The following is a 57,671-nucleotide window of genomic DNA, read 5'->3' as shown; positions in this document are numbered from 1 at the left end:
TACTACATCATCCGTTAGTGCCAAGGTTCGCACTCGGGCAATATCGCACTGCCAATACCGAGCTTCAAAATTAAATTCAATTAGCCCATCTTCATGCAAAGATTTGAGGAATTGTGTGCTGAAGAATGGATTGCCTAGGGTTTTCTGATAAACGAGTTCTGTTAAAGGCAGAGCCAACGCTGTAGAACAAGCTAGAGTATCGGCAACTAAACTATTTACGTCGGAACGATCGAGCGGAGCTAAGGTAATAGTATTCACCTTTGCTTCAGTTTTTTGAATTTCTGCTAACGTCAGCATCAATGGATGCGCTGGAAATACTTCGTTATCCCGATAAGCTCCAATTAATAAGAGATAGCAGTTATCGCTAGCACTCATCAGCAGTTGAATTAATTTTAACGATGCTGAGTCTGCCCATTGCAAATCGTCCAAGAAAATTACTAAGGGATGTTCTTTTGTGGTGAAGATTTGAATGAAATTTTCAAACAACAAGTTAAAGCGATTTTGAGCGGCACTGCCAGAAAGTTCCGGGACTGGCGGTTGCTGTCCGATAATTCGTTCAAGTTCGGGAATGACTTCAACTATCGCTTGAGCGCTATCGCCTAAAGCTGTCAAAATTTCTGATTTCCATTGTTCAACTTTCGCATCTGTTTCCGATAGCAATTGTCCCATTAAATCGCGAAAAGCTTGGACAAATGCACTAAAGGGTAGGTTGCGTTGGAATTGGTCAAATTTGCCTTTAATAAAGTAGCCTCGCTGTCTGACAATTGGTTTGTGAACTTCGTTGACGACAGCGGTTTTGCCAATGCCGGAGAAACCGGCAACGAGCATCATTTCGGTGCTTCCCGCACTCACGCGCTCGAAGGCGGATAGCAGGGAGAATACTTCGCTTGCTCTACCGTATAATTTTTCGGGGATGATGAAGCGATCGCACAAATCTCGCTGCCCTATTTTAAAGTTAGTCAGCGCCCCTGTCTCTTGCCACTGGTACAAACAAGTTTCCAAATCGTACTTGAGTCCTAGGGCGCTTTGATAGCGGTCTTCAGCATTCTTCGCCATCAGTTTGCTGACAATAAGAGACAGCACTAATGGAACGCTCTGGTTGACAATTGAGGCTGGGATAGGTTGTTTGGCGAGGTGGCAGTGTACCAAATCCATTGGATCGTCTGTTTGGAATGGCAACTTTCCTGTTAGTAATTCGTAGAATGTTACTCCTAGCGAGTAGAAATCTGTGCGGTAATCAATGCCTCGGTTCATCCGCCCAGTTTGTTCGGGAGATATGTATGGTAAAGTGCCTTCGAGGACGTTAGGATTTTGAATTTCTTGGGTTTCGCGCGGCAGCAGGGAAGCGATGCTCAAATCAATCAGCTTGACTTCTTTGCTGACCGGGTTAATGAGAATGTTGGCGGGCTTGAGGTCTTTATGGATGACTCGGTGGCGATGAAGTCCGTCAAGGGCGTTGGCAATTTGAATCGCCATCGGAAAAAACTCGTTAACGGGCAAGCCTTCTAGAGGTTCGTTGCTAGCGGATGCAATACTTGAGAGGTAGTTACTTAAGGAAATTCCGCCAAAGTCTTCCATCACCAGAGCATAGCGGTTATGATAGCTCTCCAGGCTGTATGCCTTGACAGTGCCGGGGATATTTAAGTTTTTAGCAATCACGTATTGGTTGCGGAAGTGAACCAATTCGTTGAAGCTGGGAAAGTCTTTTCGCAGTAGTTTGATCGCGACGGGTTGCCCATTTTCCGAGCGAATACCGCGATAAACTAGAGTTCGATTGCCTGCGTATATTTGCTCGTTTATGTGATATCCCAGAAAAAAATTTGTGATCTCAGTCATATCTACGTATTCCTACTGCTAATGTCAAGCCAAAAGCTTTTTAGAGTTGATATCTACTATTGTCGCTCTATCTCCCGTGCTATTGCTTGAATTACATTTTTCTTAACATATTTTGGAGATCGAATTATGAAAGAGCTATTTGAAAAACAAGACTTAATATTTTATGTAAGAGCTGTTGATACGGCAGTTGAGACTAAGTAGAAAATGACTTAGCTAAAGCTGATTGAACGACAGCAGTTCAAGGCAGAGGAACTTCAGAAGCCAATTAATAGGCTTGGCATAATTATGAGATGATTTTTGACACTCTCGGCCCTAAATAAACTGAGATTCTTGTTAGGGTTAAGCTGTCGCGCATTTAAATTGTATATTCTCCCCGGGCGGGACACCCCACAAGACTTTGATTTTTTTTGACAGACAATTTAAATGCCGCAACAGCTTATGGACAACTGTCAACGTTTTTCGGCCAGGCATCTTAGCCTGGGTTCTGGACGATCGCTTACAAGAGTTGCGCGCAAACTCTGACTGTAATTGGTGAAATTCGATCGGTTTCTTGATACACTTGATGTTCGCGGCCCGAGAGTTGACTGCACAATAAGACAGGTTTCACGAGTTGTGAACCGCGCTGCTACATTGCACCTACCGACTGACCGGGCAGGTGGGTTTTGTGTCTGCGGGCGCTGACTAAACCAACTCAACAGCGCAGCCAACAAAATAAAGCTAGATTTACTATCTACCCGTGTTCGCTGCAAGGCTACCCTTGCGGACTCAGGAAAAAAACACCCAAAAAACTCGTGAAGCGCAGCTATCCCGTAGGGAATCGCCTGCAATGTATCTAGTTGCAGGGCGGCGATTTCCCAAAGAATCACTGCTTTTTAACAGCAGGGTATTCTAGGAGACATCTCCGAGAGGATGCGAGCGAGATAATTTAAAATCTGCAAACAGGGTTTCAGTGCTAAGTACAGGCCGCATAGACGTAAATTTTTAATCAAATCAGCTTCCAATGTGCTGTCTTAAAGTTTACTAGGCTCCCACCGCTCGGCAGCTTTCTCTCCGAGCTATAAAAACGCATCAACCACACAATCACGGAAATAACATTCAATCAACATGGGTAACACGATCGATCCAAACAGAAACGTGCATCAGACTCAGCGAGGAACACCCTATGCCGGCCAAAGCTGGTTAGTGGAAGAAAGAGATGCCTGCGGTGTGGGTTTTATTGCCAACCAAAACGGTGCAGCTACTCACTCCTTAATTCAAAAAGCGCTCCCAGCTTTAACTTGTCTGGAACACCGCGGCGGTTGCAGCGCCGACTCGGATTCCGGCGACGGTGCGGGTTTAATGACCGCGATTCCTTGGGAATTGCTGGATGCTTGGTTTGCCGAACAGGGAATTGTGCCTCCCGCACGGGAAAACTGCGGCGTGGGAATGCTGTTCCTGTCTCAAGATAAATTTCAAGCGACTATAGCGCGGCAAGTGGTTGAGCAAGTTCTGACCGATCGCGGGCTGAAAGTTTTGGGATGGCGCAAAGTTCCCATCGTACCGTCGGTTTTGGGCGAGCAAGCGCTAGAAAATCAACCTCAAATCGAACAAGTAATTGTCAGTTCACCGCAATTAGCCGGAGACGAACTCGACAGACACCTATTTCTGGCGCGCCGCACGATCGGACACGCCCTGTCAAATCGGCCCAACTTCACCCGCCAAGACTTTTATACTTGCTCTTTCTCCTGCCGCACGATCGTCTATAAAGGCATGGTGCGATCGGCCGTACTGGCAGAATTTTACCCAGACCTGAAAAATCCCGCTTATAAAAGCTCCTTTGCCGTCTATCACCGGCGCTTCAGCACCAACACGATGCCACGCTGGCACTTAGCCCAGCCCATGCGCTTGCTGGGACACAACGGGGAAATTAACACGCTGTTGGGCAATATTACCTGGATGAAGGCGCGGCAAGCGAATTTATCTCACCCGAATTGGAGTCAAGCGGACATCGACACGTTCAACCCAATTGTCAATTCCGACAGCAGCGATTCGGCAAACTTGGACAACGTGATGGAATTGTTGGTGCACTCCGGCCGCACCCCCCTAGAATCCCTAACAATTATGGTGCCCGAAGCCTACAAAAATCAGCCGGATTTGGCTCCTTATCCCGAAATTGTCGATTTTTACGAGTATTACAGCGGCATTCAAGAACCTTGGGACGGCCCCGCACTGCTGGTGTTCAGCGACGGCAAACAAGTAGGTGCTACGCTCGATCGCAACGGTTTGCGGCCGGCCCGCTACTGCATTACTAAAGACGGTTTGGTAATTGTGGCTTCCGAAGCCGGAGTTGTCGATATTCCCGAAGCAGATATTGTCGAAAAAGGCCGTTTGGGACCCGGACAAATGATTGCAGTTGACCTGCAAACCAAGGAAATTCTCAAAAATTGGCAACTCAAGCAGCGAATTGCTAAGCGGCATCCCTACGGCGAATGGCTGAAACAAAACCGCGAAATCTTGCAGCCGCAGCCTTTTGCCGAAACAGCAACCCTCGACTCGCAAACGCTGTTAGCAACCCAAACTGCTTTCGGCTACACGGCCGAAGATTTGGACATGGTGATCGTCGAGATGGCGAGTTCTGGGAAAGAACCGACTTTCTGCATGGGCGATGACGTTCCCTTAGCTGTGCTGTCAGAAAAGCCTCAGTTGCTGTACAACTATTTCAAACAGCGGTTCGCTCAAGTCACAAATCCGCCGATCGACCCCCTGCGCGAGGGGATGGTGATGTCGCTGACGATGAGTGTCGGCCTGCGGGGCAATTTACTGCAAGCAGTGCCGGAAAATGCCAAGCGGCTGAAAATTGATTCCCCCGTACTCAACGACGCTGAACTGTCTTTCTTGAAAGAGCAAAAGTCTTTCCCAGCTACCGAATTGTCAACGCTTTACAAAATTTCTGCCGGGCCAGGAGGTTTGAAAACCGCAGTCGAGCAACTTTGTCAAGAAGCGGCTGCTTCGGTGCGCGAGGGTTCGAGGATTCTGATTTTGAGCGATCGACTTTTGAAGAAAGAAGGCGATGGATCTTCTGTTGGATTGAGTGCAGAATGCACTTATATTCCGCCCTTCCTGGCAGTTGGTGCGGTTCACCACCACTTAATTAGCGTCGGCCTGCGGATGCAAACTTCCCTAGTTGTCGATACCGCCCAATGTTGGAGCACTCACCACTTCGCTTGTTTGCTCGGTTACGGGGCGGTGGCTGTTTGCCCTTACCTGGCTTTGGAAAGCGTGCGCGCCTGGTGGTCTGACGCCAAGACTCAAAACTTGATGCAGCACGGCAAAGTTCCCAATATTACCGTGACACAAGCTCAAGCTAGATACCGCACAGCGGTGGAAAACGGCTTGCTGAAGATTATGTCGAAAATGGGGATTTCGCTGCTGTCTAGCTATCAAGGAGGGCAAATCTTTGAGGCGATCGGCATTGGCGGCGATTTGCTCGATTTGGGCTTTAAAGGCACTGTTTCCCGCATCGGCGGTTTGAGTGTGGCGGAACTCGCTAACGAGGTAATGTCTTTCCACAGTCAGGCTTTCCCAGAATTGCACCTCAAAAAGCTGGAAAATTACGGCTTCGTGCAGTACCGCCGGGGCGGCGAATATCACATGAACAGCCCGGAAATGGCGAAGGCTTTGCACAAGGCTGTGACTACTTTTAAGGCTCAGACTAACGGTAACGGCAATGGGGCCGAACCAAAAATGACACCAATTGGTGTCAAAAATTCTGAAACGGCTTACGATCACTACGAGGTTTACAAGCAACAGCTCGAAAACCGCCCGGTAACGGCTTTGCGGGATTTGCTGGATTTTGCGAGCGATCGTCCTCCCATTGCCATCGAAGATGTAGAATCTGTAGCAGATATTGTCAAGCGGTTCGCCACCGGCGGTATGTCTCTCGGCGCTTTGTCGCCGGAAGCCCACGAAACTCTCGCGATTGCCATGAACCGCATCGGCGGCAAATCCAACTCCGGCGAAGGCGGCGAAGACCCGGTGCGCTACAAAGTGCTAAACGATGTGAGCGAGGCCGGTTTCTCACAAACGCTACCTCACTTGAAAGGTTTGCAGAACGGCGATACAGCTTCTTCATCCATCAAACAAGTAGCTTCGGGACGCTTCGGGGTGACTCCTGAGTACCTGATGAACGCCCAACAAATCGAAATTAAAATCGCACAAGGTGCGAAACCAGGTGAAGGCGGTCAATTGCCGGGGCCGAAAGTGAGCGAGTACATTGCTTATTTGCGCCGATCGAAACCGGGTGTCACGCTGATTTCGCCTCCTCCTCACCACGACATTTATTCGATCGAGGATTTGGCGCAGTTGATTTTTGACTTGCACCAAATCAATCCGAAAGCAGGAGTTTCGGTGAAGTTGGTGTCGGAAGTCGGCATCGGGACTGTAGCCGCCGGTGTAGCCAAGGCAAATGCTGATGTGATTCAAATTTCCGGCCACGATGGCGGCACCGGTGCTTCTCCTTTGAGTTCGATCAAGCACGCAGGTTCTCCGTGGGAACTCGGGTTGACAGAAGTTCACCGGGTGCTGATGGAAAATAAATTGCGCGATCGAGTTTTGCTCCGCGTTGACGGTGGCTTTAAAAGCGGCTGGGACGTGATTGTAGGCGCTTTGATGGGCGGCGAAGAGTACGGTTTCGGCACGGTGGCAATGATTGCAGAAGGCTGTATTATGGCTCGCGTTTGCCACATGAATACTTGTCCGGTGGGGGTGACAACTCAACAAGAACACTTGCGGAAACGGTTCCCGGGTACGCCGGAACACGTGGTTAATTTCTTCTATTTCGTAGCACAAGAAGTGCGGAGTTTGCTGGCAAAATTGGGTTATAAGTCGATCGCAGATATCATCGGCCGCGCGGATTTGCTGAAAATGCGGGATGGGGTGAAACTAACTAAAACTCAAGCGATTAATTTGGATTGTTTGACCAAGTTACCGGATACTAAGAGCGATCGATCTTTCTCGGTGCACGGCGGCGTACACACCAACGGGCCAGTGTTAGATGACGATTTGCTCGCGGATGCTGAGATTCAAAGTGCGATCGCCAATCACGGCACTGTTAGCAAGAGTGTAAAATTGGTGAATACCGATCGCACTGTAGGCGCGCGTTTAGCAGGTGCGATCGCGCAGCAACACGGCAACACCGGCTTTAGCGGTCAAATCACCCTCAACTTCACTGGTAGCGCGGGCCAAAGCTTCGGCGCGTTCAATTTGCCGGGGATGACGCTGGTGCTGTCAGGCCAAGCCAACGACTACGTTGGTAAGGGGATGCACGGTGGCGAAATCGCGATCGCACCGCCTGCTGGTGCGACTTATGATGCTTCTGAAAATGCGATCGTCGGTAACACTTGTTTGTACGGTGCGACGGGCGGAACTCTGTTGGCTGCGGGTAAAGCTGGCGAACGGTTTGCGGTGCGTAACTCGATGGCGAAAGCAGTCATTGAAGGTGCGGGCGATCACTGCTGCGAGTACATGACTGGCGGCGCGATCGTCGTGTTGGGAAAAGTCGGCCGCAACGTCGGCGCTGGAATGACTGGCGGCTTGGCTTATTTCCTCGATGAAGATGGCAGTTTCCCGGCTCACGTCAACGGGGAGATTGTGAAGATGCAGCGCGTTTGTACGGCTGCTGGGGAGGCGCAGTTGAAGGAGTTGATTGAGGCTCAGCGCGATCGAACCGGCAGCAAGAAAGCTGAGAAGATTTTAGCAAATTGGTCGGAATATTTGCCTAAGTTCTGGCAAGTTGTGCCGCCGAGTGAAGCGAATTCGCCGGAGGCTTCGGAACAAAAGATTGCTGTGGAAGTTTAATTTTGCAGTTGGTTAAATAGATGAGGGGTGACGCGAGTTGCCCCTTTTTTAAGGTTCACATACTCAACAATTTCTGATTGTTTGCGGTTGGCTAAAACAAAAGTCGCGATCGCATTTTCTTTTCTCTGTGCAAAAATTGCTATCAAATCAGTTATACTCAAAACGCTCGATCGCAGCCTACCCCCTCAAAAAATTGCGATCGCTGGCTTCCAAGTCAAAAACGCCACCTATAAAGCTGAGCTAGCTCTCATTTAGTTTGCATATCGTAATTATCAAGAAAACCTATCATTTTTTGTCAGTAGCTTTCCGCTGCTCCCTCCGGGTTGTACAGCAAAAGTTAAATACGCGTAAGCTTATCTGCACTGAGCGAAAAGTTTTGTTACAATAGGTAAGCTGTTACAAATCGTAACTTATGCTGATTTCTATTTTAATAATTGACGTTGCCCTCGTTGCCTGGTCTTTGCACTTAATGCAAGAGGCGATCGCGCAACGGGAATTTTCACTAATGCTAGCCGGGACCCTAGTTGCTGTCTCAGCCGCGGCTCTGGTAGTCGTCTACTTTCTCATGGGGTCTTGTTTGAGCCATTTGACCGAAATATCCCAACACACTTACTAAATCATAGTAGGGGATTGACCATTGTCCGGAAGCGAAGAGATTTTTTTGGAAAAAAGCCGAAAGCCTTGCCAATCCAAGGTTCAAAACTAATTTACCCAAAAAGCTTGACAAATATTGGTCACTTAAGGCATGATTGAGAGCGCGAAAAGAAAGGGGAATTAGCTCAGTTGGTAGAGCACTACAATGGCATTGTAGGGGTCAGCGGTTCGAGCCCGCTATTCTCCATAAAGAAACCCGTTCACAGAGCGGGTTTTGTCGTTTATCCCTCAAAACTGTTATATTGGACATTCTCAATTAGGACGACAGCAGCAGACAACTCCAGACATTTTTTACGATAAATTTACGATAAATTTTCGATATGCCAAAAGGTTCAGTAAATATTGAAGTTTTCAAAGAGCGTCTACGACTTGCCTGGTCATGGCAGGGTAAACGCTTTTCGTTATACATGGGTTTATCGGACACAACCATCAATCAGAAAGTTGCTTCCATGAAAGCTCAGCAAATTGAGCTTGATATGGCTACCAACAATTTTGACCCCTCCCTGAGCAAGTACAAGCCTCAGAAATATGAATCCATTTCTGTTTCTCAGCTTTTTGACCAATTTGTCGAATATAAGCGCCATACCATCTCGATCGGTGGCTTAAATAAATATCTCGCACTACAAAAACACGTTTCTGAGTTTTTCAAAAGCAAAACAGCGATTTCTGTTTCTGAAAGTGTGGGACTGAAATTTAAGGAATTTTTGGCACAGAAACTTGAACCCGTTACGGTACGCGAACGGATCGTTTTGATCAATGCTTGCTGGGAATGGGCGCTAAAAAAGAAGCTGGTTCTCGAAAATCCTTGGGCTGATGTCAAGGTTTCGGTTCCGCCCAAACAGCGCCCAGAACCGTTCACACTGACCGAAATAAGCGCCATCGTCCAGAAATTCCGCTCAAACTCCAATTTGAAACATTATGCGGACTATGTGGAATTCAAGTTCGGTGTCGGCCTCCGCACCGGGGAAGCAGCAGCTCTGATCTGGCGACATTGTTCCGCCAACTGCGCTCGCATCTGGATTGGTGAAAGTTTGAGTAATGGCGCTCGTAATGGCACGAAGACCAACAAAGCGCGCACGGTGCCGCTAACACGGACGCTTCAACAGCTATTGCTAAATCGACGACCAACTAAGGGAATGCCCGACGATTTAATTTTCACCAGCACAAACGGCTGTGCGATCGACTCCAAGAATTTCTGTAAGCGCTACTGGAAACCAGCGCTTGCTGAATTAGGGATTGATTATCGGCGACCCTATACCACCCGACACACACTAATTTCTCATGGTTTGGAATCTGGCATCAATCCGGTCGCTGTGGCATCGCTCACCGGCCACAATGTCCGCACTTTGTACGAAAATTATGCCGGACTCGTCAACCCAGCACGGCTACCAGACTTGCTCCCCGCATTGAACCCTGCTTTCGACCCGGTTTTGTCCCCGGTTTTAAAGGCTGATTCTCCGGTCGATCGCTCAGATACCTCTCCATAAATTTCTGATGATCGGGGTGATTGATATCCCTATTGCACATTATTAATTGATCCTGAAGAACAGAATTATAGAGAACTTTCCCGCTGGGATTTGGCCTCCAGTGAATGCCTTCTAAAAGTTTATTGTTTTGTCTGTACCGGATTAGGGTTCTTGCGCTACATTTTAAAATTTTGCAAGCAGTGCTAGCGTTACAGAAATTATCCATTTTCATAATTGAGTAAATGTTTGATTACGTTATCCTTTTTTGGCGCATCATTTCGATAAGCAATATTGGCGCTTCTTCTGCAGAAAGTAATTGAGTCCGAGCGCCATAAACTTTGAGCTTGAATTTTTGTTCAACTGTGACTTTAGTTAGTTGAGCTTAATTTTTCCCTTCATTTGTCATAGTTTGTTTCTGTTTCCTCATCTGTTGTTAGTTGCTGAGTTGCGATGTTATTTTTGAGCGATATCAATTGATTGATTCGATCGCGAACTAAATCATCCTCTCCTTCCAACCACTGAACTATCACAGCCGTCTCATATTTATTTCCTGGCGCTTTCCAGGCATACATTTGCGTTAGAAGAGCTTGCATCCGATCGGGGTAAAATTCCATCCACCAAATCAGAGCAATATCTCGAAGTTTTTTCGCATCTTCTTCAGTTACCTGTTCGGCACGAGATTCGGCTGTGGATTCGGATAGGAGTGCAGATACAGGTGTGGTTATAGGTGGTGTTGGTTCCGATATAGGTTCAGATGTAGGTATGGGTTCCGATATAGGTTCAGATGTAGGTATGGGTTCCGATATAGGTTCAGATGTGGTAGGGAAAGTATTCAGGAGAGGAGGAGTCAGGAGGGAAGAGGAATCTGTCTCCTCCTAACTCCTGTCTCCTTCTTCGAGGGTGTGGGTGTGAGCAATGCAGTGAAAGCGACTTTTTCGGCTTCGGTCAGCATCGACCAGACTTTTTGGCGATCGGCGGCACCGGCGCAGCAAACTTCCTTTAGGACACTGTGAATATCTTTGGCTACTTCCCGATCGCCCGTTTCGATCGCTAACCGAATAAATTTGACTAGCTCGGTTATTTCCTCTTCCTGCTGAACCTGCTGATCGACCTCATTTTTTTGATAATCAACCTTTTTTTCATGAGGTCGATCAGAAATTAATCCTTGCTCCGTAAGACTTTGATCGACCCGATCGACCCGATCATCCTTTTCACCCAAACTCTCAAAATCTTCTTCTCCCGTCGAGTCAGCATTCTTAAATTTTGTTGAGTTGGCGCTCGGATCAACAGTCAAATCAGTAGTCGAATCAGCAGTCGAATCAACGATCCTCTTCGAGGGCTTCGCTAACGGATAAGCAGTCTGATCTCGAATTTTTAAAGTTTGGGAAAAAGGGTGATCGGGTCGATCGGGTCGATCAAAGTCTTACGGAGCAAGGTGATCAACCTCGCGATCGACCTCGGTTTTTTGAGTAGGTCGATTGCGAGCTCGATCAGCGAGTTCATCTGGTTCGAGTTTTGCCCAAACCCGAACTCGCTTCTCTCGGATCATTCGGAACTCTCCTTCCCATCCCATTTTTTTAAGGATGGCTGAGCAGCGCATCTGGTGCGATCGCTCTTGCCGACTCAAATCAACTTGAAGATGGCTGAGCAGATCGCTGAGCCGAAGATAGTCACGGTGCTCGGTGTAGCTGACAATGAAATCTTCCCAAGGGTCTGAGGTTTGGAATTCCTCAGTGATACCAAATCCGATTATGGTAAACGACTTATGATCGAGGCTTCGGGCAATTTTCGAGTGAAAGACTAAAAGTGTCATTCTACCGTGGGTCTTGGGGGAGACGAAAGCAAAAAACACGCCCGGCGTAGCGCTCGCTCGCGCCAACCCTCCGAAGTTGAGATAGTGAAAGAAAAGTAAAACCGTCAATAACTATGCCAAAAAAAGCAAACTTAGAGGTAAGGATTCAGGTAAAAAATAGTTCATTGCAATACTTCGGACAGTTTTTTAACGGCCCTGTAAGCCTTACAGAGAAAGCCCTGCCATTTTTAACGCATTTTAGGAAACTTAGGGCTGGACTTAAACCTTGAAATAATAGTCCACCATATAGCCAGTCTGGGTTTCGGACACTCGATTAGATATAAAACTGTCCGAAGTATTGTCATTGAGAGCCGAGAAATATGGTAATGTAGTCAGATGAGCGAAAAACCAGAGTTATCAGCACTAAAAATGGAAATAGTTGAGCACTTGAGCCGTGAGGAACTGGTCAAAATTGTGCTCAGACAACAGAAGCTCATTGAAAAATTAGAACAAGAACTCGAAAAGCTCAAAGAGAGACAGCCCAGTAATAGCAAAACATCATCGAAACCCCCATCGAGCGATCTGATACAGAAATCAGAGACAGCCAAAGTCGATGGCTTAAAAGAGTCAGAGCCAGAGTCTAAGCGTAAACCAGGAGGACAGCCAGGACATATCGGCAAAACCCGAAAAGGATTTGGACGAGTGGATAGATATCAAATCAGCACTCCTGACAATGAGTGAGCATTGTGGTAGCAGAGAATTAAGTGAGATGATTGGTTACAGCAAGCAGCAGGTAGCCTGTGCCGGTTGCCAGACCAATTGAAGTAGTGGAATATCAACGAGTCAAGTGTCAATGCCTAGAATGTGGAGCAATGGCACTCGGACCTGCCTCACCGGGCATAGTGGCAGGACAAGACTTGAGCATCCACCTACAAGCATTATTAGTATGGTTAGGTAATTATGGGCATCTATCCTCTGAAAAACAACAAGAATTGCTGCGGGAATTAGGTGGAATCGAAATTGGGATCGGCACCTTACAAGCAACAAACGCCCGGGTAGCCAATGCTGTAAAGCCGGCCGTTGAAGCCTTGTGGAAATGGGCACCATTACAACCTAGCATCCATGTGGATGAGACTCCGTGGTGTGTCAAGGGAGTCAAAGAATGGTTATGGACAGCGACAGGTAAAGATTTTTGCCTGTTCCATGCGGCAGACACTCGCAGTCGCTCAGAATTAGAAGCAATGCTCGGGAATGAGTTTGCTGGAGTATTGAGTTCTGATGATTTTAGCGTCTACAACGGTATTGAGGTGGGAGCGCAGCAGAAATGTTTAGCTCATCTACGGCGACATTTTAAGAAAGTTCTGCAAATGGGCCACGGTAACAACACTGTCGTCGCCTCTGCGTTCTTGGATTTAATTGATGAGGCATTCCGACAACATCGAAAATGGCGCGAGCAGCCTGAAGAATTAGATTATCATACTTGGGCAAGGGACTTTAAGGTCTCTGTAGCAGAATTGTTAAATACTTGGCAAGGTCATGTTGGTTATGCTGCTGGACTTTTACTGCGTTCATTGCGTGAGAAAGCGCACCAATGGTGGTATTTTTTAGACCACCCTGAAATTCCCCCTGACAATAATTTGGCGGAACGTTCTCTGCTCCTCGGCTGTGACTAAGCGTAAGGTATCTGGCGGTTCCCGCTCTATGTCTCGGTTTGAACAAACTGCTGATTTGTTATCTGTGATTCAGACTTGTCGGTTTCAAGGTATTCGTGCAATAGATTTTTTCCGTGATGCTCTATCTGCCCATTCTTGTGACTTATTTATGCCTTCTCTTATTCCCCAATCAAAGACCTGAATCCTTACCTTCAAACAATGAGTCAGGCAATCAAAAATATTACCAATTATTACTGGTTTAACTCAGGTTTAACTGGGGTTGATTTGTTAGTAGTCTAACATAACCGGATTTGGTATCACTAACTTTTTTTGCAGAGCATCAAGCTGAGAGCGACAAGACAGGAGACTCCTGCCCAATCGGAATCTGAATAGTAAACTCTGTTCCCCTGCCTGGTGCAGAAATACACTCCAAGCTTCCCCGGTGTTTTTCCACTACAATTTGCCAGCTAATCGACAACCCAATCCCTGTACCCTTACCGGGGGGTTTTGTCGTAAAAAACGGGTTAAATACGTGGCGACGAACCTCTTCCGAGATCCCTGGCCCATTGTCCACAATTCGGACAGCTACGCAATTGTTGCTTGTTACTTCTGTGCTAATCCGAATCACGCTAGGATTCGCTTTAATTTCTTCTAGCGATCTCTGCGTGTTCCACTCATCAATAGCATCGATCGCATTTGCAAGTACATTCATAAATACCTGATTCATTTCTCCCCCATAACAGTCCACTGCGGGCAGGTTTGGGCAATAGTCCCGCACTACTTCTATCGAGGGGCGGTCTGACTTAAATTTTAGCCGGCTCTGTAAAATCATCAGCGTGCTGTCCATCCCTTCGTGAAGGTTGACCGATCTCATTTCATATCCTTCTTGCCGTGCGAAGAGGCGCAAAGATAAAACGATTTCGCGGATGCGATCGGCTCCTAAGTACATCGATTTGAACATTTTAGGCAAGTCGTCTTTGAGATAATCTAGCTCGCTTGCTGCGATTTCTGCTTGTATATCTGGAACCGGATTGGGATAGTGCTTTTCGTAGAGGTCAAGGATAGTGACCAAAGTTTTTGAATATTCCAGAGCATAGGAAAGATTTCCATAAATAAAATTAATTGGATTATTGATTTCATGGGCGACCCCAGCTACGAGTTGGCCTAGCCCGGACATTTTTTCGCTCTGAATGAGCTGGCTTTGCACCTGCTTGAGTTCGTGCAGGGAATTTTCGAGCTGTAGGGCTTTGTGCCGCTCTCGCGCTTCCGATGCTTGCAAAGCTGCTTCTGCAAGCTTGCGTTCAGCAACCTCCTGCTTGAGGCGTTCATTCGTTTGGGAAAGTTCAGCGGTGCGCTCTTCTACTCGCGTCTCTAGCTCTTGTGTCAAAACTTGCAGGTCGGCTTGCGCTCGCTCGCGCTCGACAATTTGTGCCTGAAGCTTTTTAGTTAAATTTCGCAGATTCAGGTGCGTGATAGCGCGAGCTAAAACCTCTGCGTGTTGAAGGGGCTTAGTGATATAATCAACTCCCCCCACATTAAAGCCTTTGACTTTGCTTTCTGTATCGTCCAGCGCGGTCATAAAAATGACTGGGATGTCTTTAATTAACTCATTCGCTTTCAGGTTTTGGCAGGTCTCAAAGCCGTCCATTTCTGGCATCAAAACATCCAACAAAATTAAATCAGGCTGGGAATATTGCACTTTTTTGAGAGCGCTAGACCCACTGCGAGCTACCCAAACAGTGAAGCCAGATGCGCTCAAAAAATCTAATATTGAACCCAAATTAGTGGGCGTATCATCCACAATTAAAATGGTTCCTCTGTTTAAAGATTCGCTACTCATTCTTAATCCTCATCTAAACTGTTGAACAAATTCTACTAATTTGTCCTCTTCAAAGTTTTTAGTTAATTCAAGCAACTGATTGGCAAAAGGTGCATAACGCATATCTATTGCTTTCAGCTTGCTGGCTCGCTCCTCAATACTGAGGAGTTCACCTTTCATGGCTAAATCGAACAGGACTGCAACTTCTTCCGAAGGGGGAGCAATCAGTTGTTGGTCTTGGATTAGGGAAGGGGGATGTGTGAAGATACCTTCTGAACTGAAAGTTGTTCGCTCCTCATAAATCCATTCTAGCCCTAAATGCTCGCCCAAGCATTCTAACAGTTGTTCTGCCCGAATTGGTTTTAGGAGAAAAGCGTTGCAACCAGCCTGGAAAATCCCCTGGGAATCGGCGGCTAAAATGCTAGCTGAAGTGCCGATCGCAATTACATCCTTCAAGGCAGGAATTTTTCTGAGCCGCCGCACCGCTTCAAAGCCGTCCATCACTGGCATTACTAAGTCAATTATAATACAGTCGGGTTGAAATGACAGTGCTTTATTCAGGCAGTCTTGACCGTCGATTGCCTCCATCAATTCAAAGCCAATGGGAGCTAAAAGATTAACGAGAACAGAGCGATTTTCCCAGCGGTCGTCAACCACTAGAAGTTTCCGTCGCTCCCCTAAGAAACTCCTGATAATTTTTTCAGGTTCTTTTTGATGGCTTTCCCAGTTTTCAGCAACCGGTATTTCTAACTCAAACCAGAAATTACTGCCTTTACCTAAAGAGCTTTCTACTTTCAGTTCGCCGCCCATCATCTCAACTAATTGGCGACTAATTGCGAGTCCCAATCCGGTTCCCTCTGTCTGGCGAACTGACCCGGTGACTTGCTCGAAGGGCAAAAATATCTTTGACACTTGCTCCGGTTCGATGCCAATGCCCGTATCTTCTACTTGGAAACGAATTTTAGCTATTAGGGATTGGTTATCGCCCATTGGTGATGATACAGATTGCCCCGTCATCACGGAGTCTACTTTGAAAGTAACGCCTCCTTTTTCGGTGAATTTTACGGCATTGCCCAGTAAGTTGATCAGAATTTGCCGCAACCTTTTTTCATCGCCGCGGACGCAAGTGGGAAGTTGAGTTAGCGGTTCGTAAATCAAAGAGATTCCCTTCTGTTGCGCGCGAACCCGGCAGATTTCAGCAATGCCTTGGAGAAAGTCCGACAGGCGAAACTCGGTGAGGTAGAGTTCCATTTTTCCGGCTTCAATTTTGGAGATGTCTAGAACATCATTGATCAGAGTCAGCAGGTGTTCGCCGCACTGGTGAATGATGTTAATACCAGAATTTTGCGGACTGGTTAAATTTTTATCTCGCTTGAGGATTTGGGTATAACCTAAAATGCCATTGAGCGGTGTGCGAAGTTCGTGGCTCATGTTGGCGAGAAATTGGCTCTTGGCGCGGTTTGCCGCTTCGGCGACTTGCTCGGCGCGTTGTCGCTCTTTAATTTCTATTTCCATGCGCGTATTTTTGGCTTTTAATTCTTCGGTTCGTTCTTCTACTTTGACTTCTAAGGTGTGATAGAGATTGGCATTTTCAAGGGCGATCGCAGCTTGTCCTGATAACATCCGTAATACTTCCACCCGCTTCTGCGTAAAAGCGCCCGCTGTTAGGTTATTTTCTAGGTAAAGGATCGCAGTGAGTTTGCCTTGATAGACGATCGGCGTACACAGAATAGATTTTATTTGGTGTTGGGTGATGTAGGGGTCAGTGTTAAAGGTTCCCTCGCGATTGGCATCGTTTAAAAAGACATCTTTCTGAGTTCGGGCGACGTAATTCAGTATCGATATAGGCAAGTGCTGGCTGCTTGATGTTGGTAGAGATTGCAACACTCGCACATCATCTTTATTTCCCGCTGCTTCTATGAAAAATTCCCCGTTCTTTGACAGGATGAGCAATCCAGTTTCCGCGCCAGCATTCTCTATCAAAATTTTCATTAACTTGTCGAGCAAGTTAGCCAGAATAATTTCACCAGAAATCGCTTGCGATGCTTTCATCACCGTTGCCAAATCCAGAAACTCTGAAATTCCCGATCCGGTGGAAGTGATGGTTCCCTGGAGCGTCTGCATAATTGTTTCGCCGGCATTTTCGCTGTTTTTTTGGTGAAGCACGGCGGCGAGTAATTCGGGGTAGCGTTTTTCTAAATGCTCAATTTTGGCTGTTGCTCCCCAGCGTATGTATGCGTAATACGCATTTGTCATGTAGGTTTTGGCAATAGCTTCTTTACCCCATGACAGATAGAATTTGGCACCGAGTTCGTGGGCGAGTGCTTCTTCGTTGATGTATTCGTTTTCTTTGGCGAGGGCAATAGCCCTGTCATACATCTCGATCGCCTCGACTTTTTCTCCTAGAACCCGATGCCGTTCTGCCTCCACTAGATAATATTTGTGCAGATGATTCATGGGGGCATGATGCGCCCATTTTTGCATTTTTTCTTGATTTGCTTGTACGCGATCGAGAATTTCCTGTTGCTCTGACTGTAGGCGATCGGTATACACCGCCAACCACACCAAAGAATCGTAGAAATGGAAAACAGGAACAGGGGGCAATCCTACCAGTGCGTCTAAATACTTCTCTGCTATAGTAGTATTTTCAATCGCTTCTGAGTAATTTTCAAACCAGTAACTCAGTAAAAGTTTGTTCCAATATACGTAGGCCACTCCGGCTTTGTCGTTTGCTTGCTGGTGCAATAGCAACTTTATCTCCTCATCGCAGACTTCACCCTTTAGAAGAGAGGGATTTTCACTTTTGCCGAGCAGATTTAAGGTAGCCTGCCAAAAGGTTTCTATATAATTAAAGGCTGTTTTTTGCTGAATTTTATAAACAGCATTTCTGTAATTAGCCATCTCTCTTTCAAGGACAGTCAGTTCTTTGCCACTAAAGTAAGCGAAATAGGAGTACAGCATTAAACTATAGCCTGCATATTCTAAATCTCCCGTCTCCAGTCCCGTAGAGTAAGCTGACATCAACGGCTCTAAGGTTTCTCTCAGATGCTCTTTCCAATGTCGGATAAATACATTCACTATGACAACTGTCTTGGCTTTGATTTCTTGAGCATTTAACTTTGATAATAGATTTAAAGCCAATTGACCAAACTGATAACCCGACTCAATATCTCCCACAACTCCACAAACCAGAAGACCATAATTGGCAAAACCAAAAGGAGACACGGAAGCATTGCCATATTGGACGGATAAATCTACTTGTTTGCACAATGTTAAAGGCAACAGTTGTGGAGCAGCAATATATGTAGGAGTAAAAATTCTTGATAAAAGTCTTATGGCTGCTAATTTATTTGGATCGGTCATTTGAGGTAGATCAACTAAATCCTCAATTCGCTTCCCCTTTAAAATTGCCGCAGTTTCCCCTAGTGCCTGCTCAATATCTGATGGATTCGGATCAGAAGGAAACTCTATCCCTAACAGCTTTAAAACTTCTAATGCTGTATTAATTGCTTCTAATAGCTTATTCTGCAATATATAAGCTTGAATTTGGACTTCGTATACTTTAATTTTTTCTAGCAGCGTTGGCGCACAGTTTTGTACTATCTCAACGAAGCCCTGCATTCCTTCAAAATCACCGCTGAGAAATGCCGCCTCCGCTATTTCCTCGTGCAGTGCTAATGCCAGTTCATAGTGACTCTCCCAGCTATCTTCTGCCAGCAGAGATAAACCCACTTGCAAATATTTGACGGCGGAATCGTGTGCTGTTGCTGCTTTTGCTTTCTGTCCAGCGATGAGATTGAGTTGCGCTAGTTCGTATTTTTCTGTTTCAGTTGTAAGTAAGTCAGTACCGTAATTGAGTTGGTTTACTAAAGCGAAGATATTTTCTTTTTGTTCTTCCGGCGTCGTATTTTGCAGCAGCCGTTGACCGATTTTCAGGTGCGTCTGTTTTTTCTCTTCATTGGGAATCAAAGAATAAGCGGCTTGCTGCACTCTGTCATGTAAAAATTTGTAGTCAACCTTAACATCAGTTAAGGTAAATCCGCCTGATTCTTCCTGACTAAATACCAGCGGAATTTTGTATTCATTGCTCAAGGGCAAAATTAAACCAGCCTGAAGTGCCGACCACAACTGTGCAGCCGTGAGTAAAGAGGATTCTTCATTAACGACGCTCAAGACTTCTAAATTAAAAGTATTGCCAATACAAGCAGCCATTTTTAATACTTTCTGCGTTTCGGAAGACAGCTTACGAATATTCCTAGCAATCAGTTCGACAACGTTATAATCGGTGATGCCAATAGCTTGTATTTGCTCTAAATTCCACTGCCAAATGCCAGAATATAAATCATAAGTTAACAAATCTTCCTGATAAAGGGTTTTGAATAGTTGCGTTAAGAAGAAAGGATTGCCCTGGGTTTTATTAAAAAGTAGAGACGCGAAATTTCGCGTCTCTACAGACCGCGATTCCGAACAGCCAGATTCATTTAAAGTATCGGCAATTAATTCTTCAACATGAACTATTTGTAACGGGGTGAGTACAATATTATTTACAGTCGCACCCGCGTGTTGAATTTTTTCAATAGTTTGAACGGTCGGATGGGTCGGAAAAACTTCGTTATCTCGATATGCGCCAATCAGCAATAAATACTTGCTATCGGTATCAGTCATCAGCAGTTCAATTAATTTCAGCGATGCCGAATCAGCCCACTGCAAGTCATCTAGAAATACAACCAGGGGGTGTTCAAGGGTTGTAAATACACCAATAAATTGTTTAAAGACTCGACTAAAACGGTTTTGAGATTCAGTGGGTCCTAGTTGCTGTACGGGAGGTTGTTTGCCAATAATCAGTTCTACTTCAGGAATAACGTCAACGATGACTTGGCCGTTAACGCCTAAAGCGGATAACAGTTTTTCTTTCCAAATATGAATTTCTGCTTCGCCTTCGGTTAACAGTTGCACAATTAAGGACTGGAATGCTTGAATCAGAGAAGCATAAGGAATATTTCGCTTGAACTGGTCGAATTTCCCCGCGATAAAATAACCCCGTTGCCGCACGATGGGTTTGTGAACTTCATTCACCAAAACTGTTTTGCCTATCCCTGAATAACCGGAAACGAGCATTAATTCGGTGGTGCCATCGGCAACGCGATCGAATGTTTCCAGAAGCCTATTAACTTCGGGTTCGCGACCGTAGAGCTTTTGCGGTATATTCAATTGTCCTGCTTTGTCAGCACTGCCGGCAACAAAGTTGGAAATAGATCCGGTAGCCTGTAGGTTGACCAGACAGGTTTCTAAGTCAAATTTTAGCCCTTCAGCGCTTTGATAGCGGTCTTCAGCATTTTTGGCTAATAATTTCATGGCGATCGCTGAAATTTGTGGCGGGATTTCAGGATTGAGCTGGTGAGGGGGAATCGGAGTTTTGGCAATGTGGCTGTGTACTAATTCCAGCGGATCTAGGGCGTTAAAAGGTAACTCTCCGGTCAGCATTTCATAGAAGGTAACGCCTAATGAATAAAAGTCAGTGCGGTAGTCAATTGACCGATTCATTCTGCCGGTTTGTTCTGGCGACATATAAGCCAGGGTACCTTCGAGCAAGTCTGGATGCGACAGTGCTGGATTTTCTCGCTCTAGGCGGGAAGCGATGCTAAAATCAATGAGTTGAACTTTTTCTGTGACTGGGTTGATGATAATATTTTGTGGCTTGACATCTTTATGGATAATGTTATTTTTATGGATTTCTACTAAGGCAGAGACAAGCTGGAGGGCTATAGAAAGAAATTGAAGGATTGCGAGTTTTTGACCCTTCATCCAATCGTTTAAAGACTCTGAGCCTGAATCTTCTAATATCAGTGCTAAGCCGTTTTTATAGCTTTCTAAACTAATGGGTTTGATAATCGCTTCTACGTTCAAGCTGTGCAGAATTTGATATTCGTGCCGCAAGCGGGTGATGTCAGAGAGAGTGGGGTACTCAGCCTTTAGCGTTTTGATGATAACGCTGGAAAGGTCCGAATCCTTCCGAGCGCGATCGACGGAAGTTCTTATCCCGCTGTGGAGGGTTTCAACGAATTGATAGCCAGCTAAGTTGATAGTCATTGTTCTTCTACCGATCGCAAGGGAATTGAGCGTGAGGTTAAGGCTGATTTGAAAACTTAATTATTATTGTAGCTGATTGTAACATAGTAATTTACTCAACAAAAGTGAGCTCATGTTTCGCTTCTGGCCATCGTCGCCTCATGAGATTGTGTTGTTAACTGTGCTGCCTCACTGCGCGTTTTGGGTGTTTGTTGGGGGATTAGTCGGCTGCACTTTCAAGTGGGGTGTCGAGCGAGTGTTTTCCCGTTGCTGATAATTATCGTTGTCAACCATCCCCTCACACCGAATCATCCATCCGCACTCCTGGCAATCCCAATGCAACGGGGGCGTTTCATACTGGGGATAAGTCATTTCACATTCGGGGAACTGGCCGGTAAACAGTGGGTGCGTGTCCAGCAGCTCTAACTGTTGCAAGGCGTGTCCACCGTTGCCTCGGTTGCACAATCAATTCGCCGTTGTAGTAGCTTGCCCCTTCTGGTTCCCACAGTCCATCGGGTTCGGCGTCGGGGTGTTCTCGAAAGTCGGGGCAAGTGTCCGCGTTGGGGCCTGCGGGGTGGACTGCACAGATGAGGTGTGGGTTGTGCGGGTAGAGGAGACAGCGATGGCTCCGCCCCGGCTTACGCCTACGCATTTGGGGAGTTTGGGCATGGCCTGTTGGGGTTTTGGTTTAGTTTGCCTCAAAAACGGGGTTGGCGATCGCAAATGGTGTTGTGTAGCGAGCGTGGGCGTAACTTGTTGCTGAAAGTGCCAGACTAGAAATAGCGATCGGGGCACCATCTTAAAGCGTTGAGGAGGGCTTGATGAAAAAAATAGGATTAGGCATTCAATAATTACTGTATTATGAGCGATCGCTTGCTTCTCGCCATTGCCCAAAAGCACGGAGCCTACAACGTGCGCGTATTCGGTTCGGTAGGGCGGGGCGAAGCGACACAAGAAAGTGATATTGATTTGTTAGTGGATTACGATTTAGAAAAAATTACGCCTTGGTTTCCAGGTGGGCTATTGCTTGATTTAGAACAACTGCTCAATCGCAAGGTCGATATCGCTGAGCGTGGATATGTTGAAAGAACGCATTCGCGAGCACGTTTTGCAGGAAGCTGTACCACTCTCTCGGCGAGAAGCCGAACGGCTACAAGATATATTAGATGCAATAGCCGCAATTGAGCGATATGCTAGCCGAGGCAGGCAGGCATTTGACAACCAAGAATTGATTCAAATTTGGATTGTTCATCACCTGCAAATTATCCCAGAAGCAACAAATGCGTTATCGTCCGAGTTGACTGGCGGATATTCGTCCGTGCTGCAGGGCGCAAATTGTAGCGTTTAGAAATCTTGTAGTGCATGAATATGGACGAGTCTCGCTAAACCTAGTTTGGGCGATCGTACAGAATAATTTACCTCCGTTGAAGGTAACAGTACAACAGATTTTACAGGAGTTGCTAGAGACGTGAGTTCAGCACTATCAAACCTTCGCGTTCCTGCCAGCAGCGTCTCCCCCCAGAGTTTCTGATGACCGTAAAAGCGCCCCGCGGTCGCTCCGCACTCCAAGCGTCTTTACTCGCCCCAAAGATGGGTGGAACGAATCAGTGAGGGACTTCAATGCTTGGGCTCACGATTGGGTATTCTACTCGTCCAGCTCTCAGCAGCATTTACTGGAAGCCTGCCTCGCAAGCATTACTGGAATCACTGCGGGTTCACGGCACTTGTAGGTAGCTTTTCGCTCGGCTTTCCCAAATAAAGAATACCGAGAGCAAGTGTAGCTCCCGGTATCAAATTTTCCAGTTCCGTTGTTGTTACGTAAATCCAATCAGGCTCAATGAAAGGAAAATTTGCCTCACTCAATTAAGCACAGCCGATCGTTATTGGTTAGCCTGTTCCAAAGCGGGATTCGTTGAAGCTCCAGCAATCTGGGCTAAATGAATCTTGACGACTTTATTGCGAGCTTCAGTTACTTTGGGCAGGGTTAGCGTTAGAATGCCATCTTTGTATTCAGCTTGCACAGAGTCATTTTGAATGTGTGCAGGCAAGGGAAGCACCCGGTGGAATTTGCCTCTTCGGAATTCAGAGCGGACGTAGCCAGATTTTTCGTCTGTGTTTTCGTAGCGGCGCTCGCCAGAGATAGAAATTGCTTCGCGAGTGACTTGAACGTCAATGTCTTTGGGGTCAATTCCAGGCAGTTGCACTTTTAATACGAAGTTGTCCCCAGCATCAGCCAATTCCAGAGCGGGCATCCAAATGGCTTCTGAGTTATCTCTCGTTGTTGCCCGTGGATCAAAAACTTTATCGAGTTGCTCGCGGATGGTTTCAATTTCCGTGAAGGGTTGCTTGGGGCGCATCAACATAATCTGTCACCTCAAAGATTGGTAAAGCTTTATAAGGAAAGTTTGGGTTGAAGCTCATTGCTTACAGTTATCATGATGCCGCTTTATAAGTAGGAGCAACAGTCAGGAAAACCCCACTCTGTTGGTCGTATTTGCCAGAATGAACGTGAAAGAATCAGAATTAATTTGCAGTGAAGAAAACCGTACAAAACTATTCCTAGAAACCGAAAAGGCTGTGTCAACGCCATAATGAGCTTGCCTCGCCCGTTCTGCTGGCGTGTGAGCGTCGGGGGAAGGATCGGCGGTGTTGCCAACCGTACCAAAAATGCGGTGCGGGTGATGTGTAGCAGGGTAAGGACGTGCAGAGCGGGCGTGAGCTGCTTTCCCATAGCCATCGCTCGCGCTCATGAGGGATCTCGCATAATCCTCTTCTTAAAAACGCGATCGCCCAATATGCACTCTCCAAGCTCATTGGTTAGGGGACAGAGGTTTGTCCCTAGTTCAACGCTCATTGGTTAGGGGACAGAGGTTTGTCCCTAGTTCAACCATCTTGATGCGCCTCAGTTATGCAAGGGTAATCTGCAACTCAGTCCGCCGTTCATCCAAACAGGATAAAAGAAACATTGCCAGCATTTGACAAGACTCCACAAACACTTGAAGGTGGTAGCACTGCGATCGCCTATCACCCAGGCAAAAATTCCAGCTTGCAAGGGAATTGACGGCTGTTCAAATCCACAGCTTGTTGCGCTTGTTACCCACCAAGGTTTGCAGTTCCTGGCGTTCAGCTACCTTTGGGATTTCTTCAGATTTTGGGGCATCGCGCAGTTGATGTCGGGCCTCTCGAATAAGCGTGCATCACAGTGGTATGGTGGATCTCGGTAACTCGTTCCATGCCTCGTAGTCCCATGCCCTTGAGGTACATTGTGAGACACAGTTGCTTGACCGGAGTGGAAATACTGTCACGGGCGGTAATGCTCAGGAACGGGCGACCACAGTGCTTGCATTTGTAGTATTGTCGCCCTCTTTCGATGACCATTCTTAAAAACCTCTGTGGCGTTACATTTGGGGCAGTTCATTTCAACCCAATTCGACAAAGAAGTATACCCTAGCTTATTAATTTTACCTGAGAGTAAACATTACTCTTTCAGCAATGTCGCCTATATTTCAGGGTAAACCAATGACTCAAGAAAATAACTGGTTTGAGACAGCACGATTGGGAATGTTTGTTCATTGGAGTCACAGCAGCCAGTGTGGGTACGAAGTATCTTGGCCGTTGGTGGGAGGCGTCTTTAGCTTGCCGTACTGCCAAGATGTCCCGGTAGCGGACTATCACCGCACCGCCCAAACTTTCAATCCGACTGAATACGACCCTCAAATTTGGGCGCATTTAGCGAAACGCTTGGGGATGCAGTACGTGATTTTGACGGCTAAACATCATGATGGATTTTCCTTATTTCATACCCAGCAATCCGACTTTTCTATCGAGTATGCGTCGTACAAAAAAGATATTGTCCGAGAATTTGTGGAGGCGATGCGGGCGGAGGGTTTGCGAATTGGGTTGTATTTTTCCTTGATTGACTGGCATTACCCTGACTACCCGGCTTTTACAGAAGCCGATAAACCGTATCAGTTTGGGAAATTTCGACAGCCGACGAGTTCTCAGTGGGAACGGTACCTAGAATTTATGTTCGCTCAAGTCAAAGAATTGTTGAGCAACTACGGAAAGATTGACTTGCTTTGGTTTGATGGCGGTTGGGAGCGACAGCCAGAACAATGGCAAGCTAGACAGCTACATGAAATGATTCGCTCGCTGCAACCGCATTTGCTAATCAACGATCGCCTCCCTGGATTTGGAGACTTCGATACCTGCGAGCAATTCATTCCCCCCCAACCGCCTCAACGCACTTGGGAAGCTTGCCTAACTCTGAATGAAAGCTGGGGTTACAACCCGAAGGACACCCAATTCAAGTCAGCTCGCCAACTTATTCATACCCTCTGTGAAGTTGCAGGTAAAGGCGGCAATTTGCTGTTGAATGTCAGTCCTACGGGCAACGGGCAGATTCAATCCGAACAATTGGATTTGTTGCAATCCGTAGAAGCATGGATGGGTGTCCATGCCCAGAGTATTGTAGGAACACAGCATGGACTGGAACCTTGGCAATTCTACGGTCCTTCGACTCGGCGCGGCAATCGCTTTTACTTATTCTTGCTAATGAAGCCCTACGACTCAGTAACAGTAAGAGGTGTACCAATTAAACGGATTCAAGCCGTTTCTAAAGTCGCTGGAGGGGAATCATTACAATACTCAACTCGCTGTGCGATTGTCGATTCTATCTTAAGTGCCGATCCTCTTGGGGAGTTAACGATTCATGTGCCCTCGCTTGCCCTCGATCCCTATGCTACGGTGATTGCAGTTGATATTGCTCCAGCCAACGATACAAGCAGCAAGATTTGACCAGTTTCGCGATCGCACTTTTTCACTTCCTACCCCGATCGCCTATCGTATCCAACTCAACATCACTCAGCATTTTGGATTTCATCTCATACAAATCTTGCAGCACGACTTTGACGTTTGGAAATTGAAAATATTCCGTCAGCTTGCCAATCCGGTAGTTAAAGGGTTGATATCGGTGCTTGAAGTACAGCTCCACATTCCCCCGTCGTTCCCACAGTCCCAGCAAGCTGACGGTGACATCGAGTAATGCGCTTTCACATCCCGCTGCACCGGGCGCGATTCTTTCCTCGATCGAGTTGTGACCCCAATTGTATAGAAGCTGTTCCCGTCAGCTTTGACCTCAAGGAAATAGAGCGAGTTCACTGTCAAAGATGAAGAATCTGAAAATTCTCAAAAAAGCGATTAAATTGATATATCAGTTATCGAGAATGCTAGAAATCTATATCCACCAGGTATTACAAGTAAATTAAATGAACAATGGGATTGTAGGGGTCAGCGGTTCAAGCCCGCTATTCTCCATAAAAAAGATTAAAGAAACGGTACTGCCCTATCCTAATTTGTACGGAAAGAGTACCACCGTGTGCTTAAATTCGATCGCGCTTTGTACCTAAACGGCATTGTCGTGTCCTTAAATTCGATCGCGCTTTGTACCGAAACAGTACCACCCCGTGTTTAAATTCGATCGCGCCGCACACCCTGAAAACCAATTTTCCCGTAAAATCAAAACAGTCTACCCGCAAAAACAAGGGGCTACCTGTGGCAAAGTCAACTGAACCCAACAATCCAGAGAGGCCGATCCAACTTGCCCGATCGCCTCTATACGACCTATCATTACAACTCAAAGGCCGGATGGTACCCTTTTCCGGGTGGGAGATGGCAGTACAGTACGCAGGCATCAGCAGCGAACATCAAGCAGTACGTCAGCAAGCAGGAATGTTCGACATTTCCCACATGGGAAAATTTGGTTTGAGAGGGAAAAAAGTAATAGAAAAATTTCAACCCTTAGTACCCTCAGACTTGAGCCGCTTGCAACCCGGTCAAGCTCAATATACAGTCTTGCTAAATGCCAAAGGCTGCATCTTAGACGACATTATTTTCTACTGCCAAAAACCAGACGCTATCACTAACGAAGAACGTGCAGTAATCATTGTCAACGCCGCCACTCGCATCCCAGACAAAGCATGGATAACCACGCACTTAGAATTGAGCGAACTCTGTTTTACAGACATCTCCGAAGATAAAGTTTTAATTGCCATTCAAGGGCCGGAAGCTGTTAACTATCTCCAGCCTTTTGTGGAAGACAACTTTACACCAATTAAGGCATTCGGTCACTTAGAAACAAATCTGTTGGGACAGCCCAGTTTTATTGCCAGAACTGGTTACACCGGCGAAGATGGGTTTGAAATCATGGTGGATGCCGAAGTAGGAAAAGAACTCTGGCAAAAATTGTTAGATGCTGGCGTTGTACCCTGCGGTTTGGGTGCCAGAGATACCTTGCGTTTAGAAGCAGCAATGGCTCTTTACGGTCAAGATATCGACGACAATATCACGCCTTTAGAGGCTGGATTGGGTTGGGTAGTTCACCTCGACACCAAAGGCGATTTTATTGGTCGCGAGGTTTTGGAACAGCAGAAAGCGAGTGGAGTATCAAAGCGGTTGGTAGGGTTAGAAATGCAGGGGCGGCACATTGCACGCCACGGCTATCCGGTAATATTTGAAGGCGAAACAGTAGGAGAAGTTACTAGCGGTACATTATCGCCTACATTGAATCGGCCAGTAGCACTCGCGGTTGTTCCCGCAAAATTAGCGAAAATCGGTCAGGAATTAGAAATCGAAATTCGCGGGAAAAACTATCCGGCTAGTGTGGTGAAAAAACCATTTTATCGCTCGCCAAACCGACCTTAATCAAACTTTAAGTTTGTGACTTTTTGCTCTGAATAGGTAAAAATATTTCAAGCAGATTACTCTCAAAAACTTGATGAAGATTCCAAGTTCCTGGCTATATTTGTCACCACTCCGGCTGAGGGCTTTACTATTCATTTTACTTGCTGGACATACACTGATATTTGATTAGGGCGTCCAAACGTTAGCACGGGATAACTTTCCATGTTGATGTAATCTCCCTTACTAATTTGACCATCTCCATCAACATCAACATGAACACTAACTATGTAACTAGCCCTTTCATTAAGAATTTCGCCCTGAAGGCTAACTTGTATCTTTTCCTCTTCCCCCTGTTGATGAGAGATATCTTCAATAACCTGTTGAGCTACAATTCTGGAGGCAGTATCTGCTTGGCTAACATCCTCAAGTCGAATGTATGCAGTGACCCCAGAAAAAGATGTCCCTGTCTTTGCAAATGTAATCTCACCTTTTAGAATAAATGGGCTTGACATAAATTCTCACCTAGATTCAGGAGGACTAAAAGAATACAGAATCGATTCCCTAAGTAGATGAAGATGGGTTTAATAATCGCATTTGAAGCCTGTATTAAACCCATCATGAAAATTCTATTTCCCAACTTCAGGATCTGTGATTTAAAAAATCTTTGGATTTGATGGCTGACATTCCTGGATTCCTGGTGAAAACATATCGAGTGATGCCGAATTACTCTTCATAAAATCTCATAAGCCTTGATTCATAGGGCTTATAAGATTTTATTATAATCACCACTCCACGAGAGCCTCATGACTCAGGGAATAAAATCACATCCAGCAGACTTGAATTTCATCACTCGCGATCCGGAGCCACCACCGAAGGAAACACCTACTGAAATACCTACTCCCCACTTTACGGCAGGATGACTTGGCACATCAAAACGAACAAACCCAGCATTTCCTGAGATACTCAAACTATCGTGGGCAGCAATTTTATCAGGTCCATCATAGATATGGACATTTCGGATAACAGCATTAGGTGACAACGTTTCACACAGCAGCATTACAGAGCCAACCCGCAATCTTTTGTCATCCACAATCACAGTTGTGGGAATTGGAAAGTGCAGCCAGTTGTTTGTATTGGGTTTTCCTTCAACTTCCATGTAGAAACCAGCTTTCCAGACTCTAGCAATATTATCTGGAAGCTCAATGACCATACTATTGCCGTGTGTCCACATTGCTTCTGCTAAGGCGGGCATAATAAATATCCTCCGAATGATTGAAGTATTTCTAAAACTAAAGAGAACGCCAAAAATGAACGTTATCCTACAAAACGAAATCGCAACCAGCAGATTTAAACCGCATCACGCGAGATCCCGTACTACCAAAACGAACCCCAATTGAAATACCAACACCCCATTGCACAAAGGGGGCAGTTGGAGCATCAAAACGGCGGAAGCCAAGGTTTCCACTCAGGTTGACACCATTGTGTTGGGCAATTTTGTTAGGCCCGTCATAGATATGTACGTCGCGAATCACAGCATCAGCGGAAAGAGTCTCACTCAAAAGCATGACAGAACCGATTCGCAGACGTCGATCATTCACGATGACTTTGGAAGGGATTGCAAAGTGAAACCAATTTTCTGTATTGGGCTTTCCCTCGATTTCTGTATAGAAACCAGCGCGCCAAGTTCGGGCAATTCGATCGGGGTATTCTACTTGCAGACTGGTGCCATGAATCCACATCGCCTGTGCGAGTTTGGTTAGATACATCGATCTGACTGCTGCGATATCGCCTGCACTCAGCCCTGTCCTTTGTCCAATTGCTTGTCCACCAATAGGCTCAATCGTCGGTTGTCCATTTTTGCTAAAGGCATGAGTCGGGTAGTGCATAATCGAGCCAAAGTCATAGGCATCAATATCATCACCATCAGTAATGTGTTGGTCAAAATTGTGGCGCATTTGATCTTCGATGTTTGCCCACAAAATCCGTACAAAGCCCTCCCGATCTTCTCGACTTTGTTCATGCCACAAGCCAACAGCATGTCCAATTTCATGAATTGCTGAACCTGTGCTACATCCAGTCCCTAGAGAAATTTCCTGCATTCCTCCAACCATCCCGACTTGGGAAAAACAAGCGTTTCGATCTACAAAGCGGACATAGTTAGGAAATTGTGAAGCATTGGTGGCAGTGCGCTGAACAAACCGAATCGGTGTGCGTTCTAACCAATGTTGAATTGCATCTGTGACTCGCTGCTGATTAGCAAGTGTCGGATCAATCTCAAAAGGGACAAGCCCGCCAGGCCATCGAAATTGATTACCTGTGATTCCAACGCCAAACTCATGTGCCTGGACATTTTTTGCTAATGCCTCCATCTTTTCAACCGAACCGAGGGAAATATCGCCCTCAAATATTGCTTCTCCGTTTATTGCCGAATACTTAACTTCTTTTAAGTCAAACGTATTCCCCTGAATAAACCCCGTTTTAGGCTCTTCTTCCGAAGTGCGAAACCAAACAGAAAGATCGGCTTTTTCGGGAATAGCTTTCTCCTGGTCTTCTTGTATATTGTGCGATGTCATATCCTAGTAATCTCCTACAACTACCGAGAATGATGTGAATAGAACCAGATTAATTTTTTAATTTGGGCTGCGTTAACGGGACTTTTTGGTAGTACCCGCGAGGATGAGATTGCCTCCTGATAAATAGGCTCTAAACCTTGTGATTTTTCTGTGTTCTTAAATTCATTCTAAGTAGCGGTCTGCCCGATCGGCTAGTCGCATCTTTGAGTGTCACTCATTTGAGGGACATGAAATCCTGGATTGTCTATGGCGAAAGCATTTTAGCGAATTTTTGCAAAGTTTCAGCATAGCGATCGCCCGCAACATCGATCAAATCATTATGACCGGCCCCATCAACCCAAAAATTTAATTTCGGCTGCTTCGCCGCTGCAAACAACTGCTCTCCATGCCAAAAATGTACCACCTCATCAGCCTTACCATGAATCACCAAAACAGGCGATCGAACTTTGCCAATCTTATCAATATTTACAAACTTGTCAAAGGGTAAAAGCGGAATCCGCGTCAACACCCGAAAAGCCGAAACAAAGGAACTTTCAACTACCAAACCCCCGACTTTTTGTCGCGACGCCAAATCAATTGCCGGCCCACCGCCCACAGAACGGCCGTAAAGAATAATTTGCTTTGCAGATACTCCCAACTGTTGGGTTAAATAATTGTAAGCAGCATCAATATCACGATAAGTATTATACTCAGAAGGATTTCCCTGACTCGTGCCGTAACCTTGATAATCAGGTAGTGCCCGGAAGGAAAGGATAGAGTAAGCTACTATTAGAGAGAAGTGTTTACCATTAGTGATAAGCTGTCAAACATCTAAACTGCATTAACCGAGTTACCTTTATTTTTTATTTTTCGGTTCCATTTCATAATTAGTTCTCCTTCATTTAACAGTTTATTTAATAGTGATTCTAGTTTTTCAATGGATTCAAATAATCTATTAGCAACATATTCCTTTGCCGAATGCCATACTAATTCAACTAAATTATAGTCAGGGCTATACTTGGGCAAAAATTCTATGATCAAATTCGGCATCTCCGTCGCTATTTTCTCCAAAATCTCTGCTTTTTTATGAAAACTAGCGTTGTCTAAAATGATTACAAATTTACAGCCTTTATCTTTAAAGTCTTCCGCTAAATTTCCTTGCAATATCCACTCTGCTCTTAAATCCCCATAAAAATTCTTCAGCACTGCATAAAAATTAGCGGAATTTCCAGATGTCATAAAATCTACCCATCTTTTCTTGTCTGAATATCTCACTCCGCCCATGACATTAATACGACCCTTTCGTCGGTCTCCTCTTTTATTACTTCGAGTCCCTTTTTTACACCAATTTTTCCTTCTAATTACTCTCAAACTAAATCCACTCTCATCCCAAAACCATACCTGTAGAAGAGCTGGAGCTTCTTTTGCGATTCTTAGATACTCAGCTAATTTATCTTTAAATAAACCCCTCTCTACGGTATCTTGCTTAGACTCTAAGCTATATTTAGCCCAGAGGTAAACATACTTTTTTGATTTTAAAATCCTCCTTACTTGGGTACTACTCAGTTCAATTCCTGTCTTTTTTTCTAGATATATGGCAAGTCTAGCTGTTGTCCATCTCCCGAATTCATAGCCATATTTTTCAGGTTCTATGTCAATTGTCTCTAGAAGTAAATTAATGTATTCTTCTGTAGCTTTTCGGTAGTTACCCTTCATCCTATCATCTTTAAAACTGTCTAAATTCTCAGGATCACCATGAATGCTCCAATAAGCAACTTTTCTGAGAGAACATCCAATGAGTTCAGCAGTTTGAGCCTGTGTATTTCCGTTATTTAGTAACAAAAAAATTAAGGCTCTTTGCCGAATATCTGGATGCTCATGCTCTTTTAATGCTTGTTGTAGAGTTTCTTTTGTCTCGGAACTGAGAAAGTTTTTAGTAGGCATTGACTTTTTCTAAATATCATCATATTATATCATACAATATGCGTTTTAGAGGCTAAACAGCTTATGACAGTAGAAATTCCCCATTGTCCTAATTGTGGCGAGCGAAGCAGTCAGTCGTAACGGTAAAACTCGGCATCACAAACTTTCATTACAAATGTCGAGAATGTGGTCGTCAATTTGTTTTGAATCCGACATGGAAAGCTATTACTAAAGAACAAGAAGAGTTAATGTCACGGATGCTACTTGAACGTATTTCCCAGGCCGGGATTGCTCGGGTATTACAAGTGTCAGAAGATACTGTACAGCGCTACGTAAATGCCACTTCTGTTGTTGTTAAGAAGCAAGTGGAGGTGAGTGCCAAGCCAAAAAAGCGCTTGAGTGTTCAGATGGATGAGCTATGGTCGGAGAGTCGATAATAAAGGAAATCAGCAGTGGGTATGGCTGGCATTGGATGTCCAGACTAGGGAAATTGTTGGTGTACACATTGGAGATCGTAGCGCAGTATCAGAAGAGTGCTTTATGGAATTCAATGCCGCCAGTTTACCGTCAATGTGCAGTAATTTATACCGACCATTGGAGTGCTTATGATTCTGTATTGCCCAGCAAACGTCATCGCGCCGTGTAGACTCTCGATAGTGGTTGTACTAGCTATATCGAGCGCTTCAACTGTACTATTCGACAACGAGTATCAAGCGTTGGTAAGAAAGAGCTTAGCCTTCTCTAAAAAATTAGAAAATCATCTTGCTGCAATGGGGGCGTTTTGTACATCATTATAATGATAATTTACAACTCCAGATGCCTACTTTTATTTGAATTCGGTTGATTTTTGGATCCTTTCCTTCAGGGCACTACCGATAATCATAGGCAAAGACAGCAAACCCGCTATCTCGAATCTCTCTGAGTAGCCACAAAATCCCGTCCAAGTCTTCCGCATTTCCGTGACTGTAAAGTATGGTATATTTAGCTGGCGGGTTAGGAAAATAAACAGTAGAAATTTTCACGCCATTAGCTGAGCCAACTTTGATAACTTCCCTGCTATCAATCTGACTAGATGGGGGAGATTGAAAAATGAGCCGTTCTGAAAAAAAGAAACCGTAAAAACACAGAAATGCGTAAATAAAAATTATAGATCGCAGAAGTCGTTTGACAGACAATTCTCCCAAAAGCAAGCGTTTAATATTTTTTTTGTTCCAGTTAGCCATCACTAAATGCCCATAGTTCACTAAGATTTACTTGATACTTTGTTTATTGCGAGAAAAGACATGACACTAACATACCCCGATGACTTGAAATACCTAGACACCCACGAATACATCCGACTCGAAGGCGAAATAGCCACGATCGGCATTACTACCTATGCAGTTAACCAACTCGGCGATATCGTGTTTATAGATTTGGTAGAAGTCGGTGCCACGGTGGAAAAGGGCGAACCTTTCGGTACAGTCGAGTCAGTGAAAGCCGTTGAAACCTTAAACTCACCAGTTACCGGTACCGTCGTAGAACGCAATGATGAGATTGTAGAGTCTCCCGAAGATCTGGCCGACGACCCCTATGGCCCTGGGTGGCTGCTGAAAGTGCGCGTTGACAACGCCAGCGACGCAGATGACGCTTTATCGGCCCAGGCGTATCGCCAAATGGTGGAAGGGGAGTAGTTTTGAGTTGGGAATTTTGAGTGGGAATTGAGGCATAGGGCTCGTTGATTCCTCCACAATCCGCCAGGGGTTTCAACCCCTGGCTAATAGCACAAGTCGTCTTTAGACGACTGAAATACTAAGCAGTTACGCGGGGAGTTGGGATAAGTACAGCTTAATCTACAGTCGGCGACCGACGACTTGAGCTTTGAGACAGGGGTTGAAACCCCTGTCGGACTTTGATAGACGCAGAAAATCTTTCTTCTTCCTTAGCAAAATGTTACAAACAAAGAAGAAAAGTCAATTCAGGAGAATCAGCCTTGGTACTCTACAGCCCTCAACTTGAACCCAACCAGCAGCAAAACCTTTCCCCCATCGGTGGTTTTGCGGGCCGGCACATTGGTCCGAAACCGAGCGAAATCCAGCAAATGCTCGATGTTTTGGGCATTTCCAGCCTCGATGACTTGATTGACAAAACGGTTCCAGCGGCGATTCGCATTTCTCAACCGCTACAACTTCCCGCAGCGCAAAGCGAGTACAGCGCTTTGGCAGAATTGAAAGAAATTGCTGCCAAAAATCAGGTATTTCGATCGTACATCGGCACGGGATATCACGACTGCATAACTCCCCCCGTCATTCAGCGGAATATCCTAGAAAATCCCGGCTGGTATACAGCTTACACTCCCTACCAAGCTGAAATTGCTCAAGGGCGATTGGAAGCTTTACTGAACTTCCAAACCATGATAATTGACCTCACGGGTTTGGAAATTGCCAACGCTTCCTTGCTAGATGAAGGGACTGCGGCGGCGGAAGCGATGGCGGTGAGTTACGGCGCCAGCAAAAATAAGGCAAAAGCGTTTTTTGTTTCCCAAGATTGCCACCCTCAAACTGTGGAAGTGGTGCAAACTCGCGCTAAGCCGCTGGGAATTGAGGTAATTGTCGGCGACCATCAAAGCTTTGAGTTCGATCGTACAATCTTCGGCGCTCTCCTGCAATACCCCGCCACAGACGGCGCAATTTACGACTATACGGATTTTATTCGATCGGCACACGAAGTCGGCGCATTAGTCACAGTAGCCGCCGACATTTTGAGCCTTTGCTTGCTCACACCCCCCGGCGAATTCGGCGCGGATATAGCCGTAGGAAGCACTCAGCGCTTCGGAGTGCCGATGGGATTCGGAGGGCCTCATGCAGCCTATTTCGCCACGCGAGAAGAGTTTAAACGGCAAGTTCCGGGGAGAATAGTTGGCGTTTCTAAAGATGCCAACGGCAAATCTGCTTTACGTTTGGCCTTGCAAACTCGCGAACAGCACATCCGCCGCGAAAAAGCTACTAGCAATATTTGTACTGCTCAAGTTTTGCTGGCAGTGATGGCGAGTATGTATGCTGTTTATCACGGCCCTTCTGGACTGCAAGACATTGCTGAGAAAGTACGGACTTTAACTGCACTTTTGGCATCGGGTTTAAGAAGTTTCGGCTACAAAATTGGTTCTCAACCTTTCTTCGATACTTTGCGGGTAGAATTGGGAGACAAGCCACTTTCAGAACTTATAGAAGCTACTCAAGTTCGCCAAATTAATCTCCGAGTTTTTGATGATTCGACAGTGGGAATCACTTTAGATGAAACTGTCACCGTTGAAGATGTGCAAGAATTGTGGAAAATTTTTGCACAGGATAAAGATTATATCAGGGCTGACGGGCAGAATGCTCTCAACATTCCGCTGGATGCAGACGCATTGAATTCATATTTGACGTTACCAGATTTTTGCGATCGCACCAGCAGCTATCTCGGCCATCCAGTGTTCAACAGCTACCATTCAGAAACTGAACTTTTGCGCTATTTGCACCGTTTAGAAGCCAAAGATTTATCGCTAAATACATCGATGATTCCCTTGGGTTCTTGCACAATGAAATTGAATGCAACAGCAGAGATGATGCCGGTGACTTGGGCGGAATTTGGCAAGATACATCCCTTTGCACCCCGCGATCAAACTCGCGGCTATCAAAAGATGTTCGTGCAACTAGAACAGTGGCTGGCAGAAATCACAGGTTTTGCGGGAATTTCTTTGCAGCCAAACGCCGGTTCCCAAGGCGAATACGCGGGCTTATTAGTTATTCGCCAATACCACGAACACCGAGGAGAGTCTCACCGAAATATCTGTTTGATTCCCCAGTCAGCCCACGGTACAAATCCGGCTAGCGCAGTGATGGCGGGGATGAAAGTAGTTGCTGTCGAGTGCGATTCCCAGGGCAATATTGATGTCGCCGATTTACATAAAAAAGCCGAGAAACACAAAAATGAACTGGCGGCATTGATGGTAACATATCCATCTACGCACGGCGTTTTTGAGGAAGAAATTAAAGAGATTTGCGATATTGTCCACAACTGCGGCGGACAAGTTTATATGGACGGCGCAAATATGAATGCTCAAGTTGGTTTGTGCCGCCCCGGCGATTTTGGTGCTGATGTTTGTCACTTAAATCTGCACAAAACTTTTTGTATTCCCCACGGTGGCGGCGGGCCGGGAATGGGGCCGATTGGGGTAATGTCTCATTTGGTAGAATTTTTGCCCAGTCATTCTATTCTGAACAGTCAACAGTCAACAGTCAACAGTCAACAGTCAACAGTTAACAGTCAACAGTCAACAGTTGGTGCTGTTTCCGCAGCGCCTTGGGGAAGTGCTAGCATTTTGACTATTTCTTGGATGTACATTCGGATGATGGGAGGAGTGGGTTTAACTGAGGCGACAAAAGTAGCAATTCTTAATGCTAATTACATGGCAAAACGCTTAGAATCTTACTATCCGGTTTTGTACAAAGGGAAAGCTGGTTTGGTGGCGCACGAGTGTATTCTAGATTTGCGATCGCTCAAAAAATCTGCGACTATTGAAGTCGAAGATATCGCTAAACGGTTGATGGATTACGGCTATCACGCGCCGACGGTTTCTTGGCCGGTTGCTGGTACGGTAATGGTGGAACCGACGGAAAGCGAATCAAAGCAGGAATTAGACCGTTTTTGCGATGCGATGATTGCGATTCGAGGCGAAATTGCGGAGATAGAAAAAGGTAATGTTGACGCGCAAAATAATGTCTTGAAAAATGCGCCGCACACCGCAGAATCTCTGATGGTTGATGAGTGGAATCGTCCTTATACTCGCGCGCAAGCGGCTTATCCGGCACCTTGGACTCGCGAATATAAGTTTTGGCCGGCGGTGGGTCGCATAGATAATGCGTTTGGCGATCGCAATTTTGTTTGTTCTTGTTTGCCAATGGAGGCTTACAGTCAAGGTTAAATCGCTCTCTCCGGACTCGCAATGCGCACTTGACCCCTAGATAAAGTGTAGGTGCGCATTGCGCACCTTATATCAAATCCGCCCTTCATCGTCCTGTATTTATCTCTCTCTTCTCTTCCTCTGCGTTCTCTGCGTACTCTGCGGTTTAATCATTCCAATGCAACCGGAATTGATATTACCCTACATAAACGCGCTGAAAAAGACTTAATAAAAAACTACCAAAACTCCCAGTAAAATAAAAAATGAATGCAACAGGCGTTGCTGAGTTACGGTATGAAAGGCTAAATATGCAGGTCAGAGAAACCAGTATCCACAAAGCTTCGGGATTTTCAACTGAATTTTTTTCATACCCAGATTAAGCAACACCACTCACCGCGATGTTCATTCAAAACCGACAAGTTACGATAAATTGCGCGATCGCACTTATCAATATGCGTCAATAATAAAAGCTACCGATCCCACTGCTAATTTACTCTGCCCGTCGGATTTTGGCTGGCCTGTCTATGTGGATTCTCTCCTAAAAGGCGATTCCCTTCGGGATAGCTTCGCTTCACGCACTTGATCCAATTTCCTACACAGCATCAGGATCTACGCCCAACTCCCGTAACCTCGCCGCCAATCTTTCAGCGCGTTGTTCGACTGTTTGTAGTTGCTGCAATTGAGCTTGTTCGGCCTTAATTAACCCTTCCACCAATGGCGGATCTAAAATTTCATTGACTGATAATCTCAGATTGGGAAATACTACAGATTCCATTTCATCACCAGGCAAGTAATTTACCTCTGTATAAATGTCATCACCTTCGAGAAATGCCATAACTCGCACCCGTTGCCTGGTTTGTGCTGGGTCAACAATCACATATTCAGGTACGTTAGCTTGTTCATACTCTCCTCGTTTAGTTATATAGTCTGCCCGCCGATCTTGGCTAACTACTTCTATTACTAATAACGGCGTTTCATCAAAGTCAAGTATTCCCGATCCACGTCTAGCAAGAGCTTGTTGCCACAAACTTTCTGTGCAAACAACTACATCGGGAATGCGAGATGTCGCCTCTTCGGTTCTCACTCCTACAGAAGTTTTTACGACTAAATCGAGATTGTGTTCAGCTAGGTAACGCTGCAATTTGTAAACCCAAAATTCGCAGATGCTTGTATGTAATGCGCTAGCCGTTGCTATCGGTATTAATTTGCCTTTGTACAATTCATATTTTACATCGTCATTGCTTTGATAAACTCTGTACTCTTCAAAAGTTAATGTCGGCGAAGTATCGAGCTGTTTTTCTTCGACTGCTGGCACAACAGATTGAGACATATATTTTGGCCTATCTCGATAGTTTTATATTATACTCAATTTTGATTTTAACACTCAAGGCATTGATTACGAAAAGATCGATCGCCCTGATTGAATCTCCAATAAGCACAGGCCGCAAGAGTTTTAATATTTTTCAAAATACAAATTCAATATTTGGTTCAGTTCACCATTTCGGCGATCGGCTCAACAAGGCTGTAGCTGCCTCGCTGTCGAGAGGTTTAGAGAAAAAGTACCCCTGACCGTACTCGCAGCCGATCGCCCGCATTTGAGCCAACTGGACGGCGGTTTCGACACCTTCTGCCACTACCTCCATCCCCAAACTGCGGGCCAGCATGACGATCGCCCGCACGATTTCCAAATTTTCGCCCTTTTCCCCGATACGGCTGACAAAAGAGCGATCGACCTTCAAAATATTAATCGGGAACCTGTGCAAATAACTCAGAGACGAATAACCAGTCCCGAAATCATCAATGCACAGCTCAATCCCCAACTCTCTCAACTGCGAAAGCATCCCCGCCGCCACTTCCCCATCTTCCATCACCACACTCTCAGTAATCTCCAACTTCAAACAGCGAGCGTCAACACCCGTTTCCAACAAAACTTGCTTAATTTGCTCGATCGAGTCCGGTTCCGAAAACTGCCTCCCGGAAAGATTTACTGCTACTGTCAATCGCGAATTTCCCACAGGTAAATTCAAACTCTGCCACTTGATAATTTGGCGGCAGCTTTCGTTCAAAACCCACAAACCCAAAGGCGTAATTAACCCTGTTTCCTCCGCCATCGCAATAAATTCCATCGGGGAAACTAAACCTCGTTCCGGGTGCAGCCAGCGGACTAACGCCTCAAATCCGATAACTGAGCCACTTTTCAAACAAACGATCGGCTGATAATAAACAGTAAAAGGGCATTCCAATTTAAAAGGAGCAAATTGCGATTTCGGACGCTCCAACTTCCGATCGATTGCGCTCATAGGCGAGTTTTCCTCCGCCGCCCCACATCCGAAATCCAGTATTGAATGTTTCAAATTGAGCTCTTCAACCGATTCCCGCAAATCGTGTTCCAAGTTCATCAAAGCCACAGCCCGAGTGTGCATCGAACTGGTAAACACTTCGTAGCGAGCTTTACCCAAAGCTTTGGCGCGGTACATCGCAATATCAGCATCGCGCAAAATATCTCCTGCCCACTGATATTTGTTGGTACTCAAAGCAATGCCGATGCTAGCAGTAGTTAAAACTTTATTACCTTCCAAATAAAGCGGTCGTTCGATCGCCTTGAGAATTTCCTTCGCTTGGGCTATCGCCTCATCAACACCCTGAATTTCCTCCAGCAAAATCACAAACTCATCTCCCCCCACACGTGCCGCCGTATCGCCAGGCCGCAAACAAGTCAAGAGACGGCGAGCCACAGCCACCAACAGCCGATCGCCCGTGCGGTGTCCTTGGCTGTCATTAATCACCTTAAACCTGTCCAAATCCAGAAACAGCACCGCCAACTTATAGCTTGGATGCCGTTGCGCGCGCGCAAAAGCTTGCCCCAACCTGTCAGTCAACAAACCCCGGTTCGGCAACCCCGTCAGCGCATCGTGCAAAGCATCGTGCAACAGTTGTTCTTCAGCCAGCTTGCGCTCAGTCACGTCGTGACAGTTGACCACAATTCCCCGCACCGAAGGTTCGTCGAGCAAATTCGTCGCCACCGCTTCCAACACGCACCAGGAACCGTCCTTGTGCTGCACTCGGTATTCCGCCATTCCCAGGCTAACTCTCGGCCTTTGCATGACACCTTTGAACACTTGATCCACTATCAGCAATTCGTCAGGGTGAATCAAGTCAAATACAGATCGGCCGAGCACTTCCGCCGTCGGGTAGCCCAAAATCCGCTCTAGGGAAGGAGAGACATAGCGGCAAAAGCCTTTCTCGTCGAGAATCACAATAATGTCTCTAGCATTTTCAATCAACGATCGAAAGCGCTTCTCGCTTTGCCGCAGCTCTTGTTCCGTGCGCTTTCGGTCGGTAATATCGGTATTCATGTAAATCAGACCGACAATTTTTCCTGTGGGGTCTTTAATAGCATCGGCCCGCAGCAGCACTTGCAACATTTCCCCGCTTTTAGTGCGGTTGGTAATTTCACCAGACCAAGAATAACCCTGGGCGATCGTGTCGAGTACCTCGCTTGCGACTGCGGGGTCAGCAAAAACTGCCGGTATACCTCCGGCTAGCTTAAATTCCTCTGCGGTATCCCATTCAAATAGCTGAGAAAACGCTTGATTTTGATAGATGTGAGTGCCGTTTGCATCGCTGATGCCGATCGCGTCGCTCGAACTTTCCACCGCCTTGCGAGTCAGCACCAGAGCTTCTTCTGTCCGCTTGCGCTCGGTAATGTCTATCCCTACCAGACAAGCTGCTTTGCCGCGATCGTACTTTTGAGCAACAATCAAATAGTATCCCGCGGACTCTCCGCCGTCCGTTTTGACCTTAACGCTGAGTTCTTTAACCGCTTCCGTAGCGTCGCCAGCAAAAAACTCCACCACAAAAGAGTTAAAATCCGAGCTAGCGCCCAGAAAACCGATATCTTGACCCACAAAAGCCGACGGTGGCAAACCGTGCAGTTTGGCTAAGTGCTGGTTAACCCCCAAATAGCGCAAATCCGAGCTAATCCAAGATACTGTTCCCGGAACTGCTTCCAAAATCGTTTGCAGTTGGTCGTTAGCTTGCTGCAATGCTTCGTGCACTTCACATATGCGTTCCGACAAGTCCGACTGAATCCCTACGAAGTGAGTCAAATTAGCGCTGTCGTCTCGCACGGGAGATAGCGACAATTTGCTCCAAAAAGGACTGCCGTCTTTGCGGTAATTTTTGATGGTTGTCTTGATTTCTAGACCTTGGCGCAAGGCATCGCGGATCTTAGCTACGGTAGTTCGATCCGTATCGGGGCCTTGCAAAAATCGGCAATTGCGCCCCAAGATTTCACTGGCGCAGTAACCTGTCATCCGTTCAAAGGCCGGATTGCAATAAATTATGGGACAATCGGGTGCATTGGCGTCAGCAATGACAATGCCGCTGCTAGTAGCTGCCAAGGCTCGATCGCTCAGCCACAGTGCTTTTGATGCAGTATGGCGATCGCCGGCACCCCCCACTTCACCTAAATTAGAAATTGACTGGTTCTCCCGATCTCCCATCAGCCGAACTTTCAAGCAAACCTTTACAATTTCCGAGTTGCTTCTTACTTTAGCGTTTTTCAGGGTTTGCGCCACGTAAATTGTATCTTGGTACTTAAGTAAGCGGGATTTAACCTTAGTTGTTAGTTGTATTTTCTACGCTTGCTGTTGGGCATTTAAAAAAGCATATCTTCACTTCAGCAGTGAAAACCCTCTCTCTATTCCTCTGCCCCTCGGACTCTCTCCCCCTCTCCCCTTCTCCCCGCGCTCCGTTAATCGAGATGCGCAGCAGCTTATTTAGCAGGAGTTGCAGCTTGAGAGCTCGGCGGCGCAATATTAATTAAGGGCAAAGTTCCGCCTCCTCCCATTACTGTCGGAAACTGACCGTTCCATTTTTCAATCGCTTGCTGCTGCAAAATTTCAGGAGTTAAAGTTTGCCGCTGCAAGCGCTGAGCTTCGGCTTGACCTTTAGCGCGGTTAATTTGGGCTTGAGCGTCTTGGGTTGCTTTTTTAACTGTAAATTCTGCCTGTTTAGCTTCTTGTTCTGCTATCTGCTTGGCTTCGATAGCTTTGCTAAATTCTGGAGAAAAGCCAAAATTTATTAACGAAACATCTCTGACGATGACGCCGTAAGGTTCCAAACGCTTTTTGAGGCTGTTGTCGATTTCTGTTTTGAGTTCCGTGCGCTTAGTGATAATTTCTTCTGCTGTTTTTTTAGAAGTTGCTGCTTTGAGAACTTCGGAAATTGCCGGACTCAGAACGCGGGTAACAATTTCTTCTTCGTCTCCTACTTGTTGGAAAACTTGATTTACTTTGGCGGGGTCAACATTCCAGTTGACTGCCAAATCTGTAGTAATACTTTGCAAATCTTTGGATGCTGCATCTGCTTTCAAATCTGTTTTTTGTACCCGCACGCTCAGAGTTTTTACAGAGGTGACGATCGGTAAAATCGGGTGGATGCCTTCATCTAAAATCGCGTTTTGAACCTTGCCGAAGCGCATCATGACGCCGCGTTCCCCTGCGCCGACGATGGCAAAAGGTCTTAAAATTAAGGCGGCTATCGTGAAGACGATGCCACCGACGATGTAGAGAGCTAGGTTGTACTGAACTCTTTGCATGGTTTTCATAGGTTAATTCAGCTATGTTGTGTTACTGGATGTTAGTTTTATATTCGCTATGATCTAAGATTATAACTTCATGCTAATGGTGCAACAACTCATAAATTCATTTATTTTTTTTCATAAAACTCATATAGTTGTGAGGGTCTGGGAACCTCTTATATCTATGAGCGGGGATGAACAATGGCACTTGTAGCTGGCTGAGATTATTGATGAATAAATGTTTCACTCATCTTGACAATGGGGATGATTTTAGATAAAGAAGTAAATAGGTAGCTCGATCGCTCTCCGACAAGCGATAAAATGGCGATCGCAAAGAGAAAGCTTTCTAGAAAGCTAAAAAATCAGCATCAAATAGGTATTTTTTGTGAATTTTGAGTAGAAAATTGGAGGTCAGCGGCGGTGAAACCTTTGCGGGTTGGTGCAAGCCGCGAAAGATAGAATTTCATTCTCCGACGTACAGACTCTATTGGTAGAATAAGCCTCGCCCCGCCTTGCTCAAACCTCCAGAGTATAAAGAAAGACTCCTTACGCAAGTTGTGAATTTATAGTGTAAAAGGATAAAAATCCGAGTTTAAAAATGGCAGAAAATAAGTTAAACTTAGATGAGAACGGTTAAATAAAGATGCCTAATGTTGCAGCGACACCCTTGGCCGCAGACAATTGAAGAGGCGATCGCCATTCAAGAACAGCTTCGGTCAGAGGTAATTACCGAAAATAAATTGGAGACAGTTCGGTACGTCGCAGGCGTAGATGTCGGCTACGACATTGCAGACGACGTATCGCGGGCCGCTGTAACAGTTCTGAGCTTTCCCGACTTGCAGTTGCAGCAGCAAGCTGTGGTTCGCAGTCCTACAACTTTTCCTTATATTCCGGGTTTCCTGTCTTTTCGAGAAGTGCCGGCAGTCCTTGAGGCTTTGGAAAATATCAGTTTGAGGCCAGACTTGATATTGTGCGACGGTCAAGGACTAGCCCATCCCCGCAGGTTCGGTCTTGCCTGCCATTTGGGGGTGTTGACAGGGATTGCGACCATCGGAGTTGCCAAAAATCGATTTATTGGAGAACATTCAGAAGTCGGGATCGACCGGGGCAGTTGGCAACCCTTGCTGCGGTCGGGAGCAACGGTAGGCGCAGCGCTGAGGACGCAAACAGGGGTAAAACCGATTTATGTTTCCATAGGCCATAAGGTAAACTTGAAAAGTGCGATCGAGTACGTCCTGCGCTGCGCCCCAAAATATCGCTTACCAGAAACAACTCGATCGGCAGACCAACTCACATCGGGATAACTGGCAAGCGCGGAAGGCATCAAAAAAAAAGTAAAAAGACAAAAAAGCATCCCTCTTGGGACTTTTAATTTTTGAGGTGTCGCCGTTAAGTCAAAAAATCCTCTGAGTCTACCCCCAATCAGCTTTAGTTTCCATCCTTCCAGCGAACTAAAGAATGACCATACCTGAGAAAGAGGTATAAAAGTTGGGGGGTTTCTACAATGATTGAAAGACAGTAACCTGCTTAAACATTGGCGGCTCTAACTATAGTGCCCGGGCGTGAACTATTTTTAGTTCACATTTGTAAATTATGAAATATTCATTCTGCGAGTTAAACCAAAAGCAGAGATTCGTCAGATGAGGTTTCATAATTTACCGTCGGATATCTCACCACTGACTGGGAGTACCCACCACAGTGGGAGGCGAAGGCGCGATCGAGCTAAAAAATCAGAAAAAAAACAAGGAGACAGTCATGGCTGAGAAAAGCAAACGCGGATTCGCTTCTATGGATGCAGAAAAACAGCGCGCAATTGCTAGCAAAGGCGGAAAAGCTGCACACGAGAAAGGAACTGCACACGAATTCACCCCTGAAGAAGCCAGAGAAGCTGGCCAGAAAGGCGGCGAAGCTGTCAGCAGAAATCGCGAACACATGGCTCAAATTGGTCGCGAAGGCGGTCGCAAAAGCCGCAAGAGCGAATAAGTATCTCCAGGCTGGCGCTGCAACGAAAGATTACACAGTTGCAGCTTGAGAGATAGCACTAGGACACTGAGCGTTTGAGGAGGTGGGGCGATCGAATTTCCCGAGATAGTTCGATCGCCATACCTCCAAAATTCCTTATTAGCGCACCAAAGCTTCGCAAATCTGAAAACCCCACAGCAATTAGTTTTTAGCAATCGCTGGCAAATCTTTAACAGCAAAATTTTAACAAAGCTGCACTGGGGTGAATAATTTTGTGGGAAAGAAAAGCTGGCAAGCGCGAGTCAGTCTCTCAAAAAAAGCCAATACGAGCACAAAAAGCCCTGACTTCGGGGCTTTTTTGTTTAGCTGCACATAATATTTTCAGAAGTTCGATCGAGTCGGCGTCAATAATTCTAATTAAGTTTTTTAGTGAGGAAGTCCGTCCTCAAAATAAATCAGCTAATATTTTTTTATATTTTTGAGCAAACTATACAATCATGACAAACCAGCTCACTTTAGCATGGACAGAAGCTGGGGTGCGTCAAACTCTGACAATTCAAAACGGACAGCCGAGCAAAAATCCGGGAACCGTGAGGCTCGGGCGCGATCCGGCGAAGTGCGATCTAGTATTTTCCCATCCCAGCGTATCGGGTCTGCAGGTTGAAATATTTTTTAATCAGGAATTGCAGGAGTATGCAGTGCGGAATTTGCGCGAAAGCAATCCGCCCCTGGTTGACGGAAAAATTCTCGCCCGAGGCGAAGCAAAATTGAGTCCGGGAAGCCGCATCCATTTAGGCCAAGTGCAAATCGAGGTGGTGAAGGTGACTGAGGTGGAGGTAGCCGCGCCGCAGACTGTTTTGCTGTCCGGGCCTCCCGCACCGGGTAACTCTGGGCCGACGGGGCCTTCAAAATATGGTTTGCAGTGTCCGAAGTGCACTCGAATTTCGCCTTACGCGCAGTTGAATGCGGGGTGTCCGTGGTGCGGTACTTCTTTGGCGGCGGCGGCGAGTGTGATGATCTCTCCGTGAATGTTTGAAAAAGGGAAAATCGGCCTATCCGCTAAACACTCTCAATTTCAAAAATCTTTGTTGCAGAAAGCTCAAAGCCGAAGGCTGATGTTTAAAAAATAATCATGAATTCTCAACCCTTGCGCCTGCGACTGACTTGGACAGATACAGCTACGGGGGATTGTCGATCCCCGATACTCGACTTACCCATCGCTTTGGGACGAATTTTTGAAGCTATGCCCGCCACACTCAACGGGGAACGAGTTTCTCGAATTGCGCTCAGCAGCAGTCAAGTTTCTCGCTTTCACGGAGTGATTGGCACCGAAGGTAACAGTATCGTACTCACTGACACGGGCAGCCGCAACGGTACTTTTGTTAACGGCGTTCGCCAAACCCGGTGCGTGCTGGCAAACGGGGATATGCTGCAAGTTGGCCCCTACGCGATCGGCATTTCTTTTGCTATTAATTCCCCAGAAACGCCCTCGGTCAATTCTCACATTTTCTTTAACCCGCAGACCAATGGGCCAGACCCACGGGGCCAGCAAATGGTGTTGCAGCTTCCTCAAACACGTAGTAGGGGAGAATTTCCGCCGATCGCATTTTTGCACGCTTCTCAAGTGAATATGCGATCGCTCCAATCTATGGGAGTCCGTGTGGCAGAAGTTGATTGGGCGGCCGTTGGCGGCGGTTTGGGCAGCTTGATGTGGGTGGATTTGCTGAGAATTTGCGGGGTGAAAACAGATCGAATTGCGGTTTTGGGCATGGAAGAGCAACCTTACGCCCGCTATCGGCGTCTGTGCCTGAATTCTCAAATTCCGCTGCGGGAACGCCTGCGATCGAATTCTGACTCTTGTCCAGACAACATTTGGGGGTGGCCTCCCTATGCTTTGCGGGAAGCTTGGCAGGAATTGCTGAAAGGGCGTTTGGGGGTGTCGTTGAAGTTGATGTGGCAGGTGTTTGCCGAACCGACTTTTGCCGAAACTTATACGCCTCGCGCGGGGAATGTGTTTGATTCTATTGACAGGGAAGTCGATCGAATTGGGTGGAATCAGATGTTTCGCTACGGTAGAGTGCGGGGAATTCGCAAAACAGATGACGGCAGGTACGCGATCGCTTATTCTCGATCGAATGCGGATCGCCGCGACCACGCTTTTTTAATCGCCAAATACGTACACTTAGCCACCGGCTATCCCGCCATTCAATTTCTGCCCGACTTGCAAGCTTACCGCGAAAAAACCCAGGATTTTGAGTCGGTTGTCAACGCTTACGAAAACCACGACGGCGTTTACGAAAAATTGGAGGCCAGGGGCGGCAGCGTGTTAATTAGAGGGCGGGGAATTGTGGCTTCCCGCGTGGTGCAGCGAATTTACGAAGCGCGACAGCGGAACCGCAACATTCAAGTATTGCATTTGATGCGATCGCCCAAACCCCAGGGCAACAAATTTAACCTCGCTCAGCGCAGCGTCGAAAATCACTACGAATTTCAACCTTTCAACTGGCCGAAAGCTTGCTGGGGCGGGGAACTCCGCGTACTTTTGGAACAAGCCGCCCCGGAATTGCGGCCGCAGTTGCTCACCGACTGGGGCGGAACTACCACAGCCCAGCGCAGCGACTGGCGGCGGATTGTCAAAGAAGGTTTAAGTCAAGGATGGTATCAAATTACCTTCGGGGAAGTCGAGCGAGTCGAGCGCGACAGTCAAAACCGGACGGTGACGTACATTCAGGAGAAGGAACTCAAGGGGCAAATTAAGTTAGAGGCTGATTTTATTATTGATGCTACGGGTTTGGACGCTAAGGTAAAAACCAGTCCCCTATTAAACGATTTGGTAGCTCAATACAATCTTCCCCTCAACGGTTTGGGGCGGCTGAGTGTTAACAATGATTTTGAAGTTCCTGAATTGCGGAATTCTTCTGCTAGCAACACAGAAGGTCGGGTTTACGCAGCCGGCGCGATTACTTTGGGGGGGCCTTACGCGCCGGTAGACAGTTTTTTGGGCTTGCAATACGCCGCCTTGCGTTCGGTTGAAAGTCTGGCCGCCAACCGAGTTCCGGGTGTGCGGAAATTGAGCGTTTGGCGATCGTTCGTGCAGTGGTTGAAGTGGATTTTTAATAAATCTCCCGGCTAACTTGAAGGAGGAAGTTCGGCAACAAGCAATGTAGAAGATTTAATTGATTTAACTGAGCTTCGCGTTCAATCTAAAATCTAAAATCTAAAATCTAAAATCGCACAACCTTCCCATTCAATCTAAAATCTAAAATCTAAAATCTAAAATCGCACAACCTTCCCATTCAATCTAAAATCTAAAATCCAAAATCTAAAATCGCATGACTCCCACCTTATTCGGCCGCTGGCAAACTCGGTTATTACTATTTGCAACCGTAGGCGTTTTAGTAAGCCTGCCCTTTTTTATGGGTTTAATTACCTCCCAATCAGGCTCAATCTTTTTCTGGATTTTAGGGTATGTAGCGATTTTTGGCATCGGCTGGGATGCTTTATATATTTCGATCCAGCAGTTTCGCTGGGATCGAGATTGGCCTGGGGCGTTTCAATTGCTCGCTGGGATTTGGGAAGCGCTTTTTGTGTTATTTTTAATCAAAATTATCGGTTTGCCCGGGATACCTGCACAAGATTTTGACTTGGGAGCTTTTGCATTGCATTATAGTTTAGTGTGGCTGGCTATTTATCTGGCATCGCAAACACTGATGCGGATTTTCTTTCCTTACTGGCGTTTCCGAGGCGGTCAATGGTTGTAATCATACCTGTAGCGGCGGGTTTTACCCACAATAATCGCCTCAAACCAATAATCTCATAAACCCGCTCCGGCCATTCTACCAATTCCCAATTCCCAATTCCCCATGCCCCATTCCCCATGCCCCATTCCCAATTCCCCATGCCCAATGCCCAATTCCCCATCCCCTGTATTTTCTCATTTTTTTCAGGTTCAGGGTTGCTCGATCTGGGTTTTGAGTCGATCGGCTTTAATGTAGCGTATGTCAATGAAATTTTTCCACCTTTCATGCAAGCATACCGCTATTCTCGGCAGTGCCTGAATTTGCCGCTACCAGAATACGGATATTGTGAAGGAGAGGAAGCAGATGTAACTCGACTTGTAGGGGGAGAACCAGCTTTTCGCCTGCGGGAATTGATGCAGGATGCCCGCAAGCATCACGATATTGTGGGATTTATCGCGGGGCCGCCTTGTCCTGACTTTTCTATTGGCGGCAAAAACCGAGGTGGGGAAGGAGATAAAGGTCAACTTTCAGCTTCATACATTGAATTAATTTGTCAGCAGCAGCCTGATTTCTTTTTATTTGAAAATGTCAAAGGTTTGTGGAAAACAAAAAAACATAAAGCTTTTTACGACGCACTCAAAAATCAGTTGGCTGATTCGGGATACGTTTTTGCCGAACGTTTAATTAATGCGATAGAATACGGTGTCCCGCAAGATAGAGAGAGAATTATTTTGATTGGATTTAGAAAAAACCTTATCAAAAATCTGGGCATTTCCCTAGAGGAAAAAAGCCAAATGTTAGCCGAAAGTTTATTTCCTTGGCCAAGTCAGATATTATATCCCAAATCAGAAATTTTTTCTCATCCTTGGCCGAATATAACTGCCTTTGCAGGTGGTAGTTTGTTGCCTTGCCCCGATGGTATTCCCAAAGAGTTAACCGTTGAGTTTTGGTTCCAAAAAAATGACGTTCTCAACCATCCCAATGCCAAACACTATTTCCAACCCAAAGCAGGCCTTAAGCGGTTTGCTTCCGTTGATGAAGGAGATGATTCAAAAAAATCTTTCAAGCGATTGCACCGGTGGCGTTATTCGCCAACAGCTTGTTACGGCAATAACGAAGTTCACTTGCACCCTTACAAACTTCGCCGACTTTCTGTTGCAGAAACGCTGGCTATTCAGTCACTGCCCAAAGATTTTGCACTACCGGCAAAGATGACGTTGACTAATATGTTTAAAACTGTTGGCAATGGGGTTCCTTATTTGGCTGCACAAGGTATTGCCAAAACAATTTTACAGTTTTTACAGACAAAATAAATAGATAAATAAGCGCAAAAGTATCTCAGAAACCCGGTTTATTGCTAGATTTGTCGTGACTAATCCCAAAACTCGTAGCAACAGGCTTTCTAGCCCTCTGTAACAGTTAATCGTTGCGCCTCACACACGCTAGAGATTGGTGAACGCCGTTGTTTAAATGAACTAATAAAAAGAAAAATTCACAAATGGTTTAGACTTGTTATATAATAGTTGGTTAAGGTTGAAAACCTATATTTTTTATTGCCTGCAATTCGCCATGACCGTTAAACCCCGCCGCTATCACATCACTACTTTCGGATGCCAGATGAATAAAGCCGACTCGGAACGGATGGCCGGCATTCTCGAAAATATGGGCTTTGAGTTCTCGGAAGACCCGAACGAAGCTAGCTTGATTCTCTACAATACTTGCACAATTCGCGACAATGCCGAACAAAGAGTTTATTCTAACCTCGGAAGGCAAGCTCATCGCAAGCGCCAAGAACCGGGTTTAACTTTAATTGTAGCTGGATGCGTGGCGCAGCAGGAAGGTGAAGCGCTGCTGCGGAGAGTGCCGGAATTAGACTTAGTAATGGGGCCGCAACACGCTAACCGACTTGAAGATTTGCTGGAACAAGTTTTTGAGGGCAATCAAGTTGTGGCGACTGAAGCTGTTGAGATTATGGAGGATATTACTAAGCCGCGCCGCGACAGCAAGGTGACTGCTTGGGTGAATGTAATTTACGGCTGCAATGAACGCTGCACTTATTGTGTTGTGCCGAATGTTCGCGGGGTTGAACAGTCGCGAATGCCAGAGGCGATTCGCGCGGAAATGGAGGATTTGGGCCGTCAAGGTTACAAGGAAGTAACTTTGTTGGGGCAAAATATTGATGCTTACGGGCGCGATTTGCCGGGGACAAAACCGGGCGGCAGCAACCAGCATACTTTGACGGATTTGCTTTATTTTTTGCAGGATGTGCCTGGTGTCGATCGCCTCAGATTTGCTACTAGCCACCCGCGCTATTTTACTGAAAGATTGATTAAGGCTTGTGCTGAATTACCGCAGGTTTGCGAACATTTTCACATTCCTTTTCAGTCGGGAGATAATGATATTTTGAAGGCGATGTCGCGCGGTTATACTCAGGAAAAATACCGCCGGATTATTGATACAATTCGCCGTTATATGCCGGATGCTTCGATTACTGCGGATGCGATTGTGGGTTTTCCTGGGGAGACAGAAGCCCAGTTTGAGAAGACTTTGAAGTTGATCGAAGACGTTGGTTTCGATTTGGTGAATACTGCGGCTTATTCCCCTCGCCCTGGGACGCCGGCGGCTTTGTGGGAAAATCAGTTGAGTGAGGAGGTGAAAGCCGATCGCCTACAACGAATCAATCATGTAGTGACAACAACGGCGATGGAACGATCGCAGCGCTATTTCGGACGCACTGAAGAGGTTTTGGTGGAAGTCCAGAATCTCAAAGATTCAACTCAGGTGATGGGACGCACTCGCGGCAATCGTTTGACATTTTTTAAGGGCGATATTGCTGAATTGGCTGGTAATATTGTGCGGGTTAAAATTACAGATATTCGCGCTTTTAGTTTGACAGGAGAAATGCTGGAATAGTTTTGAGCTTTGAGTTTTGAGTTAAATTACCCAAAATAATGTTGGCGAACTCAATACTCTCAACTGAAATTGTAGGGTGGTTAAATCGCAACTAGATTTGTGGAAATAAGTAATATCAAATCCGGTAGCATCGGCATTAATATTACTCACAGCTAGGACACGGCAGTGCCGTGTCCCTACAATTAATCCCGGTAGGGACACGGCACTGCCGTGTCCTCTATATAATTCCGGTGCAACCGGAAACAATATAATTGAATATCGGCAGCAAATAATAAATAAACCAATTTGCATTTTGCTGTAAACAACTATTCCGACAACTGAGGATGGCTGGAGTATTAAGCGTTTCTGTTGATTCCGGGAATATCGGGCTGCGCTGAAGGAAATAAACTGTTTCAAGTGAGGGCCAGAAACCGGGAATCGAATGCTGAGGGAAATGATGGGATTTTAAGCTGTTTAGGGGATGCAATTTTTGACTAACTGTGGCTGTTTGCTGTGGATTGTGGCGACGGTTTAACTGAAAATGACCGGGCGGGAATTCAGGCTTTTGACAGGCGGGAGGGGGGATTTTAACCGCAGAGAGCGCAGAGAACACAGAGGAAGAGTGGGAGGGAGGAGATAAGTAGTTTTAAGGCGGTTCGTTTCTGCGTTGGCTGCGCTAACTGCGTGTATATTTGTCAAAAAGTGCTAGGAGTATTGAAAAATGACAACGATGCGGATCGGGCTATTGTTCGGGGGGCGATCGGGCGAACACGAAGTCTCAATTAGTTCGGCGCGGGCGATCGCCCGCGCCCTCGCTGCTGACGAAAATGCCTCTAAATACGAAGTTCTGCCCTTTTACATCCAAAAAAACGGCCGCTGGCTGTCGGGAACATTACCTCAACAAGTCTTAGCCACCGGAAAACCTGTGGAAATAGAGGAACAACCCGGACAAGACGACTCTGCCGCGTCTGGACAGTTTCCTAATTTTAATACCGTAGATGTTTGGTTCCCTGTTTTGCACGGGCCAAACGGTGAAGACGGTACGGTGCAAGGGTTGCTGAAATTAATGCAAATTCCTTTTGTCGGTTCGGGGGTTTTAGGTTCGGCGCTGGGAATGGATAAAATTGCGATGAAAATGGCTTTTGCTCACGCTGGTTTGCCGCAGGTAAAATACATCGCTGTCAACCGTTCCGAAATCTGGTCTAATCCTTGCGTTTTCCCCAAGCTGTGCGACAAAATTGAATCAGCTTTGGGCTATCCTTGCTTTGTTAAACCGGCGAATTTGGGTTCGTCTGTGGGAATTTCTAAAGCTCGATCGCGCGCTGAATTAGAAGCAGCTCTCGATAGCGCCGCCAGCTACGACAGGCGGATAATTGTCGAAGCGGGTGTGGTTGCTAGAGAATTAGAATGTGCAGTTTTGGGTAACGACAATCCCAAAGCTTCAAGCGTGGGAGAAATTACTTTTCAAAGCGATTTCTACGACTACGAAACTAAATATACCCAGGGACAAGCCGATTGCTCAATACCGGCAAAAGTCAGCGGTGCGATCGTCTCGCAAATCCAAGAAATGGCAGTACAAGCTTTTTTGGCTGTAGATGCAGCCGGTTTAGCGCGAGTAGACTTTTTCTACATTGAATCAACCGGAGAAGTTTTGATTAATGAAATCAACACTTTTCCCGGCTTTACAGCTACCAGTATGTATCCGCAAATGTGGGCAGCGGACGGCATTTCTTTCCCGGAATTAGTAGACCGTTTAATTCAATTAGCTCTCGAACGGCACGGGGAAAAAGGTTGAATCGCGAGCCGCAAACTGCTTCCGTGCCAATAGCCAAAAATAAATTATTTTGCCGGTAATATATCCATGCCAGCGGAAACGATATAACATGGTTGTGGCAGGCAGTGCCTGCCCGCAGCCCTATTTCTGCTGCTGGTCAAGGAACAGGGAATTTTTAGCAGGCTGGTATAAATTAAATGCAACATAAAATGTTTAAGGGAGAACGGCGAATAGCAGCGTCAATCTCACATCTTGCATCTTAAAATTTAACTCGGTTAACTTAGATGAGACGTTTCACTCAACTGTCGCATTGGTGGACTTACGGACTGTTTTTTCCCCTAGCGGTACTCAACTGCTGGTTAGCCCTCCTAGTCTTTGAATATTTTCGCGCCCTGATTACAGTTTTGATCGTCGCTACAGTCTTCTCTTTTTTGCTAGATTATCCAGTGCGCTTTCTGCACAGATACGGCTTGAAGCGCGATCGAGCAGTTTTGTCGGTATTGTTTTTGACTTTACTGCTATTGGTGGTTTTAGGTCTGACTCTGGCTCCCATTTTGCTAAACCAAATCACTGAACTCGCCACCAGACTGCCGACTTGGATAGTTTCTGGCACAGAACAGATTGAAGCGTTTCACAAATGGGCGGAAAATCGCAATCTCCGCATTGATGTTAGCGGTTTGACGACCCAATTGAGCGATCGACTTTCATCTCAATTGCAGTCTCTCACTGGCGAAATTCTCAAATTTGGCTTGGGTGCTGCAGACAGTCTGTTGAATTCCCTCCTCACAATAGTCCTGACATTTTACTTGCTCTTGCACGGCGATCGCGTTTGGGAAGGCTTGTTTAAATGGTTTCCCTCCAAGCTGAACCTTCAATTGCGAGAGTTGCTGGCGCGAAGCTTCCACAACTACTTCGTCGGGCAAGCAACTTTGGCGGGTTTGATGGGACTGTCGATGACTGTTGCTTTTTTAATTTTGCGAGTTCCTTTCGGACTGCTGTTCGGTTTGGGTGTGGGTGTAATGACTATGATTCCCTTCGGGGCACCTTTCAGTATTTGCATTGTCAGTTTGCTGATCACATTAAACAACTTTTGGCTCGGCGTCACAGTCTTAGCTGTCGCTACAATAATTGAGCAAGTAATTGAAAGCGGAGTTGCTCCTCGCTTATTAGGCAGTTTTATCGGTCTCAATCCCGTGTGGATTTTAGTGTCGCTGCTGGTGGGGGTTAAGGTGGCTGGAGTAGCAGGTTTGTTAGTTGCTGTGCCGATGGCTGGTTTTATTAAGAATACTGTTGATACTTTGGAAATTTCGAGGAACAAGTCAAGGGAAATAGATTCGGTTAGTTCCATTAAATCTATAGATCAATAAAATTGCAAACTCGGTTTATATTTAAGATTTTAATGGAGTTTTGGCCGGCTATTGTGGCTGAGGTTTAGTTGGTACTTTAGCTTGAGGCTTTACAGGTTTTTTACTTCCTGCTTTAGGTTTAGGCTTTCCGGGTGCTTTAGCTGCTGTCCTCGATGCAGGCGGGGTCAAAAACCCCGTTTCTACGTGAACCTCGATCGCTCACAACGAAGATTTTGACTCTTAACCAGGTTTTTGTGATTTCAGGACTGTTGTAGAGTTCGGATATCAATTCAGTCAACATTTCATGCCATTGCGGAATATCCTGGCCTGCAGCCGTAGTCTTGATTATTGGAATCTGAGGCAATTCTCCAATGCAGGCTCAGTTCGATCGCACTCAAAAGCTGGAATCCACACACAATTTTCCTGCAATTGTCGGGTTTCTACCCCAGCTTGTAGGGTAAACCCTACCAGTCAAGCAGACATCACAAATGCTTGAATTAAAATTAAAGAGCCTTTACTTCTAACTTAATTACAGTAGGTGCTAAAAATGCAAAACCATAATTATAACTCTCGCTCTAACTCCCACCAAATCAATACTATGTCAACCAAAAATATGACTGCATCTCAGCGTTCTAGCCGTTTGTATTTGCCGAAAAAACTTGCTTTTTTATCCCTACTTTTGCTCGGCTCCACCGCAACTGTTGGGTGCAACGCCCTAACTTCTCAAGTTCCTGGAAGTTCTAACGCCATTCAAGCTGAACCTTCAACTACAGCGCCAATCTCAGCATTACCTGCAAATATATTGCCCTCTCAAGACTCTAATTTTGTCACTAAAGTTGTGCAGGAAGTCGGTCCCGCAGTGGTGCGGATTAATTCGTCTCGCACGGTGAGGAACCAAGTTCCAGATGAGATCCCCGAGCAATTCCGTCGCTTCTTCGGTTCGGAATCTCCGATTGAGCCGGGAAATCGGGTAGAAAGGGGTTCTGGTTCTGGTTTTGTTTTTGGTTCCGACGGTCGCATTTTGACTAACGCTCACGTTGTTGATGGCGCGGATACGGTAACGGTAAAACTGAAGGATGGCCGCGATTTTGTCGGCAAAGTTTTAGGCGTAGATACAGTTACTGATGTGGCTGTTGTTAAAATTGAAGCTACCAATTTGCCTGTGGTGAGTTTGGGCAAATCTGAAGAATTAGAGCCGGGAGAATGGGCGATCGCGATCGGCAATCCCCTCGGTTTGGACAATACTGTGACTGTGGGCATTATTAGCGCTACAGGCCGTTCTAGCGCCGATGTCGGTGTTCCCGACAAGCGCGTCAGCTTTATTCAAACCGACGCTGCGATCAATCCCGGCAATTCTGGCGGCCCGCTGCTGAACCAGCGCGGTCAAGTTATCGGCATGAATACGGCAATTATTCAAGGCGCTCAAGGATTGGGTTTTGCGATTCCGATCGATCGAGCACAACAAATTGCTCAGCAATTAGTAACAACCGGCAAAGCCGAACATCCTTATCTCGGCGTTCGGATGTTGAGCATTACTCCCGAAGTCAAGGCAGAATTCAATAAAAATCCCAACCCCAAATTGAGGCTGACTGAAGATAAAGGCGTATTGGTTCTGGGAATTGCCAAAGGTTCTCCGGCAGAACAAGCTGGAGTTCGCGTTGCCGATGTGATCGAGAAAATCAACGGTGCAGAAGTCAGCGATGCTGGCAGCGTACAGCAAATTGTCGAGAAAAGTACAGTGGGCAGCGATCTGCAGCTTGAAGTGAGCCGCAACGGACAACCTGTTACTGTGGCCGTGAAAGCGGGTGCTTTTCCAGCGGCCGAGAAGCAGCAGTAGAATTGTTGATTGAAACTTATATCTTGCACGCAGAAGCAAGAGTCCGGCAGGGGTTTAAACCCCTGCCTCAAAGTATCAGTCCTCTTGGATAGGACTGATACTAAGCTACTGTCAATAAATAGGGAGTAATTATTAGTCGGTTTTAACCGGATTGTGCTGTGAGACGGGGGTTTAAACCTCTGGCGGGATGTCGGGGGTACTCGTTATAGTAAGTTACCATAGTTTATATGGGTTATTAAGAGGTAGAACAATGGCTAACATTAATCGGAGGCGTACTGAAAATATTAACGGTAACTTTTATGTAGACAGTACCTGCATTGACTGCGATACTTGTCGGTGGATGGCACCTGAAGTATTTACTCAAGATGGAGAACAGTCTGCTGTTTACCACCAGCCAACTAACGAGATGGAAGAAGTGCGATCGCTCGCGGCTCTTTTGTCTTGTCCCACAAGTTCCATCGGCACTGTTGAAAAACCCAAAAACATCAAACAAGTTCAGCAACAGTTGCCCGCACTCGTAGCTGAAAATGTCTATCACTGCGGCTACCATTCAGAGCAATCCTACGGTGCTGCTAGCTATTTAATTGTCCGTCCAGAGGGCAATGTTTTAGTTGATTCTCCCCGTTTTGTGCCGCCGCTAGTCAAAAACATAGAAGCAATGGGTGGCATTCGCTATCTGTACTTGACTCACCGCGACGACGTAGCAGACCATCAAAAATACCGCGATCATTTTGGGTGCGATCGCATTCTCCATGCTGACGAAATTAACGCGGGTACTCGCAGTGTAGAAATTCAATTGGGGGGCAGCGAACCGCATCAAATAGCCGATGATTTGTTGATTATACCTGTTCCCGGCCATACGAAAGGTCACACAGTTTTGCTTTACAATAACAAGTTTTTGTTCAGCGGCGATCATCTTGCTTGGTCGGAAAGTTTGCAGCAGCTAGTTGGCTTTCACGAAGTCTGTTGGTATTCTTGGCCGGAACAAATCAAATCTATGCAGAATTTGGCTACTTACTCGTTTGAGTGGGTGTTGCCTGGACACGGCCGCAGGTATAATGCCGATCGAGAAACAATGAGCAAGCAAATGCGGAAATGTATTGCTTGGATGGTCGATTCTTAATAGTTTAAAACCCCTTCTATCCTCGGCAGTAGCCAATCCTACACACATAGATTCCGAGCCGAGGGCGACTAAGAATAAGAGGGGATGTTTAAGCCGGATTGGGTATTAAGCCTTTGGAATGGCAACCAAAGTGATAAGCTGATACGCAGCTAGATTGTATAATATAAATATAAAATAAGCGCTCATTAGTTAGAATGTATGCCAGCCAAA

At 46.1% G+C, this 57,671-nt stretch carries 42 protein-coding genes, 1 tRNA gene and 4 pseudogenes (1 of these 47 running past the window's edge); 25 read left to right on the top strand and 22 right to left on the bottom strand.

The genetic code is table 11. The features are described from left to right. Nucleotides 1-1,836 carry the start of an AAA family ATPase gene (locus QUA78_RS10270; protein WP_333301628.1) on the bottom strand. The gene continues 3,639 nt to the left of window position 1, outside the view, so only the first 1,836 of its 5,475 coding nucleotides appear in the window; it begins with the start codon at nt 1,834-1,836; the stop codon falls past the left edge of the window. 1,104 nt (nt 1,837-2,940) lie between these two features. Here QUA78_RS10270 and QUA78_RS10265 point away from each other — a divergent pair. Further along, on the top strand, nt 2,941-7,671 hold the full coding sequence (locus tag QUA78_RS10265) for a glutamate synthase-related protein (RefSeq protein ID WP_333301629.1): 4,731 nt from the start codon (nt 2,941-2,943) through the stop codon (nt 7,669-7,671). Here QUA78_RS10265 and QUA78_RS10260 read toward each other — a convergent pair. After that, nucleotides 7,668-7,832, bottom strand: a complete 165-nt coding sequence (locus QUA78_RS10260) for a hypothetical protein (protein WP_333398769.1) — start codon at nt 7,830-7,832, stop codon at nt 7,668-7,670. The genes QUA78_RS10265 and QUA78_RS10260 overlap by 4 nt on opposite strands. Before the next feature lie 251 nt (nt 7,833-8,083). Between QUA78_RS10260 and QUA78_RS10255 the strand changes: the two genes are divergently transcribed. From QUA78_RS10255 to QUA78_RS10245, 3 genes are all read left to right on the top strand, one after another. Next, entirely contained in the window at nt 8,084-8,287 is a 204-nt protein-coding gene (locus QUA78_RS10255; RefSeq protein WP_333301631.1) for a hypothetical protein, read from the top strand. Nucleotides 8,288-8,439: 152 nt separating this feature from the next. After that, nucleotides 8,440-8,512: transfer RNA gene (locus QUA78_RS10250), tRNA-Ala, on the top strand. Between the two features lie 133 nt (nt 8,513-8,645). Beyond that, on the top strand, nt 8,646-9,812 hold the full coding sequence (locus QUA78_RS10245; RefSeq protein WP_333301632.1) for a tyrosine-type recombinase/integrase: 1,167 nt from the start codon (nt 8,646-8,648) through the stop codon (nt 9,810-9,812). A 229-nt stretch (nt 9,813-10,041) separates the two neighbouring features. Here QUA78_RS10245 and QUA78_RS32825 read toward each other — a convergent pair. The 4 genes and pseudogenes from QUA78_RS32825 to QUA78_RS10230 all read right to left on the bottom strand — a co-directional run. Next, nucleotides 10,042-10,143, bottom strand: a pseudogene (locus QUA78_RS32825) (hypothetical protein); the annotation flags it as partial. Nucleotides 10,144-10,186: 43 nt separating this feature from the next. Then, nucleotides 10,187-10,405, bottom strand: a complete 219-nt coding sequence (locus tag QUA78_RS10240; protein WP_333301633.1) for a hypothetical protein — start codon at nt 10,403-10,405, stop codon at nt 10,187-10,189. Nucleotides 10,406-10,638: 233 nt separating this feature from the next. Then, nucleotides 10,639-11,085: a hypothetical protein gene (locus QUA78_RS10235; RefSeq protein WP_333301634.1), complete on the bottom strand. Its 447-nt coding sequence runs from the start codon at nt 11,083-11,085 to the stop codon at nt 10,639-10,641. A 129-nt stretch (nt 11,086-11,214) separates the two neighbouring features. Next, nucleotides 11,215-11,604 (bottom strand): hypothetical protein, encoded by a 390-nt coding sequence (locus QUA78_RS10230; RefSeq protein WP_333301635.1) that lies wholly within the window; start codon nt 11,602-11,604, stop codon nt 11,215-11,217. 375 nt (nt 11,605-11,979) lie between these two features. Between QUA78_RS10230 and tnpC the strand changes: the two are divergent. Next, nucleotides 11,980-13,437, top strand: a pseudogene (gene tnpC, locus QUA78_RS10225) (IS66 family transposase). 138 nt (nt 13,438-13,575) lie between these two features. Here tnpC and QUA78_RS10220 read toward each other — a convergent pair. The 4 genes from QUA78_RS10220 to QUA78_RS10205 form a co-directional block, all read right to left on the bottom strand. Next, nucleotides 13,576-15,075 (bottom strand): response regulator, encoded by a 1,500-nt coding sequence (locus tag QUA78_RS10220; protein ID WP_333301636.1) that lies wholly within the window; start codon nt 15,073-15,075, stop codon nt 13,576-13,578. 9 nt (nt 15,076-15,084) lie between these two features. Continuing rightward, on the bottom strand, nt 15,085-21,144 hold the full coding sequence (locus tag QUA78_RS10215) for an AAA family ATPase (protein ID WP_333301637.1): 6,060 nt from the start codon (nt 21,142-21,144) through the stop codon (nt 15,085-15,087). Between the two features lie 168 nt (nt 21,145-21,312). Continuing rightward, nucleotides 21,313-21,495: a hypothetical protein gene (locus QUA78_RS10210; protein ID WP_333301638.1), complete on the bottom strand. Its 183-nt coding sequence runs from the start codon at nt 21,493-21,495 to the stop codon at nt 21,313-21,315. Nucleotide 21,496: 1 nt separating this feature from the next. After that, entirely contained in the window at nt 21,497-21,775 is a 279-nt protein-coding gene (locus QUA78_RS10205) for a hypothetical protein (RefSeq protein ID WP_333301639.1), read from the bottom strand. 209 nt (nt 21,776-21,984) lie between these two features. On the opposite strand from QUA78_RS10205, the pseudogene QUA78_RS10200 reads away from it, so the two are divergent. Continuing rightward, nucleotides 21,985-22,252, top strand: a pseudogene (locus QUA78_RS10200) (nucleotidyltransferase family protein); the annotation flags it as partial. A gap of 229 nt (nt 22,253-22,481) precedes the next feature. Continuing rightward, nucleotides 22,482-22,595, top strand: a complete 114-nt coding sequence (locus QUA78_RS32820; RefSeq protein WP_333301640.1) for a HepT-like ribonuclease domain-containing protein — start codon at nt 22,482-22,484, stop codon at nt 22,593-22,595. Nucleotides 22,596-23,003: 408 nt separating this feature from the next. On the opposite strand, the gene QUA78_RS10195 is transcribed toward QUA78_RS32820, so the two are convergent. Together QUA78_RS10195 and QUA78_RS10190 are read right to left on the bottom strand one after the other, a co-directional pair. Continuing rightward, nucleotides 23,004-23,486 (bottom strand): Hsp20/alpha crystallin family protein, encoded by a 483-nt coding sequence (locus QUA78_RS10195; RefSeq protein WP_333301641.1) that lies wholly within the window; start codon nt 23,484-23,486, stop codon nt 23,004-23,006. 102 nt (nt 23,487-23,588) lie between these two features. Next, complete coding sequence (locus QUA78_RS10190) at nt 23,589-23,873, bottom strand: hypothetical protein (RefSeq protein WP_333301642.1); 285 nt, start codon at nt 23,871-23,873, stop codon at nt 23,589-23,591. Between the two features lie 769 nt (nt 23,874-24,642). On the opposite strand from QUA78_RS10190, the gene QUA78_RS10185 reads away from it, so the two are divergent. The 3 genes from QUA78_RS10185 (at nt 24,643) to gcvT (ending at nt 27,825) form a co-directional block, all read left to right on the top strand. Continuing rightward, nucleotides 24,643-25,920 carry an alpha-L-fucosidase gene (locus QUA78_RS10185; protein WP_333301643.1) on the top strand — a complete coding sequence of 426 codons (1,278 nt, stop codon included), beginning with the start codon at nt 24,643-24,645 and terminating at the stop codon, nt 25,918-25,920. Continuing rightward, entirely contained in the window at nt 25,886-26,167 is a 282-nt protein-coding gene (locus QUA78_RS10180; RefSeq protein ID WP_333301644.1) for a hypothetical protein, read from the top strand. The genes QUA78_RS10185 and QUA78_RS10180 overlap by 35 nt, the downstream gene beginning before the upstream one ends. 509 nt (nt 26,168-26,676) lie before the next feature. Then, a complete protein-coding gene (gcvT, locus tag QUA78_RS10175; RefSeq protein WP_333301646.1) occupies nt 26,677-27,825 on the top strand; it encodes a glycine cleavage system aminomethyltransferase GcvT in 1,149 nt (382 codons plus the stop codon). Nucleotides 27,826-27,956: 131 nt separating this feature from the next. Here the strand turns inward: gcvT and QUA78_RS10170 are convergent, their stop codons facing one another. The 5 genes from QUA78_RS10170 to QUA78_RS10150 all read right to left on the bottom strand — a co-directional run bounded on the left by QUA78_RS10170 (nt 27,957) and on the right by QUA78_RS10150 (nt 32,300). Then, complete coding sequence (locus QUA78_RS10170) at nt 27,957-28,316, bottom strand: hypothetical protein (RefSeq protein WP_333301647.1); 360 nt, start codon at nt 28,314-28,316, stop codon at nt 27,957-27,959. Nucleotides 28,317-28,612: 296 nt separating this feature from the next. Then, entirely contained in the window at nt 28,613-29,056 is a 444-nt protein-coding gene (locus tag QUA78_RS10165; RefSeq protein WP_333301648.1) for a DUF6623 family protein, read from the bottom strand. A gap of 67 nt (nt 29,057-29,123) precedes the next feature. Beyond that, nucleotides 29,124-30,377, bottom strand: coding sequence for a Dot/Icm T4SS effector Zinc-dependent metalloprotease LegP (gene legP / locus QUA78_RS10160; RefSeq protein ID WP_333301649.1), 1,254 nt, complete (start codon nt 30,375-30,377; stop codon nt 29,124-29,126). A gap of 244 nt (nt 30,378-30,621) precedes the next feature. Further along, complete coding sequence (locus QUA78_RS10155; protein ID WP_333301650.1) at nt 30,622-31,014, bottom strand: alpha/beta hydrolase; 393 nt, start codon at nt 31,012-31,014, stop codon at nt 30,622-30,624. Nucleotides 31,015-31,187: 173 nt separating this feature from the next. Further along, on the bottom strand, nt 31,188-32,300 hold the full coding sequence (locus tag QUA78_RS10150) for an IS630 family transposase (RefSeq protein ID WP_333301651.1): 1,113 nt from the start codon (nt 32,298-32,300) through the stop codon (nt 31,188-31,190). Nucleotides 32,301-32,363: 63 nt separating this feature from the next. On the opposite strand from QUA78_RS10150, the pseudogene QUA78_RS10145 reads away from it, so the two are divergent. Beyond that, nucleotides 32,364-33,113, top strand: a pseudogene (locus tag QUA78_RS10145) (IS1 family transposase). A gap of 35 nt (nt 33,114-33,148) precedes the next feature. Here the strand turns inward: QUA78_RS10145 and QUA78_RS10140 are convergent. After that, nucleotides 33,149-33,502, bottom strand: coding sequence for a hypothetical protein (locus QUA78_RS10140; protein ID WP_333301652.1), 354 nt, complete (start codon nt 33,500-33,502; stop codon nt 33,149-33,151). A 60-nt stretch (nt 33,503-33,562) separates the two neighbouring features. Between QUA78_RS10140 and gcvH the strand changes: the two genes are divergently transcribed. The 3 genes from gcvH (at nt 33,563) to QUA78_RS10125 (ending at nt 37,786) form a co-directional block, all read left to right on the top strand. After that, on the top strand, nt 33,563-33,952 hold the full coding sequence (gcvH, locus tag QUA78_RS10135) for a glycine cleavage system protein GcvH (RefSeq protein ID WP_333301653.1): 390 nt from the start codon (nt 33,563-33,565) through the stop codon (nt 33,950-33,952). Between the two features lie 299 nt (nt 33,953-34,251). Continuing rightward, entirely contained in the window at nt 34,252-37,224 is a 2,973-nt protein-coding gene (gene gcvP / locus QUA78_RS10130) for an aminomethyl-transferring glycine dehydrogenase (protein ID WP_333398768.1), read from the top strand. Between the two features lie 337 nt (nt 37,225-37,561). Then, a complete protein-coding gene (locus tag QUA78_RS10125; protein WP_333398776.1) occupies nt 37,562-37,786 on the top strand; it encodes a glycoside hydrolase family 44 protein in 225 nt (74 codons plus the stop codon). A 9-nt stretch (nt 37,787-37,795) separates the two neighbouring features. Here QUA78_RS10125 and QUA78_RS10120 read toward each other — a convergent pair whose 3' ends face one another. The 3 genes from QUA78_RS10120 to QUA78_RS10110 form a co-directional block, all read right to left on the bottom strand. Beyond that, nucleotides 37,796-38,533, bottom strand: coding sequence for a Uma2 family endonuclease (locus tag QUA78_RS10120; RefSeq protein WP_333306954.1), 738 nt, complete (start codon nt 38,531-38,533; stop codon nt 37,796-37,798). A gap of 163 nt (nt 38,534-38,696) precedes the next feature. Further along, the gene (locus tag QUA78_RS10115) at nt 38,697-41,708 is read right to left on the bottom strand and encodes an EAL domain-containing protein (RefSeq protein WP_333398767.1); all 3,012 of its coding nucleotides are present in this window, start codon (nt 41,706-41,708) and stop codon (nt 38,697-38,699) included. Nucleotides 41,709-41,980: 272 nt separating this feature from the next. Beyond that, nucleotides 41,981-42,814 (bottom strand): prohibitin family protein, encoded by an 834-nt coding sequence (locus QUA78_RS10110; protein ID WP_333398765.1) that lies wholly within the window; start codon nt 42,812-42,814, stop codon nt 41,981-41,983. Nucleotides 42,815-43,437: 623 nt separating this feature from the next. Here QUA78_RS10110 and nfi point away from each other — a divergent pair. From nfi to miaB, 7 genes are all read left to right on the top strand, one after another. After that, nucleotides 43,438-44,091, top strand: coding sequence for a deoxyribonuclease V (nfi, locus tag QUA78_RS10105; RefSeq protein WP_333398764.1), 654 nt, complete (start codon nt 43,438-43,440; stop codon nt 44,089-44,091). Nucleotides 44,092-44,485: 394 nt separating this feature from the next. Continuing rightward, the gene (locus QUA78_RS10100; protein WP_333398762.1) at nt 44,486-44,770 is read left to right on the top strand and encodes a KGG domain-containing protein; all 285 of its coding nucleotides are present in this window, start codon (nt 44,486-44,488) and stop codon (nt 44,768-44,770) included. 476 nt (nt 44,771-45,246) lie between these two features. Continuing rightward, nucleotides 45,247-45,777 (top strand): FHA domain-containing protein, encoded by a 531-nt coding sequence (locus tag QUA78_RS10095; protein ID WP_333398761.1) that lies wholly within the window; start codon nt 45,247-45,249, stop codon nt 45,775-45,777. Between the two features lie 104 nt (nt 45,778-45,881). After that, nucleotides 45,882-47,882, top strand: a complete 2,001-nt coding sequence (locus QUA78_RS10090; RefSeq protein WP_333398759.1) for an FHA domain-containing protein — start codon at nt 45,882-45,884, stop codon at nt 47,880-47,882. Between the two features lie 199 nt (nt 47,883-48,081). After that, nucleotides 48,082-48,510, top strand: a complete 429-nt coding sequence (locus tag QUA78_RS10085) for a hypothetical protein (RefSeq protein WP_333398758.1) — start codon at nt 48,082-48,084, stop codon at nt 48,508-48,510. Between the two features lie 137 nt (nt 48,511-48,647). Further along, entirely contained in the window at nt 48,648-49,802 is a 1,155-nt protein-coding gene (locus QUA78_RS10080) for a DNA cytosine methyltransferase (RefSeq protein WP_333398757.1), read from the top strand. 256 nt (nt 49,803-50,058) lie between these two features. Then, nucleotides 50,059-51,402 carry a tRNA (N6-isopentenyl adenosine(37)-C2)-methylthiotransferase MiaB gene (gene miaB / locus QUA78_RS10075; protein ID WP_333398755.1) on the top strand — a complete coding sequence of 448 codons (1,344 nt, stop codon included), beginning with the start codon at nt 50,059-50,061 and terminating at the stop codon, nt 51,400-51,402. A gap of 21 nt (nt 51,403-51,423) precedes the next feature. On the opposite strand, the gene QUA78_RS10070 is transcribed toward miaB, so the two are convergent. Continuing rightward, nucleotides 51,424-51,693, bottom strand: coding sequence for a hypothetical protein (locus QUA78_RS10070; RefSeq protein ID WP_333398753.1), 270 nt, complete (start codon nt 51,691-51,693; stop codon nt 51,424-51,426). A 409-nt stretch (nt 51,694-52,102) separates the two neighbouring features. Here QUA78_RS10070 and QUA78_RS10065 point away from each other — a divergent pair, with 409 nt between their 5' ends. The 4 genes from QUA78_RS10065 to QUA78_RS10050 all read left to right on the top strand — a co-directional run bounded on the left by QUA78_RS10065 (nt 52,103) and on the right by QUA78_RS10050 (nt 57,461). Beyond that, the gene (locus QUA78_RS10065) at nt 52,103-53,176 is read left to right on the top strand and encodes a D-alanine--D-alanine ligase family protein (RefSeq protein ID WP_333398752.1); all 1,074 of its coding nucleotides are present in this window, start codon (nt 52,103-52,105) and stop codon (nt 53,174-53,176) included. 263 nt (nt 53,177-53,439) lie between these two features. Next, nucleotides 53,440-54,522, top strand: a complete 1,083-nt coding sequence (locus tag QUA78_RS10060; RefSeq protein WP_333398751.1) for an AI-2E family transporter — start codon at nt 53,440-53,442, stop codon at nt 54,520-54,522. A gap of 577 nt (nt 54,523-55,099) precedes the next feature. Then, nucleotides 55,100-56,338 (top strand): HhoA/HhoB/HtrA family serine endopeptidase, encoded by a 1,239-nt coding sequence (locus QUA78_RS10055; RefSeq protein WP_333398749.1) that lies wholly within the window; start codon nt 55,100-55,102, stop codon nt 56,336-56,338. Between the two features lie 250 nt (nt 56,339-56,588). Then, nucleotides 56,589-57,461 (top strand): MBL fold metallo-hydrolase, encoded by an 873-nt coding sequence (locus QUA78_RS10050; RefSeq protein WP_333398748.1) that lies wholly within the window; start codon nt 56,589-56,591, stop codon nt 57,459-57,461. The last annotated feature ends 210 nt before the right edge of the window (nt 57,462-57,671 follow it).

It is taken from the genome of Microcoleus sp. K4-B3, assembly GCF_036704615.1.
Taxonomy (GTDB): Bacteria; Cyanobacteriota; Cyanobacteriia; order Cyanobacteriales; family Microcoleaceae; genus Microcoleus.
The sequence above is the reverse complement of the archived record's forward strand: the minus strand, read 5'-3'. Positions and strand labels throughout refer to the sequence as shown.

Bases quoted from the DNA above. Each gene is read 5' to 3' on its own strand.
- QUA78_RS10265 (WP_333301629.1), top strand. From the start codon at position 2,941: ATGGGTAACACGATCGATCCAAACAGAAACGTGCATCAGACTCAGCGA.
- QUA78_RS10255 (WP_333301631.1), top strand. From the start codon at position 8,084: ATGCTGATTTCTATTTTAATAATTGACGTTGCCCTCGTTGCCTGGTCT.
- QUA78_RS10245 (WP_333301632.1), top strand. From the start codon at position 8,646: ATGCCAAAAGGTTCAGTAAATATTGAAGTTTTCAAAGAGCGTCTACGA.
- QUA78_RS10240 (WP_333301633.1), bottom strand. From the start codon at position 10,405: ATGGAATTTTACCCCGATCGGATGCAAGCTCTTCTAACGCAAATGTAT.
- QUA78_RS10230 (WP_333301635.1), bottom strand. From the start codon at position 11,604: ATGACACTTTTAGTCTTTCACTCGAAAATTGCCCGAAGCCTCGATCAT.
- QUA78_RS10220 (WP_333301636.1), bottom strand. From the start codon at position 15,075: ATGAGTAGCGAATCTTTAAACAGAGGAACCATTTTAATTGTGGATGAT.
- QUA78_RS10215 (WP_333301637.1), bottom strand. From the start codon at position 21,144: ATGACTATCAACTTAGCTGGCTATCAATTCGTTGAAACCCTCCACAGC.
- QUA78_RS10210 (WP_333301638.1), bottom strand. From the start codon at position 21,495: ATGACTTATCCCCAGTATGAAACGCCCCCGTTGCATTGGGATTGCCAG.
- QUA78_RS10205 (WP_333301639.1), bottom strand. From the start codon at position 21,775: ATGCGTAGGCGTAAGCCGGGGCGGAGCCATCGCTGTCTCCTCTACCCG.
- QUA78_RS10195 (WP_333301641.1), bottom strand. From the start codon at position 23,486: ATGTTGATGCGCCCCAAGCAACCCTTCACGGAAATTGAAACCATCCGC.
- QUA78_RS10190 (WP_333301642.1), bottom strand. From the start codon at position 23,873: ATGAGCGCGAGCGATGGCTATGGGAAAGCAGCTCACGCCCGCTCTGCA.
- QUA78_RS10185 (WP_333301643.1), top strand. From the start codon at position 24,643: ATGACTCAAGAAAATAACTGGTTTGAGACAGCACGATTGGGAATGTTT.
- QUA78_RS10170 (WP_333301647.1), bottom strand. From the start codon at position 28,316: ATGTCAAGCCCATTTATTCTAAAAGGTGAGATTACATTTGCAAAGACA.
- QUA78_RS10165 (WP_333301648.1), bottom strand. From the start codon at position 29,056: ATGCCCGCCTTAGCAGAAGCAATGTGGACACACGGCAATAGTATGGTC.
- legP (WP_333301649.1), bottom strand. From the start codon at position 30,377: ATGACATCGCACAATATACAAGAAGACCAGGAGAAAGCTATTCCCGAA.
- QUA78_RS10150 (WP_333301651.1), bottom strand. From the start codon at position 32,300: ATGCCTACTAAAAACTTTCTCAGTTCCGAGACAAAAGAAACTCTACAA.
- QUA78_RS10140 (WP_333301652.1), bottom strand. From the start codon at position 33,502: ATGGCTAACTGGAACAAAAAAAATATTAAACGCTTGCTTTTGGGAGAA.
- gcvH (WP_333301653.1), top strand. From the start codon at position 33,563: ATGACACTAACATACCCCGATGACTTGAAATACCTAGACACCCACGAA.
- QUA78_RS10120 (WP_333306954.1), bottom strand. From the start codon at position 38,533: ATGTCTCAATCTGTTGTGCCAGCAGTCGAAGAAAAACAGCTCGATACT.
- QUA78_RS10115 (WP_333398767.1), bottom strand. From the start codon at position 41,708: ATGGGAGATCGGGAGAACCAGTCAATTTCTAATTTAGGTGAAGTGGGG.
- QUA78_RS10110 (WP_333398765.1), bottom strand. From the start codon at position 42,814: ATGAAAACCATGCAAAGAGTTCAGTACAACCTAGCTCTCTACATCGTC.
- nfi (WP_333398764.1), top strand. From the start codon at position 43,438: ATGTTGCAGCGACACCCTTGGCCGCAGACAATTGAAGAGGCGATCGCC.
- QUA78_RS10095 (WP_333398761.1), top strand. From the start codon at position 45,247: ATGACAAACCAGCTCACTTTAGCATGGACAGAAGCTGGGGTGCGTCAA.
- QUA78_RS10090 (WP_333398759.1), top strand. From the start codon at position 45,882: ATGAATTCTCAACCCTTGCGCCTGCGACTGACTTGGACAGATACAGCT.
- QUA78_RS10085 (WP_333398758.1), top strand. From the start codon at position 48,082: ATGACTCCCACCTTATTCGGCCGCTGGCAAACTCGGTTATTACTATTT.
- QUA78_RS10080 (WP_333398757.1), top strand. From the start codon at position 48,648: ATGCCCAATGCCCAATTCCCCATCCCCTGTATTTTCTCATTTTTTTCA.
- miaB (WP_333398755.1), top strand. From the start codon at position 50,059: ATGACCGTTAAACCCCGCCGCTATCACATCACTACTTTCGGATGCCAG.
- QUA78_RS10070 (WP_333398753.1), bottom strand. From the start codon at position 51,693: ATGCAAATTGGTTTATTTATTATTTGCTGCCGATATTCAATTATATTG.
- QUA78_RS10065 (WP_333398752.1), top strand. From the start codon at position 52,103: ATGACAACGATGCGGATCGGGCTATTGTTCGGGGGGCGATCGGGCGAA.
- QUA78_RS10060 (WP_333398751.1), top strand. From the start codon at position 53,440: ATGAGACGTTTCACTCAACTGTCGCATTGGTGGACTTACGGACTGTTT.
- QUA78_RS10055 (WP_333398749.1), top strand. From the start codon at position 55,100: ATGTCAACCAAAAATATGACTGCATCTCAGCGTTCTAGCCGTTTGTAT.
- QUA78_RS10050 (WP_333398748.1), top strand. From the start codon at position 56,589: ATGGCTAACATTAATCGGAGGCGTACTGAAAATATTAACGGTAACTTT.